We start from the raw sequence: 57671 nt of genomic DNA on the forward strand, positions 1-57671 counted from the left end.
CCTTACAGGGGGATGTTGCCGTGCTTCTTGGGCGGGAGGGACTCGCGCTTGGTGCGGAGCTGGCGCAGGCCCTTCACGATGTGGCGGCGGGTGTCGGAGGGCATGATGACGGCGTCGACGTAGCCGCGCTCGGCCGCCGTGTAGGGGTTGAGGAGGGTGTCCTCGTACTCCTGGATCAGGCGGGCGCGGACGGCCTCGGCGTCCTCGCCGTTCGCCTCCGCCTCGGCGATCGTGCGGCGGTGCAGGATGTTGACGGCGCCCTGGGCGCCCATGACGGCGATCTGGGCGGTGGGCCAGGCGAGGTTGAGGTCGGCGCCCAGGTGCTTGGAGCCCATGACGTCGTAGGCGCCGCCGAAGGCCTTGCGGGTGATGACGGTGATCAGGGGGACGGTGGCCTCGGCGTAGGCGTAGATGAGCTTGGCGCCGCGGCGGATGATGCCGTCGTGCTCCTGGTCGACGCCGGGGAGGAAGCCCGGGACGTCCACGAAGGTGAGGACGGGGACGTTGAAGGCGTCGCAGGTGCGGACGAAGCGGGCCGCCTTCTCGCTGGCCTTGATGTCCAGGCAGCCGGCGAACTGCATCGGCTGGTTGGCGACGATGCCCACCGGGTGGCCCTCGACGCGGCCGAAGCCGGTGACGATGTTCGGGGCGAACAGGGACTGCGTCTCGAAGAACTCGGCGTCGTCCAGGACGTGTTCGAGCACCGTGTGGATGTCGTACGGCTGGTTCGCGCTGTCCGGGACCAGGGTGTCCAGCTCCAGGTCCTCGTCGGTGAGGGCGAGGTCGGCCTCCTCGGGGAAGACCGGGGGCTCGGAGAGGTTGTTGGACGGCAGGTAGGACAGCAGCTGCTTGATGTACTCGACGGCGTCCTTCTCGTCGCCCGCCATGTGGTGGGCCACGCCGGAGACCGAGTTGTGGGTGCGGGCGCCGCCGAGTTCCTCGAAGCCGACGTCCTCGCCGGTGACGGTCTTGATGACGTCCGGTCCGGTGATGAACATGTGGGACGTCTGGTCGACCATGACCGTGAAGTCGGTGATGGCGGGGGAGTAGACCGCGCCGCCGGCGCACGGGCCGACGACGAGCGAGATCTGCGGGATCACGCCGCTCGCGTGGGTGTTGCGGCGGAAGATCTCGCCGTAGGCGCCGAGGGAGGCGACGCCCTCCTGGATCCGGGCGCCGCCGGAGTCGTTGACGCCGATGACCGGGCAGCCGGTCTTCAGCGCGAAGTCCATCACCTTGACGATCTTCTGGCCGTAGACCTCGCCGAGGGCGCCGCCGAAGACGGTGAAGTCCTGGGAGAAGACGGCGACGGGGCGGCCGTCGACGGTGCCGTACCCGGTGACGACGCCGTCGCCGTAGGGGCGGTTCTTCTCCAGGCCGAAGTTGCTGGAGCGGTGCTGGGCGAACTCGTCCAACTCCACGAAGGAGTCCTCGTCGAGGAGCAGCTCGATCCGCTCACGGGCCGTCAGTTTGCCCTTGGCGTGCTGCTTTTCGACGGCGCGCTCCGAACCGGCGTGTGTCGCCTCGTGGACACGACGCTGGAGATCCGCGAGTTTCCCCGCGGTCGTGTGAATGTCGGTGTCGGACGGAGTTGGGGACTGAGTCCTCACCGGGTGGGCCCCTTCTGGCCGGTGCGGCCGAGGACCAGGCATGCGGAGAGCAGTGGTACCGCAGCCGATCCGTGGACGGACGAGTGGTCGAGGCTTGTCGGTCTCACGCCAGGACGCGTCGTGACGTCGTCGCATCTCAGCGTTTTGGGGCGGAAAGCGTGGGCCGGCATCGCTGGCCGACGGGGCAGGTCGTGAGGAGGTGTCATGGCAACGCTCCGGAAGTGGTGTGCGACGGCTCAAAGAGAGAGCCGGTCTCATACGTCAGAAGATGGCGGTGGTGACCTGCGCACCGCAGACGTCGCGCTGGGTGCGGAAGGTGTCGCTCCGGGAGGCGGCCCTCAGGGGTTCGTAGGGTTCCGTGATCGCGCCGCCCCGTTCCTCGACGGCCTGCCACGACCACGGCTTCGAGGTGCGTCGGCCATTGACTCCGTGACGTAGGACCCGCCTGAGCGCGAAGAAGCAGGTGCCGCGAGCGACTGCCTCCTCGAGCGCGTCGTTTAAGATCATGTCGCTCAGCCGGCTGCCCGCGATGCCCTGTTCTGCCGCAATCGGCTGGTACAGCAGGATCGGCGTCGACGCGGGTGCCTTGACCATCATCGAGGTGGATACCTTGGTCGGCGGCGGGTTCTGGAACAGCGTTTGCGTGTCCGGGATCGGGTTGATCGCCGCACCAGCCTTGCTGACCTCGTTCCGGGCCATGACCTCGCCGGAGTCGTAACCCGTCCGCGTCGGCAGGTCGAGGGCAACACTCAAGCCGCCGACGCCAGCGGCGACCACCTCGCGATGGCGCAGACCGGACTCGCCCTGTGCGCCGGAATCCACTCCCTCGCCTCTCGTTCGGTACTCGATTTCTCCAAAATGGTACTCAGTGCCATCGCCTGTGGCAAGTGGCCACTGGGCGTGGGCTCAGGGAAGGATGTGCGGTCATGAACAAGCCACCTGCGCGAACGCGACTCGCGGACGCCGCGTTCGCCCTTTTCGACGAGCGCGGATACGAGCAGACCACCGTCGACGACATCGCCGAGCGGGCCGGAGTGGGACGTACGACGTTTTTCCGGCACTACCGGTCCAAGGAAGCCGTCATCTTCCCCGACCATGATCGGTTGCTGGAACTGATCGAGGACCGCCTCGCGACCTCCAGCCACAGCACCGCCCTGGTCGCCGTGTCCGACGCCGTCCGCCTGGTACTGCTGCACTACATCGACGAAGGCGATCTCGCACGCCGCCGGTACGTGCTGACCAGCAAGGTGGCTGCCCTGCGCGACCGAGAGATCGCCAGCGTTGGCCGGTACCAGCGGCTGTTTCGCGAGTTCATCGCGGACTGGATGGGAGACCCCACGGAATCGGCGTCGCTGAGAGCCGAACTCATGGCCGCGTCCGTCGTCGCGGCCCACAACCACGTTTTGCGCCGTTGGCTGCGAGGGGAGACCTCTGACCCTGTGACCGAGGTCGACGAGGCGATGCGCGAGGTGCTCGCGCTCTTTCCGGCGCCTGGTTCCGCGCCGGAGGCGGGGCTCGGGACCACCGTCGTCGCGTTCAGGACGGGACAGGAGATCGAGGCGCTGCTCCCGGAGCTGAGGCGTCTCGTCGAGGGCTGACGCCCCGGCCGGGTCGTTGACCCGATCGGCGGAGCGTGATGGAACAGTAACCGAGTGATGCCGCGCACACATGGCCTGGGAGGGTGTCGAGTGCGTGCTAGCTTCCGGCCGTGACTTCCCCGGTTTTCGATGCCCTCGTGCCCGGTACCGGAGCAGCCGGGTATGGCCCGGCGACCGGTCCCGGGTCTTGCCGCAGCCATGAGTTGTCGGGGCTGCTCGACCTGTTCGGTGACGCTTTCACGCGCGACCCTTACCCCTGGCTGGACCTCCTGCGCTCCGAATCTCCCGTGCATCACGACCCCGCCACTGGTCTGTGGCTGGTCAGCCGCTACCAGGACATACGCCGGGTCCTGCTCGAAATGGATCGGTTCCTCCCGGACAACGCCCAAAATGCTGTCACCCCCCTGCCGGTCCCCGTGCTACGTGTGCTCGCTCGCGCCGGATTCACTCTTCCGGTCGCACTCGCGAACAATGGCACCCCGAGCCATCCCGGATTGCGTCGGGTGGTCACGCGGTTCCTCAACGCGCAGCGTGTGCAAGTCGCCGTCCCAGTGATTGAGCGTATTGCCGAGGAACTGCTTGACGGAGTGCGGTCTCACCTCGGCCTTACCGGCGGCTGCGATCTGTTCACCGCGTTCGCGCAGATCCTGCCATGCCGGGTACTGATGGAAATCCTGGGCGTCCAGGGTGTCGAACCGGCCACTCTGATTCGCTGGAGCGATGCCTCACTGGAGCTGTTCTGGGGCAAGCCCCCGCTGCAACGGCAGCTGGAGCTGGCTGCATCGGTCGCCGAATTCCACCAATGGCTCACCGGGGCCGTGCGCGGCGGCACTGCCCCTTCCGACTCGCTCATAGGGGCGCTCGCACGCCACCGCCTGCCCGACGACAGGCCACTCGACGTCGAGACTGCGGTCGCCGCGTGCTTCTTCGTCCTCATCGCCGGCCAGTCCACCACCGGGCAACTCATCGCCACCGTGCTGCGCCGGGCGCTGGCCGAGCCGGGCATGTGGCCGCAGGCGGCCGAGGAGCCCGGTCTGGCCGAGGCCTGGGTGGAGGAGGTTCTGCGGCGGGAGCCACCCGTGACCACGTGGCGCCGGGTGACCGCTCAGGCCACTCGACTTGGCGGGGTGGGACTGCCGGCCGGCGCGCCCTTGCTGTTGATGCTCATGGGTGGTGGATCCGATCCGGCCGTCTTTCCGCAGCCAGAACGCATGTGCCCGAACCGGGCGAACGCCCGCCACCATCTGGCGTTCGGTGCCGGTCGGCACCGTTGCCCTGGCGCGTCCCTGTCGCGCACGGAGGCGGTGGTGGCCCTGCGGGCGGCAGCGCGCCGCCTCCCTGACATCAGGTCGGCTGTCGGGGAGGCGGACCCTCCCATGCTCGGCCTGCTCTCGTTCAGAGCGCCACTGAGGGTGGCGGTGGAACAGCCATAGGAGGTACCTCGGCGAACATGGCGACGACACCGCAGACGCCGCCGATGACGCCCTGATCGACGATGCCGAATGGCGGGGCCTCCGGTTGGAGCTGGTCGGCGTGGGCGCGACCCAGGCTGCGGTCGACACCGGCCGCCTGGTCACGGAAGGCGTGAGCCTGTTGGGCTCCCGCGGCGCGAGCAAGAGCGACCTGCAGAAGGCCTCTGCTCTTGTCCAGGGCCGACTTGACCGCTTGCACAAAGGCAGAGTCACCGGCTGACTGATGGCGAGTTCGCGCCGCGCGGACGAGAGTGATGTCCGGCGCGGTCCGCCATACCGACCACTCTGAGGGGAACCGCGATGTCTGCGCCCCTCGTTGCAATCCGTCCGCAGACCACACGCAAGACGGAGGACCGTGTGTCGTCGGCCGGGACATCAGGGGGACTCTGCGTGAACGTCAACGGCAGCGGCTGTGCGACGACCTCCACGGTGCGCCTTCACACCGAGAGTCCGTAGGGCTCTCGGCGGACGTCTGAACCGTGGCTCATCCAAGATTTCCGTGAAGCCGATCATCAGGCTGCCGCCGTCGTCACTCTGTGTTGTCGTCGGTCGGCGGCGACGAGGAGAGCTCGCTTGCGCAGCAAGGGATGTCCGGCACGACCTGCCATCTGCCTCTTCAGGAACTTGATGTCCGTGACTCTGCCCTCGACGCAGCCGGAGCTCCACGGGGTGTTCAAGCCGAGGGTGACTGCGTCGAGGTCCTTCATGAGGCCGTCGGCGAAGTTGCGCAGTCCGTGGCTCTCGTCCGCGCGCGCGTCGGCGATCCACTGGGGCAGCCGGTCCGCGCTGTGGGCGGCCATCATGGCGGCGAAGGATCGGACGTGTCCGGTGGCGGCCTCCAACTCGGGGCAGCGGGCCAGGATTTCCTTGAGTTTCTGACGGTCGTCCTGGCTGACGCGGTCGGGACGGCGGGTGATCCAGCCGGTCACTTTGCGCACGCCCGGCGGCCGGGGCGGGGGTGAGTCGTCGGGCGTGCGGCGGAACCGCTGGAGGTAGTCGCGTACGGCGGAGTAGGAGCCGGTGAAGCCGCGCTCGCGCAGTTCGGCGTGGAGCCTGACCGCAACGGTGTGGCCTTCGCGCCATAGCTGGTGGAGGTAGGGCTTGTAGGGGTCCAGGATGCTGGGGAGGTTCTGCCAGCGGCCGGTGGCGAGTTCCTCCCAGGTGGCGGCCCGGGCATAGCGCCGCACGGTGTTGCGGGCCAACTCCAGCTGGCGGGCGATGGCATGGATGCTCATGCCCTGGCCGAGGAGGTCGTGCACGGCGGTATGGTGCCGTTCGGCCCGGGCGGCCAGCCGGCCGCCGTGCGAGACGGGCGGGTGCAGGATGTCGGGTGCCGTCCCTGGGGCGGGATCGGGGTCGCGCAGGCAGGCGTGGTGTCGGCTGACCAGCCGTTTCACGGCCTCGGCGAGGTTGTGCCAGACATGCCATAAGTCAGCCACCTGGACAGCTTCCGGCGCTCCGGTGCGGGCGCCGTCGGCGTAACAGCCGCCACGGTCACGGCAAATGATCTCCACCCCGGGGTGGGCGGTGAGCCAGACGGCGAACGAGGCGGCCTCCCGCTCGGGCAGCAGATCGACCGGGGCGCGGGTCTCGCAGTCCACCAGCACGGTGCCGTAGCTGTGGTGCCCCTTGCGCAGGGCGAACTCGTCCACCCCGAGCACCCGGGGCGTTTCGGCAAGCGGGTCGGGCAGGCCCATGGCCAGGGACAACAAGGTCGTCCCGCTGACCGGCACCGGCAGCTTCGCGGCGAGCCGCTCGCCAGCCCGCCCGGCCAGCGCCACCGCGACCGCGCTCAACAAGGCTTTGAGCTGCGGTGTCCGCCGTCCGTACCGCACGGTCAACCCATCCACCTGCTCGGCGAACGTCACCCGCGGACATCCCAGCGCATCGCAGAACAGACGCCGGATCATCAGCTCAATACACACCTGCCGCCCGCCGACCGCACCGTCCGCGAGGCGCCGCTGATATCCGCTATGGCGCCGCACCGACGGTGTCCCGCAGTCCGGACACGACACCGCCACCGACTCCGAGGTTCTGGCTACGATGCGCAACACCCCGATCTCCGGGCTCACTTGCTCCACCAGCACCCCGTTCAGGTGCGGCAAAACCGCCTTCAGCAGCTCCTCACACTCGGCAAGTATCGTGCGCCGGTGACAGACCGTCACCGGCGCACGGAAGCGTGATCGGCTTCACGGAAATCTTGGATGAGCCTGAACCGTGCCCCTCTGACGGCGGATCAAAACAGACCCATCTCGTGGTCTTCTGACCAACCTGATCTTGATCCGAGATCAGGAGGAGAGGGCGATCCAAGTGGAGGACTGGGCAGAGATCCGCAGGCTGCACCGGGGCGAGTAGATGCCGAAGGTCTTGGTACCGTTGAGCAGCCAGTGATCACCGTCGCGTACGGCCGTGGTGCCTCATCGGGTTGCAGAAGACCGGTCCGATCATGAACCGATGCCGACCTTCCTGGTGGGCATCGCTTTCGGTCTCGCCACGGAATACGAGGTCTTCCTGGTCGCCCGGATGCGCGAGGCGTAAGTCCACGGGGAACAGGCCGACCAGGCGGTCGTCACCGGCTTCCGCCACAGCGCCCGGGTGGTGGTCGCCGCCGCGCTCATCATGATGGCGGTGTTCTCCGGTTTCATCGGCTCCGGCGACTCCATCGTCAAGACGATCGGGCTCGGACTCGCCGTCGCCGTCCTGTTGGACGCCTTCGTCGTCCGGATGGTGTTCGTCCCCCGTTGTCCTCGCTCCGCTCGGCCGCGCGGCATGGTGGATCCCGCGCTTGCTGCACAAAGCGCTGCCTGGCATGGACGTCGAGGGTGAGGCCCTGGCACACCGGTCCGCTGTCTCCGGCAGCACAGTGATCGAGGCCGGGACAGAGGGCGCCGAGCGCCGGCAGACCTCGAAGAGCGGGGCACCGGAATCCATCCGCTGAGCCACCTCGAGAAGGAGCGCCGGTGGAGCCTGCCGCTTGCCCATCCGGTTTTCGCACCGGCGCCGCTCGAACCCCCGTCATGAGCACCGCCGACGTGCCGTGAGGCGGTGAGGCACCGCCAGAAGACCGGGACCGATTCGCACGGAGGCGGTCTCGTCGCGTCGCCCCACGACACCAGGGCGGCGCACGCTCCCGGACCCGAACTTCCCCATCGGGTCCGGGAGTCCTCTCTCGGCACAGTCGCCGTGCTCGTCGAGCACAGCCGGGCCATCGTCGTGCGGACGAACCTCGGCCGCCTTCTGGCGGCGGACAGGACATTCGCCCCGCGCGCATACCGATGGCCGCTTCTCCCGAATCCGGAAAGGCATCCCATGTTCACGCAACACCGCGGGTTAACACGCGCACGCCTGCCATGGGTGGCGGCGGCGCTCGTCGTACTTCTGGCCGCGACGACCGCAACCCTCACCACCACGAGCAACTTCGACACCTCGCTTCGGTCGTCCAGCGTGTCCTCGGTGGCCGCCACGGTCGTCACCGGGCCCGTCACCGGCGGTTCCAGTGAACCCCAGCTCTACGGCACGTCGTTCGACCTGGGCAAGGTGGGTTACGAGGAGTCCGAGTACTTCCTGTCGGGTACCGCCACAGCTACCGACCCGTCAAGCCCCTCACCACCGACGGCAGGTGGAAGGTCGAACCGGCGAGTGCGGCGTCCTACACCACCCGCGTCGTCGTGGACCGGCCGAAGGATCCCGCGAAGTTCAACGGGACCGTGATGGTCGAGTGGCTCAACGTCACCGGAGGAGTGGACGTGGCCACGACCTGGATCCAGACCCACAACGAGCTGATCCGCGAGGGCTATGCCTGGGTCGGCGTCTCCACCCAGGCCGCGGGCGTCAACGCGGCCAAGACGAGCGACCCTTCCCACTACGCTGCCCTGAGTCACCCCGGCGACAGTTACTCGTACGACATCTTCTCGCAGGCCGGGCAGGCGGTGCGCGACTCGGCGGCGACCTTCCTGGACGGACTGCGACCGCGCACCCTGCTGGCCATCGGCGAGTCCCAGTGGGCGAATCGGCTCACCATGAACGCCGACGCCGTCCAGCCCCGCGCCAATGTCTACGCTGGCATCCTCGCAGAGAGCAGGGGCGGGGTCGCGCCCGTCCTGTCCGCGCCTTCCCAGGCTCCGCAGGCTGCCGTACCGGTTCCGGACGGCTTCCACATCAGCACCGACCTTAGGGTGCCCATCCTTGTCTTCGAGACCGAGACCGACCTGGTGAAGCTCGGCTATCTGGCCGCCCGACAGCCCGACTCCGCCCGCTTCCGTCTGTGGGAGGTGGCGGGAACCGCTCACGCGGACACCTACATCACTCCGGTCGGCCCCACGGACACCGGTGACGGTCAAGGGGATGTCGCGGCGTTCAACATCCTGCTGAACCCGCCGTCGACCCCGGACCCCGCTCACCCCAGAGGTGAGCTGCAACACGCCGATCAACGCGGGGCAGGCCCACTACGTCCGGGAAGCCGCGGTCCACGCCCTGAACAAGTGGGTGACGACGGGAGTCGCGTCGGCTCCGGCACCGCGGCTGCGGATCGACACCAGCGGCGCGACCCCGGCGTTCGTCCTCGACGCCAACGGCAACGTCGAGGGTGGCATCCGCACGCCGTCCGTGGACGCTCCGGTGGCGACCCTCTCCGGCCTCGGCCAGGAGGGCTCCTTCTACTGCACGCTCTTTTGTACGACGGTGCCCTTCAGCGCGGAGAAGCTCTCGGAGCTGTGTCCCACGCACGCGCGGTTCGTCGCCAGCTGGTCCGCGAGCACCGCCGCCGCGGTGACCGGAGGGTACATCCGCCCCGCAGACGCCTCCAAGCTGGTCAAGGCTGCAGCCCGCTCCTCGGTGGGCAGCTGACTTAAGCCGAGTCGATGCCGCCCGCGCTTCCGTGCGAGATGAGCGGGCGGCGCTCCGGCAGGGGTGGCAGAGTCTTCGGTTTCCCACGGGATTCGTACCGGGCCGCGATCGTGGTCTCCGGCAGCGGTGGTGTCAACGGTGCCGAAAACCTCGCGATCACCGAGGCCTTCGCGGACTCGCTCGGCGCGGTGGTCGGTGCCGACTGGTACCGCCACATCTCACTGCCCGGATGCCACATCTGTGCAGTAGTTGGTGGATTGCCAGGATGAGTAGGCCTGGGCAGCCGGGACCACGACGGGTCGGGTGTGTGGTCGGCCGACCATCCTCGGGATACGCAGGGCGGCCATGACGTGCTCGAAGGCGGGCGCGTCGCCGGCCTGGCCGGGGATGAGGCGGAAACAGAGGGGGGCGCCAGCGGCCGTCCGAGGCCGAACGGATCTTCGTGGTGAGCCCGCAGTGCGAGTGTCCGATCGAGTAGTGGGCGGGCTCGCCGTCCGCCCTCATTCTTTGCGGGCTCCGATGGTGTTCTGTCGCACGCGGACGGTGGTGGAGTCCACCGCCACAACCAAGTCCCAGTCTCCCTCGGGGTCGGCCTGGGCGAGCGAGACAGCGAAGGCCTGCTCCCAGATGCCGAGCCCAGTTCCGTAGGCGGGTGCGGACGCCCTTCCATGACCTGATCCAGCGGGGAGGTGCATCCGTGGCGAGCCGGTCTGGAACTTCCAGGCGATCGCGTCGATCACACGGCGGTGATCCCGCCACCGCCCGCCGCGCTTCGACGCCGTGTCCGGCAACAACGGCTCTGCCAGTGCGCACTGTGCGTCAGCCAACGGTACGACCAGAGGCCAATCGTCCGGCGATCGGAAATAGAAGGCCTGACGGAGTTCTGCTAGAGGAGAGCCAAGCCGGAGGGATCCCCATGAAGCAACCTCGTTGCGGCGCTACCGCGAACCCGAAAACCCTGGCGCGCGCGGTCGTCGCCGTCGGGGTTGGTGCCATGTATGTAGGGGCCATCCGCGTGGAGCACTCCCGGGACAATACGTATGCATGCCGGGTTCGGCGAGGGCCTTGACCGAGGCCGATTCCGCACGTGCGCGGACGCCTGCCCCCGAACCGACGCCCCGCACACCGCCACTGGCCCGCGGGGAACGCGAGATGGCCGACGGCGCCGGGCGAGCCCCATCGGGAGACCGCTCCGACGTTTACGCCCTCCCCGTGCACAACCGACGTCCGTGTCCGGAACATCATGGCCAAGCTCACCTTCACACCGACCACGCGGACGGTTAGCGGACCACCGGCGACGTAGCACGGGTGGGGCGGTACGTCGCGCAGCCGCCCCACCCCCCCCGCTTTCCGGCTGGTGGCTCAGCCAGCCGTCATCGCCGCGGTCTTGTTCGGCACGGTCTCCACGGTGGTGGGCCGGCGGCGGCGCAGCACAGCGATCGTGAGCAGCAGCAGCCCCATGCCGATCAGCGTCAGAGGTGCGACGGTCCTGATCACCAGGAGCTTGGTGTCGATGGAACTCGCCTTGTCGGCGATGTCCGCCTTGGTGGCCGCGGTGGGCTTCACGTCCAGGGCCAGCACGGGCAGGAGCGGGATCTTCTTCTGGCCGGCCGTCACATTGGCGGTCACCTGTTCCTGGTAGTGCGAGTCGAGGGCGAGGCCGCTGTCCTGGTCAAGGGAGATGTCGATGACCGTGGCGACCGTGTAGGACAGCGGGATCGGATCCGGCAGGGTCGCCGCTTTCGGGGCGATCGCCGCGGCGGAGGCGGCGGGAAGCCGGGACGCGAACGACTTGGCAAGCTTCTTGGGCAGTGCGGGGGGCAGGGTGGCGAGCACGGCGCTGCTCTTGAGCGCCCCGTTGACGCTGATCTTGTATCTGTTGACGTCGTGTCCGCTTACCCGCCCCGTGCCCTGGAAGACCACCCGTGCCGTGGACTGGGTCAGAGGGTTGTAGTAGGTGTAGCTGTCGTCGGCCTTGGGGTGGATGGGGAAGACCACGGTCAGGCCCTTGGCCCGCTCGACGTTCTTCCATCCGACCGGCGCCTCGACGGCGTCGAAGCTGCCACGGTCCACCGCGTATCTGGCGGTGCTCGGCTCCGAGTTCTTGCCGATGTGAATGGTGAGATCGTCGGCGACCAAGGCGGTGTCACCCTTGGTCTTCACGACGTGCACCCGGCGATCCATGCTGGCCGGCACACCGGAGAGGAGTACGTGCGCGGTGTCACCCGCGCTGAGAGCCTTGCTGTTGAGCACGGTTGCGGTGCCGGAAAACCTGGCGCTCGCGTCGGTGTTGCCGGGCAGCCGGGTCAGCAGGGGGACGATGATCGGTCGGGTCGATGCGGCCAGGGCGATCAACACGATCCCCAGCACGCCGTAGACGATGGATGAGCGGCGAAGTGCCATGAGTTCTCCTTGATGGGGCTGCACCACGGGAGGTGATGGCCGATGTGGCCTCCGACGGTGCCGAGCGGTGTGGTTGCGGGGTGGTTGGGAACTGCGTCAGGGGACTGGCACGGAGGTGGTGAGTGCCGATGTCACGCGTGGTGCGGCTCGCATGTGCCAGGTTTGGAAACTCCGGTGTCCGATGAAGAGGTGGGCGAAGAGCTGTCCAGGCGATCTCCATGGCGTGTTGAGGGTGTCCGTCGTCTGTCGCTCGGGCCCGCAGGGGACGGCTTTGCTGCCTCCGGTGCGTGAGCGGATGCCGAGGTGATCGATCGCTCCGCCTCTGGTGGGTGGGGGCATAGCGGGTGGCCCCCGGTCCCGCCTCCATCCGGTGTGTTCCGGTGGCGGTGGCTGCTGCCGGGGACGCCTTAGGGCCGCGACGACGTCCCGGCCGTGCTCGCCCGGAGGGACACCGAACCGCGCGGCCTGGCCTGCGACGACCGCCATGAGCCGGCGCCAGTCGGCGACGGGCGTGACTTTGACGGCGGTGGTGGTAGATGCCCTCGGCGGACGGGTGGGACACCCGGTGGCATTCCGGCCGAAGGGTGGGACGCACGAGCTGGTGCGCGGGGCCGTGACTCGTCTGCCGGAGCGGCGGAAGGAACCTTGGGCTTCGGCGCGGGCGGGTCGGACGAAGGCATGTGAGATGACCCCGCTCAGGGCACGTGAAGCGGCGGTCCCGCCTGGGGCCGCGGTCGATACCCCGGACGGCTCTGGGCCGGCAGTCTCTCGGGCCTTGGGACGGTCAACGGGGAGGGCGGCTGCTGCGTAATCGACAGAGGCGGGGAGCGTATTCGGCACTTGGCGCCTTTCGGTCAGGGGGCATGCGAGTGGCACCCGTCGAGGCTGATGACGTTTTCCGTTCGGATGTCTGCTCACCGAAGTCGTCCTGGGCGGGGACCGCGTCCCCGGCGGCAGAAGCGGGGCAGCGTAAGCGGTGTCGGTGCTGGTGTCGGACGTACTCGTGGTGGCCTGTGTCGGTCCTGGCCGACATGCGGTGAGCCGGCGGTCGGCTTGCTCCGCTTCGCTCACCCGGCTGGGACGCGGTAGCGCAAGTCATCCCTCGGTCACGCTGGGGAGCGCGCGGGACGTTCCGGGTCGCCGCATCCTGGTCCGGGCGGATGCGCATGTTCTCGGCGTTCCGTGCCCCCGTTTCAGCAGGGTGCGGAACGCCGCTGGATGCCGTGCCCGGATTGTCGATGCTGGTCGGCTGTCGCGGCGACGGCGAGCGGATGCACCGCGGAGGGGTGTAGCTGAAGTGACCGAGACGGACTGTCCCGGCGGTGGGTCATCGTGCCGTCCGGCCGATGTACTCCACGGAGCCATGCACGGTGCGACGTAAAGAACGCGGTCGAGGCGGGTTTGCACTGTGCCCCGGCGGCTGAGGAACAACCGAGCGGCACCCGGCCAGGGAGGCCCCGAATCCCGCTCGATCCCGCATGGCGCCAGGTCGCCGCCGTGGACCGTGCCCCCCAGCTTGGCCTTCACTCGGACGACGGCCGGTCAGGGCGGTGCCGTGACCGTCGCCGCACGTTGTCCGGCCCGGGACACCCCGGGCAACGACGCCGCCGAAGCGATCAGCGCTCGGGGGGCCAACAACTTCCGGCCGCGCTACGAGCTCGGTCGAAGTGACATTCCCATCGAGCAGGCGCGCGCGTCTGCCCGCGGCCGGCTGGCCGTTCATCGCGGGCGTCCGAGGGCGCCGACAGGGTGAACCGCTGGGTGCATGTGGCTGCTCGCTCTTCATTGAGAAGCTGATGTGACTACGAGTCGCTTACGCGCCAATGGCGAGCAGGTTAACGTCCACCTGAAGGACCGACAAGGCCTCAGGTGCGCCTTGTTTGCACCGATCGATGGCCATGTCGCGACCTCCGGTGAGGTGTCACCTCGGGAAGCGCCATCTTTGCGCTCTCACCTGTATGTGATCCCAAGTCGCAGAAACATTGCTGTGAAGCGGTTTCTGTCCCGGGTTGCAGTGCACAATCCGTGGCCCGATTCCCGCACGTCGATGCGGAGGCGCTGGTCGCGGCCGGAGGGTCGGGGTCGAACAGGGCCTCGATATGCGATTGGCGGTCACATGCTCCCTCGCCGACGTCAAGATGCGGACAAATGAGGTGCATCGAGGGCGAAAGGATAGATCGATCTTCGATTAGCACCGTCAACTTGTATGGTGGTCCATGCGCGAACCATGTGACCTGGGTATGACCCGCCACTGCAGCGGTGGATCGGAAGGACTGAAGTGACTTCCAATCATGAACTTGATGACGCCGCGGAGGCCCTTCCCCCCGCCGTGTCGGAGCTCTTCGGGACCGGCGCCAGTACGGCGCGGGGGGAACGGACTCGGCAGGAGCTGATAGTGGCGGCAAAGATCTGCTTTGAGGAGTTCGGCTACACCAAGACCCGCATCAGCGACATCGTGCAGCGGGCAGGTGTCTCCCACGGCAACTTCTACCGGCACTTCACGAACAAGGCGGACGTACTGACCGCCGCCATCCACCCCTGCGTCTGCGACCTGCTGCAGGGCACCCGGCGGAACGGTCGGTCCGACAGCGGTGACCTGTCCGCTCTGATCGCGAGCACCACCTCCTATTTCACCGTCTATGCCCGCCATCGCCAGCTGATGCGCGTCATGCATGAGGCCGCCGCGGCGCAGGACGGCAGCGGCTTCATCGAGAAGTGGCTGCTGATCCGCCGTGAGTTCACGGCCCGCACCTCCGGATGGCTCGGGCACCTGCAGGAGCGAGGTGTCATCGCTTACGACTGTGATGTGGACACGCTCACCGAAGCGCTCAGCGCCATGACCGAGCAGCTGGCCCATCTGGAGATCGGCTTGCCGGAGAAGGCCCCCCGCGCCGAGCAGCTCATCCGGATGGGGCGGACCGCGGGCGAGATCTGGTACAGGTCCATTCCCTGGACCCCGAGGGCGGTACCGCCCGCCTCTTGAGAGGGCGGTATGAGAGTGCATAGGAGATTTATCGTCACCGGAATGTGTGGCGGTGCGGCATCCCGGTCGGTCGGCGGCCATGGGCATGTTGGGCTGGTTGCCGTGAGTGAGCGCAAGCCCTAGAAGACCGGCGAGCAGTGGGCGCTGGTCGAGCCGGTGATCACCGCGTGGAAGGCCGCGCACCCGCGGGCAGCGGCCATCAGGGCCGGTATGCGATGCGGGAGATCGTCAAGGCATTGCTCCACCAGGGCCGGACCGGTTGCCAGTGGGAGCTGCTCCGCACGACTTTCCGCCGCCCGGCGCGGTGAAGTACTACTTCTCTACCTGGCGTGACGACGGCATCGATCAGCCCATTCACGACCTGTTGCGCTGGCGGGCGCGAGAAATGGCGCGTCGGAAGGTCGACCCGAGCCTGGTGGTACTTGCTACCCAGAGCGTGCACGCCGCAGCCGGAGTGCGTGCTGAGTCGACTTGGCGGGACGCAGCCCAAACTACCGGGTCCGTGCAGGCAGAGACGATGCGGGAACAGGTCACTCAGCTGACCGCACGGCTCGATGAAACCGGCCTGGCCCCCTCGGAGCCAGGCCGGTTCGGGCGACGATGCCAACTCGCCGGTTCGTCGGTTGTGATGCCGAGATCGGGCGACATCCGGACGCGTGGGAGCGGATTTCGATCTTCAACCGCCCAGGATCATAGGGCAGAGCCAGCGAGCGGCGAACTCACGGAGCTCACTCTCACTTGTGAGGTACGGCGGCGCGTCGGGGGTCAGGACCAGTGAGTGCATGAAGCGGGCGATCAAGCCGGCAGGTTGCTCGGCGTCGGGCAGGTTCGGCGCGGCTTTGAGGAGCCAATCCTTGGTGAACTCAACCCCGGCTGCGAGCACCAGGGCGGTCTCGCCGGTGACTGACTCCCGGGTGTTCGGTGTGTCGACGGCGAGGGTCTTGCTCAGAACCTGGTTGTTGCGCGCTGCCATCACGGTCAGGGCGAAGCCGTAGGCAATGCGATCGGCGGGGTCAGCGAGTCGTTCGACCTGTTCGAGTGCCCTGTCCCGCTCGCGGCGTATCTCGCGCATCACGACCGCCCGGACGATGTCCTGTTTGGATCCGAGCCGGCGATAGACGGTGGCCCGGTTGACCCCCGCTCGCCGGGCTATGTCGTCGGGGGAGAGCCACCTGAATCCGACCTCGATGAGCAGGTCAAGGGCGATGTCGAGCAACGCGGTCTCGGCGTCGGCGTCGGCAGAAGAGGGCGGCGATGGTTTCGATGGCAGAGCAGGCACAGCCCTCATGTTAGGGGGTTGCCATACAGGCAACCCTGGTGCAACGATGCAACATGAATGATGCATTGATGTAAGGCTGTGATGTAATGACTGAAGGCCCGGCAGTCCTGAAGCCCTGGCCTCACTTCGGTTGGACTCGGCAGCGACGCCCTTGAACCTGCTGAGCGCCTGCCGCTCGTCGACACGGTTTCTCGTGCTGGGCGAGCCGCCGATCTCAGGAGCTCGGTTCCTACGGACGGCCACCGATAAGGCCTCTGGCTGAGCTAGGCGAGAACACCCTGCCGAGTCCGCTTCTGCAAATTGATTGAAAGGAGCACGACGCTGTGAATTCCTCGGACACCGCGCCCCCCCCTCCCGCTCCCATCCACGAATTTGACTACGTGTACCGCGATGGCGCGGCTCTCAGGCCGGCGCCCAATCGGACCCGGAAGCCCGTGTGGACCGCGTTGCGGAAGCGCCTCTACGGCGAATGGATGCATGTCAGCGAGGACTGGAACGACACGCCGCAGACACTGCTTCTCGACGATCACCTGTGGGAAGGCGATCCGCTGATGGACGCGGTCGTCGGACTGTTCGACACGCACGGCGCGCCGACTGTTCGCAAGCAGTTCGAAACCGCTCTGGATCACGGCATCGACGCAGTCGACAACCCGTTTCCCGAGGTCCGCGAGCTTTTCGCGCAACTGGACCGCATCCCGGACTGGTACGACGCGGAAGCGAGTGAGCGTGGCCGGTTGCGACTGGCCGCCGTGACGGCGGCCGGGAAGTTCGGGGCGAAGGCATTCGGCTACTTCGCCACGGCGATGGAGCAGCACACCTCGGCGTCGGTGGGATCGACCGGGCGCATCGCCCGACAGCCGGCTCGCCGGTTGGTTGAAACGTCGCAGTTCTTCGAGGAGGTCACCTACCACGCGGCGCTCGAGCGCAGGTCACCGATGTTCGGCACGATTGTTCGTGTCCGGCTGATGCACGCTCTCGTGCGCCGTGGTCTCCGTAAGCGCTGGGGGGCGGAGAACTTCGCCGAGCACGGGATGCCGATCCCGAACACCAACATGGCCGGTGGATCGGCCTGGTTCGCCACCATGCCGGTCCTGATCGATGCCGCGATGGGCAGGCCCTTCAAAATGCGGGACCTGGACGACATCGCGATCCACTGGGGCTACATCCTGTATCTGTTCGGGGTGCATGAGCGGATCATCCCCCTCACCGGAATGGACTCCATCCGGCTCGCGGACCACCACGCCGCGTGTGCGGGCGAGCCCTCGCCGTGGCGCACGGAGATCGTCGAAGGTCTGATCGACCCGACCGTGGAATTCTCCGGCAAGGGCGGGCCTGTGGTTGTCGGCCTGTTCGCCGGATCGATGACCAGCTTGTTCGGACCCGCCGATGCCGCGACGTTCTTCGACGGAACCAAGTACTCCGGGGTGAACCGGGCCGCGTGGGCGTCGGCCTACGAAGCATGGGCCCGCGCATCCGCCATGGCCGCCCGTGCCGGCGACCACGTGCCCGCAGTGCGAGAGCGCCGCGCCTCCTCCGCCGCCGTCGGTGACCCGTTCCTGATGAAGACGGGCACCCTGCTGCGGAAATTCGGGGCCGACCACGGAATCGAAACCGTGCCCTTCACCCACCACGATCAGTCGACGTCGGGTTCGAGCTTCGCCCCGATCAAGTCCGGGCATGCCCGGTCCTCGCACGAATGACCCGTCAGTGCCCGGGCTCGGCCACGTTCCGGTTCCGGGCACTGCTGGCGTCCTCAGACCAGCTCCTCATCGGGTGCGCCGGACCCTGTTGGCGCATCCCCGCCCCGCGGCCGCGTGCATCGGCACGCTGCGGACGCCCGGCCGATTCAGTTCGTCAACCGTCCCCGGACTGCCTCGAGCACCACCAGGCCCGGGTGCGGGTGACGTCGGCCCGGAAGCAGGCCACCGCTCCAGCGACGAGCAGGTGCGCGAAGTACGGCGGCGTCTAGCCGTACTCGCTGGGCGCCACTTCCTGGGGCACCTCCTCGCGGATCGCGGCGAGGATGGACGGATGATCGGTGGAGACCGGCTCCTCGATAACAGGTCGCCCCATCGTTGGCGAGCGCCCTGCCCACCCGCACGGCCTGCTTGGTAGCGTAGCCGCTGGTGGCGTCGACGTAGAGTTCCATCGAGTCGTGCCCGCCGGTGGGCTTCGGCCGCTTCGTCGCCCAATCCCGAGCATCACTCCGAGTTCGGCGAATCTCCGTCCGCCTGTAGCGTCGGGCGTGTCACCGTCTGTCTCGGTCATCAGGACTTTTTCGTATAGAGATCGCGCGCATGTACACCCTGGCCAGGGACTCCGCTGTCAAAGCCTGAAACCGGGCCAGTACGCGGCTCGGCGCTGTCCTGTGGTGTGGCGTCGGTCTGTCCGGCTGCGTCGCTGCTGTGGGCGGGGCGTCCGTGCCCCGCGGTGTCGAGGGCGCGTTGGCGGGTGAGCGGGACCTGCGCCTCCGGACGGACCGACTGTTGGTCTCGGGTTTGTGCGCCCCTCACACCGGGGACGCGACGCTCTTGACGTAGGAGACGGCGTCGTCGAGGCCGATGACATCGCCGTACTTGGCGTCGATGTCGAACAGGTTAGCCTCGTGCGGGCCCGGTGCCCGGTCGCCCACGCACTCGCGCGGGACGAGCACCGGGAACCCCGAGGACACCGAGTCGATCGCGGTGGCCCTGATGCAGCCGCTCGTGGTGGAACCGCAGACCAGCACGGTATCGACGCGCAGGCCGGCCAGCAGCCCCGCCAGTCCGGTACCGAAGAACGCCGAGGCGTTCTTCTTGAGGAGCACGTGGTCGGTGTCGGCGAGGGGCAGCCGCCCGTCGATGTCCAGGGCCGTGGTGCCGGCCCGGAGGGCCTTGAGCCCCGGTGCCTTCTGCAGCCAGGCCACCGACCGGTGTTCGGCCGCGGTGTAACCGATGGTGGTGTAGATGACCGGTACCCCCGCCGGACGTGCCGCTTCGATCAGAGTCGCGGTCGCCTCGACGACTTCGGTGAGGTCGGATCCGGTCGGGTAGGCGGGGTCGGTGAAGCCGTTGTTGAGGTCGACCACGACGATCGCCGGCCGCTCACCCCGGGTGATCCTTCCTCCGAGTCCGGAGTCCTCGTAGACGGTGTCCGTTTCCTCGCCGTACTGACTGCTCACAGTTCACTCCTGCTCGGGCAGTTTGACGCTGTACCGCGTCGGATGGGGTGGCCGGGGAGACACACGGTGGCCCGTCGGCCGGTATTCGGCGGCCGACGGGTGGTGCCGTGGTCTCAGCGGCCGAAGGGGTAGTCGAAGGACTCGGCGTCGTGGTCGTCGACGTTCGGCCCTCGCCACAGCCAGTCGAACGACACATGGGACTCGCCGGTGAACTCGTGCATGTTCCGGTCACGTTCGGCCTGCTCCGGGCCGTCGGCGAGGTGGTAGAGCGTCTTGTTCTCCAGCGAGGCGTCCTGCACCATGCCGGCGCGGGTCGCCCGACGGGCCGCGTACCGCAGCAGGGCCTCGTGAATGTTGCTCCGGCTGGTGCCGCCGAGTTCTTCGGCGAGCACCACGGCGTCCTCCATCGCCTGGGAGGCGCCCTGACCCTGGTACGGGAGCATCGCGTGAGCGGCGTCGCCGAGCAGGGCGACATGTCCGTCGACCCAGTTCGGGTCCCGGCGACGGCGGAACAGGGCCCACTTGGTGACCGCGTCCCCGCCCTCGCCCTCGGCCTTCGAGATGATCGACCCGATCCGGTCGTCCCAGCCCGGCAGGTGCTCGATCATCTCCTCGGGCGTCGAGGGCACGGTCCACGCGAGGTCCGTGTCCATGGTGCTGGGTACACAGGACGCGATGTTGAAGATGTCGCCGTTGCGGATGAAGAAGTGGACCAGGTGCCGGTCCGGCCCCCACCAGATCGTGGCGTGGTACCTGTCGAGGAGGAACCGGGTCGCGGGGTCCGCCGCGAGTTTGTCCGTCGGGATGAGGGCGCGGAAGCACATCTCACCAGTGAACTCGAGCGTGTCCGCGAAGCCCATGGCGTCGCGGACGGCCGAACGGATGCCGTCCGCCGCCACGATGACATCGCCCGCGAAGCGGCGTCCGTCGGAGGTAACCGCCGCGGGCCGGCTCCCATCGGAGTCGTCGATGCGCTGGACGCCCGACGAGGTGTGGATCTCGGTCGCCGGACCGGTGCCGGACAGGTCCAGACAGGCCCGCAGGAGCACGTTGTGCAGGTCCGCCCGGTGGAAGTGCCAGTACGGGGCGCCGTACTGGCGCCGCACCGCGGCCCCGAGAGGCTTGGCGGCGATGATGCTGCCGTCGTCCCAGCGGCGGCGCACGTGATCCTGGGGTTCGGTCTTGATCGCCTCCAGTTCCCTGCGCAGCCCGAGGTTGAACAGGAGGCGGCTGGCGTTGGGAGCGGTCTGGATACCGGCGCCGATCTCTCCCAGTTGTGCGGCCTGTTCGAGGACCACGGTACGCAGGCCTCGTTGCCGCAGCGCGAGCGCGGTGGTGAGCCCGCCGAGGCCGGCACCCACGATGATCACGGTCATCGACTTGTCGGACGGCATGAACGGTCCTTTCACATGGACGTCACCAGACGTCGTTGGAGAAGTTGGAGGCGCAGGGGCGAGCCCCCGGAACGGGAGGAGCCAGGTGTGAGGGACAGGGACCCGGCGCGTGATCCATGTGGCAGGGAGCGGTGAGCGGACCCGCTCGGTGAGCGGCGGACGCGCCCAGGCGCGTCAATCAGCGCCTGCGACGTCCCCTCAGCGCGGCGATCGCGGCCACCGCCGCCAGGACGAGGGCGGCCACGGGAACGAGCATCTTCGCGACAGGCCCGCCGGCCACACCGAGCAGGTTGATCGCTTCGTCCTGCGATGCCGCGGCTCCCACGGGCCGGGAGGCACCGCCGGTGGGCACGCTGTTGAGGGACGGGCCCGTGGCCGTCGCGGGGTCCGCGAGGCTGGTGGCCAGCCGGTCCGCGAACTGCCCGATCATGCGGTCCGCCACCTCGGCGATGACACCGCGTCCGAACTGGGCGGCCCGCCCGGTGATGTTCAGGTCGGTCGCCAGGGAGACCTCGGTCTTGTCCGGGCCCGTGTCCTTGAGAGTGGCGGTGACGATGACACTGGCCGTACCGCTGCCACGGGCGTCGCGCCCGCTCGCGTCGATGATCACGATGTGGTTGACGTCGTCACGCTCGATGTAGGACCCCTTGCCCTGGTAGGACATCGTGATCGGGCCGACCTTGATCTTTACCGTGCCAGCGAAGCTGTCGTCGGTGTGCTCGGTCAGAGTGGCCCCGGGGAAGGAGGGCGCTACCCGCTCCGGTGCCTTGAACGCCTCCCACACCGCGTCGAGTGGTGCCGCGACGGTGAATGTGTTAGCCAGCTGCATGTTTTTCCCATTTCCCTCGGACCGACAGCCGTGTGGGGCCGGGGGGCCGCCGAACCGTCGAGCGGGTCGGCGGCCCCCCGGCGAATGACACGGCGGTGAGGACCTCCCCAACACCGCCGCATCAGCGCGTCCGACTCACCGGGCCGGTGGATCGGCCCGGGTGCGCCGGTTCGCCGCGCCGCCTCGGCGGCCGACGACGGGTGGCCCGGCGGGCATCCGCGGCAGGGAGCGCGCGGGCGGCGGAAGGGTGCGCGGTGCTCCCCTCGCAGGCCGGACCGGCCAACCGGAAGGTCATGACCGGATCGTTCGGGTCCTGATCCGCCGGAAGACTCCGCATTAGTAGTGCGGACACAAACTATCCCTCTGTGGTGGGCGGAGGTCAAGAGGTCTCGCCTGCCCGGCCGGGCACCTGTCGGTGCGCCAGTGGTATCGGATCCACGTTATGCCAGTTCAGAGCCGATTTTGGGAGCTCGATCGGCAGACGTCCGGGTGTCCCGGGATGGATGGTTCCATCGGGCCGGCGGTGGGTTTGCCGAGGAGGTGCGGAGTGGGGGGACGGTTTGGTTGGCTGAGTCTGTGTGGCGCCCGTTCATGCAGTTCAGGGGGATGATTGCAACGATCGTAAGCTAGTCAGTACTAAAACAACTTTTGCGGACGGTCCCCGGCGTCGGCTGAGCAGGGTCGGGCCACACGAACCCCGGCTTGGCGGCGCGCAGCCCGAAGAAAGTCTGGGCGGCCAGGAGCCCGAGCAGGACGATCAGGATCGCGTCCCAGCCGCCGGTGGCGTCGTGCAGGGCGCCGAGCAGCACTGGTCCCGCGGCAGCGAAGGCGTACCCCACGGTCTGGCCCATCGCGGAGAGGGCCCCGGTCTCGGATGCCTCGCGGGTGCGGAGGCCGAAGAGGGACAGCGCGGTCACGAGGGTGAGTCCGCCGCCGGTGCCGACCAGGATCGCCCACAGCGTGGTGAGGGCCGGGGCGGCGAGGATCCCCGCGATGCCGGCCGCCATGATTGTGGTGGACACGGCCACCATCATGCGCAGATCCGACCCGCGGCGCAGCAAGGGGATGCTGAGACCGGTGGCGACGAGGGATGCCGCCTGCAGGTACGACTGGTGAAGTCCTGCCTGTACGGCGGTCACGCCGTGCTGCTGCTCGATGGAGGGCAGCCAGGTGATCAGGACGTAGAAGACGGTCGCCTGCATGCTCATGAAGAGCGCGATGTGCCAGGCGAGACCCCGGTGCCACGGACTCGGCTTCGGGCGCCCGGCCCCCGTCGGGTGCCGGGGCGCGGCCGGGACCTGCGGGGTGCCTGTCGTACGGAACGCCCAGAAGGCCAGGGCGGTGACGGCGAAGACGCAGGAGGAGGCGAGCGCCTGCCGCCACAGTCCGTCGCCGCTTCCGATGATCAGCGCGACGGCGATGCTCGCCATGGCCGCGGCACCGCCCTGGATGGCCGAGTAGGCCGCGGTGACACCTCCGGTGCGGGTGGGGAAGTCACGTTTGACCAGCGCCGGAGTGATGACGTTGAGTACGGCGATGCCTGCTCCCAGCAGGGCTGTGCCGGCCCAGATCCATACGCCGCCCGGCAGGGACCGGAGCCCGATGCCGGCCGTGAGGACGGCGAGGCCGAGGAGGACCGCCCGGTCCGGACCGACGGCGTCGGCGAGCGCGGGAGCGAGCGGGCTGAGCACTGCGTAGCAGAGCAGGGGCAGGACGACGAGGCCGGACGCGAGGGTGGCGGACCAGTGGAGGTCGGCCACCACGTTCGGGAGAACCGTGCCGATGCCGGCGGTCGAGCTTCTCAGATTGAACGCGATGAGGATGATGCCCGCGAGGGCCAGGCCGGTGCGCGGCCGCCCCCGAGTCGGTGTCACCGCCTGGTGGTCGTTCTGCGCCGCCCGCACGCCTCACCCCTCTCGCTGAAATCAATGACAGTGTAAATTTTACACCTTCGGCGATGTGGGGCTGGAGTCACCCCCAGGGGAGCCGGTCAGCCGTGAATGGGCCCTGACGAATCCGTCAGTCGCAGGCCGCCACCTCCCCAGCGCAGAGCGATGATCTCCGCCGCGATGGACACGGCCGTCTCCTCGGGGGTACGGGCACCGAGATCGAGCCCGATCGGGGACGCGAGCCGCGACAGTTCCGTTTCGGTGAGCCCCGCCTCCTGCAGACGGGTCCGACGGTCGTGGTGGGTACGGCGCGAGCCCATGGCTCCCACATAGCCGACGTCGAGCCGCAGCGCCACCTCCAGCAGCGGGACGTCGAACTTGGGGTCATGGGTGAGCACCGCGATCACGGTGCGACGATCGACGCGACCCGCCTCGGACTCCGCCGTGAGGTAGCGGTGCGGCCAGTCCACGACCACCTTGTCCGCGTCCGGGAACCGGGACGCGGTCGCGAACACCGGCCGGGCGTCGCACACGGTCACCTCGTAGCCCAGGTAGGAACCCATGCGTGCCATGGCCGCCGCGAAGTCGATCGCGCCGAACACCAGCATGCGGGGTGCGGGCTCGAAGGAGCTGACGAACACGGTCGTCCCTTCGCCGCGTCGCTCGCCCTCCGGGCCGTAGTGGAGTGTTCCCGTCCGCCCGCCGGCCAGCAGACCGCGGGCGTCGTCGATGACGGCGCTGTCGAGGCGGTCGGTGCCCAGCGTCCCGGAGGTCCGGTCCCTCCATACGATCAGGTGGCGGCCGCGCACCGCCGGTTCGCCGTGAGCGATCGCCGTCGCGATCGCGACCGGCTCGCCCCGCTGGACCGACCCGACAACCCGATCGAGCTGCGGCAAGGTCTCCCGGTCCACGCGCTCCACATGGACGTCGAGAATGCCGCCACAGGTGAGTCCCACCGCGAAGGCGTCGCCGTCGCTCACCCCGAACCGGTGAACCGCCGGTACCCGGTCGGCCACGGCCTGGAGGGCGAGGTCGTAGACGGCACCCTCCACACACCCTCCGGAGACGCTGCCGAAGACGGTCCCGTCCGCGGCCACCATCATGGCGGCCCCGGGCGCGCGTGGTGCCGACGAGAACGTCGCCACCACGGTGGCCAGTCCCACGGGCTCGTCCTCGCACCAGCGTCTGTACAGCTCGTCCAGCACATCACGCATCGTGGATCTCCAGGAGTGTCCGTTCCGCGGCGAGGTTGTGAGGTGCTGCCCGCACGGGGTGCTCAGCGGCCGCGTGCGAGCCATTCGCCGAGGTGGGGTGCCTCGCCGCCGATGGTCGTGGCGGGGCCGTGTCCGGTGTGGACCAGGGTCTCCCCGGGCAGCGGCAGGAGCGTGTCGCGGATCGAGGAGATGATCTCGTCGAAACTTGAGTAGGAACGACCGGTGGCGCCCGGCCCGCCGTGGAAGAGCGTGTCACCGGTGAACACGATCTCCAGCTCGGGTGCGTACAGGCACATGGAGCCGGGCGAGTGGCCGGGGGTGGCGAGGGCGCGGAGGTCGATGCCGCCCACGGTGAGGGTCTCCCCGCCGATGAGCTCGCGGTCGGGTCCGCGCCGGGGGTGGGTCATCCTCCACAGCGGGGCCTCGGCCGGGTTGAGCAGGATCGGGGCACCGCCGAAGCGGTCGGAGAGCGCGGGGGCCTGGTTCACATGGTCGTCGTGGGCATGTGTGCAGATGATCGCCGCGACACGGCGGTCGCCGATCACCCGGGCGATCGCGTCGGTGTCATGGGCGGCGTCGATCACCACGACCTCGTTCTCGTCGCCGACGATCCACACGTTGTTGTCGACGTCCCAGGTGCCCCCGTCGAGCGAGAACGTCCCCGACGTGACCACCCGTTCGACGGGCCTTCGGGTCTGGTTCACAGGACCACCACGGACCGGAGCACGTCACCGCCGTGCATCTTCTCGAAGGCCTCCTCCACGTCCCCGAGGCCGATCTCCTCGGTGACGAACTGTTCGAGCGGGAGCCGGCCCTGGAGATGGAGGTCGACCAGCATCGGGAAGTCCCGGGAGGGCAGGCAGTCCCCGTACCAGGACGACTTCAGGGAGCCGCCACGGCCGAAGTACTCGATCAGCGGGATCTCGGGGGCCATCAGGTCCGGGGTCGGCACGCCGACCAGAACGACCGTGCCGGCCAGGTCGCGGGCGAAGAAGGCCTGTTCCCAGGTCTCCGGGCGCCCGACCGCGTCGATCACGACGTCGGCTCCGAATCCGCCGGTGAACTGGCGGATCTTCTCGACCGCGTTGGACACCCGGCTGTTCAGGGTGTGCGTGGCGCCGAAGAGCTCCGCCGTGTGCAGCTTCCGTTCGTCACGGTCCACGGCGATGATCGTGCCAGCTCCGGCGAGCCGGGCTCCGGCGATCGCGGCGTTGCCCACTCCGCCGCAGCCGATGACGGCGACGGTGTCACCGCGGCCGACGCCCCCGGTGTTGATGGCGGCACCGATGCCGGCCATGACACCGCACCCCAGCAGACCGGCCACCTGGGGTCGGATCGCCGGATTGACCTTCGTGCACTGTCCCGCGGCGACGAGCGTCTTCTCCGCGAACGCGCCGATACCGAGGGCGGGGGAGAGTTCGCGGCCGCCGGCCAGCGTCATCTTCCGGGCGGCGTTGTGGGTGCTGAAGCAGTACTGCGGCCGTCCCCTGCGGCAGGCTCGGCACTGCCCGCACACGGCACGCCAGTTGAGGATCACGAAGTCGCCGGGCTCCATCCCGGTGACACCCGCGCCCACGGACTCCACGACGCCGGCGGCCTCATGGCCGAGGAGGAACGGGAAGTCGTCGTTGATTCCCCCCTCGCGGTAGTGCAGGTCCGTGTGGCAGACCCCGCACGCCTGGACCTGGACCACGGCCTCACCGGGCCCGGGGTCCGGGACGACGACGGTCTCGACCGACACGGCCTTTCCTTTGCTGTGGGCGATGACGCCGTTGACCTTCTGCGACATGAACGAGATCCCTTCTCGTCGAAAGAAAGACACGAGGGCCCGCCGTGGCGGCCCTGTACGCCGGGAGGCGATGGTGGTCGAGCGGGCTTGTCACGCCTGGGTTGCCTCTGCCCCTGGACCAACTGGTTTGAGTACTGACAAGCTAGCGGATGTCTTGTCGCATTGCATCTGTCCTGGTGGGAAGCGTTGAGTGCCGAAATGCAGGTTTCATGCCCTGTCAACGCTAAGGTGAGTGTCGGAGGGGGCATGGCGGGTGACACCCCATGCCGGGACGTCGGCGAGTCCGCTCGGGCTGCCCGCCCTGATGCTCCAATATACCCACTGAGCTGCACTTTAGAAGGATCTCGCGTATGTCGCCTTGCGTCGCCCGGCGTCGTTCGTCCTGCTCGGCGACCCACTTCACGTCGGCGTCCTGACGCGTCCGCCCATGCCCCAGAAAGTTCGAAGGCTGTCTATTCGAGGGGCTGTGAGAAGAGGGCACGCCATGGGTCGGAGTACGGACCGGGCGCCGGCCCTCGTCGACGCGTTCGGCCGCACGGCGACCGACCTGCGTGTGCCGTCGACCGATCGCTGCCATCAGCGCTGCGTCTGTTGCACGTCGGCCGAGGGCCCGACCTGGCTCCCTGATCCCGGGTCCCTCGCACCACGGACGAGATCGTCCGGCTGATCGGGATCGAGGCTCCGGTGCTCGGTGTCCGGGAAGTCCGCTTCACCGGCGGGGAGTCGCTGCTGCGCCGTGAACTTCACGCGGCCCTCGATCCGGACCGGCGGACAGGTCCCGCCGAGCCTGCTGGTCAGCGTCACAGGGGCCCCGTCGCGGATGCCGCGCGCCTTGCCGCGTCAGCGGACACCCGTGGCCGCGTCGCGACTCGGATCGGGCAGGGGCTGCTCCGTCCAGATGGATTTGCCCTGAGCCGTGTACCGGGTGCCCCAGCGCTGGGAGAGCGCGGCGACCAGCTGCAGGCCACGTCCACCCTCGTCGGTCTCGATCGCGCGACGTACGTGGGGGGTGGTCAGACTGCCGTCGGTGACTTCGCAGATCAGCGAGCGGCTGCGAATGAGGCGCAGCCTGATGGGACCGCGCGCGTGCCGGATGACGTTGCCCACGAGTTCGCTGACGATCAGCTCGGTCACCATCACGAGGTCGTCGAGCCGCCAGTCGGCCAACCGGTCCCGTACATGACTTCGTGCCTGGCCTGCGGCGACCGGGTCCTCCGGGAGATCCCAGACGGCCACGTTCTCGGCGGCGAGCGCATGGGTACGGGCCACCAGGACGGCGGCGTCGTCGTTGGTCTGGCCCTCGGCGGGGACGAGGGTGGAGGTCAGCTCCGTGCACAGGCGGCCCAGATGTACCTTGTCGGGTTCCCGGCCGCTGGCGGCGGAGCCGGGGTGCTGTGCCCGCCGCTGGACTTCGCCGAGCGCGTCGGCCATGAGGGCCATGCCGCTGTCGATGTCACGCAGCGCCGACTCCACTAGGCCGTCGGTGTACAGCACGAGCAGGCTCTCTTCGGGAACGGTCAGTTCCACGGTCTCGAAGGGCGGCGTCGCCGCGCCGAGCGGAGGATTGCGGGGCAGGTCCACGAAACGCACGGTCCCGTCGGGCTGGACCAGGGCCGGTGGGGGCTGGCCGGCGCTGGCGAGGGTGCACACGTGGGTGGTGGGGTCGTACACGGCGTAGAGACAGGTCGCGAAGAAGTCGTCGCCCAGATCGCTGACCAGGTCGTTCAGGTGGGAGAGCAGTTCGTCGGGCGGGAGTTCGAGGCCGGCGAGGGTGTGGAGCGCGGTGCGAAGGCGTCCCATCGTGGCCGCTTCGGCGAGCCCGTGCCCCATGACGTCTCCGATGACCAGCGCGACGCGGTCCGCGGACAGGGGAATGACGTCGTACCAGTCGCCGCCCACGTCCGCTCCGTCGGCGGCCGGGACGTACAGCGCGGCGGCGGTGACGGCGGGTGGTGAGGGAAGCGTCTGCGGGAGCAGTCCGCGCTGCAGTTCCTGGGCGCGGGTGTAGGCGGCATCGTAGAGCCGGGCTCGTTCCAGGGCCTGGGCGATCAGTCCGCTCAGGGCGGTAAGCAGGGCTCGGTCCTCGTCGCTGAACTCACGGGGTTTCGGGAACGAGACCGCGAGGCAGCCGACCGGGCGGCCCGAGACGATCAGGGGGAGGAAGGCCCAGGCGTGTTTCCCGCCGGAGAACGCCACGTCGGAAAGGCCGGGATAGCGGTCGTGGAACTCGCCGCGGGACTCGATGTACTGGGGCGCGCGGGTGCGGACGGCCTCGGTGTGCGGGGCCGAGACCGTCAGCGGAGTCCTGGTGGGGAAGCACGCCAGGAAATCCTCGGTGTATCCGGAGCTCCCCGCCACCACCAGGCTGTCGCCCGCCACCAGCTGGACGAAGAGACCGGTGGCGTCGAAGAGGGGGAGTACCCGCTCCGCGACGATCGTCACCACATCGGGCATGGTGACGGCCTCGGCCAGGGCCTCGTTGAGCTGTCCCACGTGCGCCGTGCGCCGGGCCGCGGCGCGCCGGGCCGCAGCGCGCTCCTTGTCCGCCCGTCGTTTGTCCGTGACGTCGGTGAAGTAGACCGTGGAGCCCTCGGGACCGGGCACCAGCCGCAGGTGGTACCACCGGTGGGTCGCCGGCCAACGGATGTCGAACCCGGTGGGGGTGCCGGTGGCGGCGGCCTTTCGGCAGCGTTGCTCCAGGCCGGCCGCCCGGACGCTGGGGATGTCCCACAGCACGCGGCTGAACAGCTCCTGCGCGGGGCCCAGTATGGTCTCGGCCTGGAGGTTGACGAACTCGATCCGCCAGTCGGCGTCCGTGGTGAGGAACCCGTCGCTCAGGTGGCGCAGGGAACGGCCCACGGCGTCCAGTGCCATGCGTTTGTGGGTCGTGTCCCAGACCGTGCCCACCATGCGCGCCGGTTCGCCGGCATCGTCGAGCATGACCTGGCCGCGCGCCTCGACCCAGCCCACGGTGCCGTCCGGTCGGCACACCCGGTACTCCACGGAATGCGGGGTGTGTTCGCGGACGGCTCGTTCCAGGGCGCTGACGACGTGGGGCAGATCCTCCGGGTGGACGTACTCGACGAACTCGTCTATCCGGCCGACACGGGTTCCCGGTTCGATCCCGAAGATGATCAAGGTGGCGTCGTCCCAGACCCCGTCACCGGTGCGCAGATCCCAGTCCCAGCTGCCGACGCGAACGGCTTTGAGCGCCTCCTGCAGACGGGTTCCGGTGACCTGGTCCTCGTTCCACCAGGTCGGGGAAGGGCCCGCCGGGGTGGGCGCGGCATGGGCCAGCCGCTGGGCCGCCCAGTGCGCGAGCGTGGTCAGGAAAGCGCGCCGGGTGCCCGAGGGAGGGCCGGCCACGGTCACGACCGAGAGCGTTCCGAGTGATCCGTCGTCGGTGAGCAGCGGAACCGCCGCGATGCCGCTCCTGGGCGGCAGCCATCGCTGGGGCTCGGGGACGGCCGCCAGCCAGACGAACTTCTTCTCGCGCAGCGCACGCACCGGAGCGACGTCGTCATGCCAGCCGAGCGTCTCCCACTGCTGGGCGAATTCGCGAGGCAGACCCGTGGTCGCCATCAACCGCAGGGGGCGGTCGTCGCTGGGCACACGCAGGTGGGCCATCCCGCCTAGGCCACCGAGACCTGCTACTGCCTGGTGGAGGGCGAGCCGCAGCGAGTCCGTGTGGGACTGGTCCGACCGTGTGCTCATCAGGAGGCGTATGCGAGACAACTCGGCCTGATCGGGTCCCAGTGCCGTCCCGTGGCCGGGCATTTCCTGCGTGCTCATGTCGACCACGCTCGCTGCTGTCGTGTATTTCGCGAAGGTGACTTAATCACTATGCACCGGTGGAGCCGCTGGCGGCACCGGAACAGGTGACAGGGAGGACGCAGGGAAAGTGCCGACGGCACGGAGACGCGCCGAGACATGCGTGGTCCTCCGGCCGGACCAGGCGTTTCCTGCAGGTTGTTGCCGGATTTCACCGATCCCCTGCGGCGGGAGCACATGAGTTCTCACTCCGAGGACGTGAAATCGTCAAGAGTGGCGGCGTACACGTCGGCGACGGCCGAAGCGGTGCCACCCCAGCCGAAGGACAGGGCGTGGCGTGCCGCGGCGGTACCCATCCGGACGGAGCGCGAGGGGTCGTCGGCGAAGGCCCGCAGCGCGTCCGCGTAGTCGCCAGGGTCGTGGGTGGACATCAGCAGACCGCTCACCCCTTCCCGTACGGCCACCGGAAGGCCCCCCACCCTGGCGGCGATTACGGGCGTACCACAGGCCTGGGCCTCGATGGCCACCAGGCCGAAGGACTCGCTGCGCGAGGGCATGACCAGGACCGAGGCGGCCCGGTACCAGACGGCGAGCGCGTCCTGGTCGACCGGCGGGCAGAACCGCACCACGTCGGATATGCCCAGCTGGGCGGCGAGCTTCCGCAGCCCCTCGGGACGGGCCAGGCCCGAACCGGAGGGACCGCCGACGACGGGCACGACCAGGTTCTCGCGCAGAGCGGGGTTCCGTGTCAGCAGGTGAGCGACGGCGTGCAGCAGTACGTCAGGGGCCTTGAGAGGCTGGAGCCGGCCGGCGAACAGCGGGATCAGGCCATCGCGGGGCAGGCTCAGGTGAGCCCTGGCCGCCACCCGGCCCGGCCCGATGCCCGCCGGGTCGGGGCGGAAGCGGTCCAGGTTGACTCCGGGGTGGACCACCGCGACCCGCGCCGGCTCTGCGGCGTAGTGGTGGACGAGCTCGCCGGCCTCCCGGTCGGTGTTGGCGATCAGGCGCTGGGCGGCGCGCACGACCTGGGACTCCCCGACGACGCGGGCCGCGGGCTCGGGGCTGTCGCCGTCGGCCAGGGCGGCGTTCTTGACCTTGGCCATGGTGTGCATGGCGTGCACCATGGGGACGCCCCAGCGCCGGGCGACAGCCCTGCCGACGCGGCCGGAGAGCCAGTAGTGGGAGTGGACCAGGTCGTAGGAGCCCTGTCGGTGCTCGGCCCCGGCCCCTACCACGCCGCGCGTGAAGGCCCACAGCCAGGCGGGCAGCTCCTCTTTGGTGAGGCTCTCGTGCGGGCCGGCGTCGATGTGCCGGACCAGTACGCCCGGGGAGAGCTCGACGACGGGCGGCAGGGCGGGGGCGGTGGCCCGGGTGAAGATCTCCACCTCGATGCCCAGGGCGGCCAGCCGGGTGGCGAGCTCGACGACGTACACATTCATGCCGCCGGCGTCTCCGGTGCCGGGCTGGTGCAAGGGGGAGGTGTGCACGCAGAGCATGGCCACGCGGCGAGGCCCGTGCCCGCTGCCGGGGCCGCGCCCACGGAGCCCGCCGGGTGCGGGGATCCTGTCGCGGCTCACGATACGGACGCCGATGCCGAGGGCGAGGTGGAGAGCGCTGCCGGCACCGGAATATCGGCCATGACCGCTTTCCGGACCAGCTCGAAGGAGGCGCGGCCGGACAGCGGCAGGGCATCGGACCGCAGGGCGGCGCCGGTCAGCTCGTCGACGGCGTTGCGCCGGCTCATGCCCGCGCACAGGTCCGGAGGTCCGCCGTCCAGGGCGAACAGGGCGGCGGCATGGTGGCCCCCAGCCCGGTCGAACAGCCGCTGAGCGGCCGGCAGCCGATCGGGGAAAGCGGCCGGAGGTCCGGGTTGTTGGCGTATCGCGGGCGCGTCGGCGATCGGTCGGCGGGCAGTGGCACGCATCGCCTCCGCGTCGGCTTTGCCGCACGGACCACAGGAGGAAGTCGTGTACACGTCCCGCTCGGGCGTGATGCCGGGCGCGGGCACGCCGCGGGAGAGCTGCACGTCGAGGACCTGGTAGCTGTTGAGGCCGTCTTGGGAGGCGCCCGTGCAGGACACGACGCCGGCGAGTGCCTCGGCCGTGCCGAGGAAGCCCTCACTGACCAGGAAGCCCGCCGTCGGAACGCGGTCGTCACCGGGCGTGCGCATGGTGATCGCCAATGGTCTGCCGCCGAGCCGGATCTCCAGCAGTTCCTCGGCGACCAGGGTGTCGGGTCGAGCGCCGACCGCACCGTCCCGCAGCCGCAGCACCCGACGACGCTCGGTAACTCGTCTCATCCCGGCTACTCCTGGTTGTACGCGACTGGTGGCCGCAGCTGCCCTGAGGCAGGGGCGTTTCTGGCCGCTGCGGCGAAGCCTCGGACGGGGAGCGGAGACGAGAGCGAGCCGCGGTCGAGGACGATCAGATGATCACGGGATGTGGCCCCCTGACCGAAGCCGATGAACGTGCCGTGGGTGCGGATCTGATCGCAACGCAGGGAAATCATTGGGCCGCCCGGGTGTCGTGCTCGGCCTCGGGCCGGTTGTGGCGGGGATCGGCGGTCAGCCATGAACCGCCCCCAGCCCTGCGAGCGCGCCGAGGGCGAGAACGACGCTGCACACGAGAACCGCCCGTCCATGGTTCTGCCACCACAGCACTCGGTGGCCGAACCGCCTCGGAACTGTGGCTGGTTCGACGTGGCGGGCGGCCAGGAGAAGCAGGGCGACTCCCACGGCCGCGATGGCACCCACCAGCGCGAGCCGGGTGAACAGTTGCTCCAGAACCGCCGCGTTGTCGACGTATCGTTCCATTTCCGTTCCCTGCCTCCGACAGTTGTGGGCGGGTGGTCGAATCGGGCCTCTACACGTGCCAGGGGCGGCACACTCCCGATCGGCGAACCGTTCGGACACGTCCGCTGTCAGGCGACCAGCTTCGCCGTCACCTCGGCGAGGCGCCGTCCTTGGTGGCCGGCGGCCGTGAGCTCGGCCGCGGTCACGGCTTTCGCCTCACCGGCCGCCGAGGCGCTGGAAACGCCATAGGGGTTGCCGCCGGCCTCGAAGACCGCCGGGTCGGTGTACCCCGGCGGCACGATCACCGCCCCGAAGTGGGAGAAGACGTTGAAGAGTGTGAGGATGGTCGTCTCGTTGCCGCCGTGGAGGTGCTGGGCAGTGGTGAACGTGGTGGCGCCCTTGTTCGCGAGCTTTCCCTCGAACCACAGCCCGCCGAGCGTGTCGATGAACTGCTTGAGCTGTGCCGCGGGCGTACCGAAGCGGGTGGGCGTGCCCACCGCGTAGCTGTCGGCCCATTCCAGGTCCGCCGGCGTGGCCTCCGGTACGGCCGCGGCAACTGTGTCCACGTGCGCCCGCCACAGCGGGTTCGAGTCGATCGCTTCCTGCGACGCCAGTTCCGCCACCCGGCGCAGGCGTACCTCGGCGCCGGCTGCACGTGCTCCTTCGGCCAGCGCGTCGGCCAGTTGATGGGTCTTCCCGGTGGAGGAGTAGTAGACGACAACGATCTTGGCCATCGGATTCTCCTGGTGGCGGATGGTGGGAGGGGCTGTGCTACAGGTGTGTGCCGCGGGGGCGTTGCGCGCTGCGGTCCGGCAGACAGCGGTCAGGAGCGGCGCCCGGGCCGGACGAAGATGCACTCGACGTTCTCGACGGCTGCCACGGCGAGTGCGCCGCGTGCGTCGTCGGGGCCGCTGTAGGGGCGGTCGGGGATTACCCGTGAAGGGACCGTCACCGGCAGCTCGTCGACGTCGAAGGGGTAGGGGTCCAGCTCGACCACACCTGGCCGCACCGCCGTGAGGGTCAGCTCGACGCGCTCCTGGCCGACGGCCACGGGCACCGACGGGATGGTGCGGGGGCCGGGCGCGTGGTCGATGCTCGCGAGGGAGTCGAACACATGGGCCGTGGGCCCATCGCCGGGGGTGGTGTCACAGACCGACGCGTACAGCGACAGCAGGTCCCACGCCTGCAGGAGGTCGTAGTTGTGCCACAGGTGCTGTTCGAGGTCGCTGCGGATCATGCCCTGCATCAGGGTGCGCTTCACCTCGATCCACCGCTGCTCCTCGGCGAGGACCGCCTCGTCCTGGCGACCGTCGGTGCCCCACTTGATGCCCCCGGGCTGCAGCCCCCAGCGCGCCCGGTACAGACCGGTCCAGTGCATCGAGATCAGCAGTCCGGCATACGGGTCCGCGGCGAAGACCTCGTCGACGCCGCGACTGTAGAGCTTGACGTGCTCCTCCATGCTGATCTCGAGGAAGTGCATGGGCCTGTGCTCGACGTCGTTGAACAGCGGTAGGAGATCCGGTTCGCGCCAGCCGTCGTCGTGCATCGCGGTCGCGAGCGTTGCCTTGTCGTGCGGTGTCGGGAGAGCGAAATCGTCGTTGCCCCAGCGTGCCGCGATGTCTCCCGCCATCTTTGCGTGATCCACCTGCTGGATGAGGGCGAGATCCTGACCCCTGCGCCTGATCAACATGACTGTTCAGCCCCTTTCCGCACCCTTGCCGTGGTGTGCGTTCACGTCATCAAACTAGTTTGTGTACCAATTAGTCAAGGTCTGTGGGTGGGCCGACAGGTGTCACGCCCGGGGAATCGGAAGTGTGGGATCGGGCCGTCGAGGTCGCCGTGTCCTTCCCGCCACCCGCGCGCCGTCTCCGCCCGCGCCGGAACCCGCGCCGTGCCGCGGTGTCCGCAAGTGGGCTGCTAAAAGCCACTCTGAACTGGGTTCACGCCTCCCGGTGGGATTGCGCTTGACCTCTGCCGGGGTGTCTGACCGTACCGGTGACCTCGCTCTCCTGTCGGGCCGGATCGGCCGCTCGCCGACGCACCCGGAACGGTCGACCGCACCGTTTGCACGCGCTGTGACGTTTGTCGATCCGTGCCTGGATCAGGGGAGTCGAGGTCTGCCGGGAAACTAGTCAGCACTTCAATGAATTCCGGGAAGGGTGATGCCGGTGGCCGCACGGGGCCGAGTGACCAGCCGGTGCTCGGTCGCGCGACCATCGTGGCGCCGCCGCCAGCGGCCACAGGGCGCCGGCCACACGAAGGCCGAGGCCGTCGGTACCCTTCGCGGGCCTCGGCCGTGCCGTCCCGCTCCGCCCGTCATGCCGCTCCCGACACCGTCAGGTAGATCAGTGCCACGTTGAGCGCAATGATGACCACGGTTACGAGCGATGCCGCGGCCGTCACCACGCGCCGGTTCGCGTAGGAGCCCATCACGCTTCGCCTGGACGTCAGCGCCACGAGTGGTACGAGCGCGAACGGGATACCGAAGGAGAGCACGACCTGGGAGATGATCAGGGCCTGTGTCGGGTCGGCGCCCACGGCCAGCAGCGCGATGGCCGGTACCAGGGTGATGAGCCGACGGACGATGAGGGAGATCCGCCGACGCAGGAGACCGCCCATGATGACGGCGCCCGCGTAGCACCCGACCGCGGTCGAGGCGAATCCGGAGGCGAGGAGACCGACCGCGAAGAGCACGGCGACGGCCGTGCCAAGGTGGGAGCCGACCGCCTCGTACGTCTCCTGGAGGGAGCCGCCCGAGTCGGTGCCCTGCAGCGACGCCGCCGCGACCAGCAGCATGGCCAGGTTGACGGCGCCGGCCACCAGCATGGCCATGCCGACGTCGTACTTGGTCGCGGACAGCAGCCCGCGCCGGCTACCGGTCGGTCTGCCGTGCCGGTCCCTGGCCAGCGCCGAATGCAGGTACACCGCGTGCGGCATCACCGTCGCGCCCAGCATGCCGGCCGCCAGAAGCACACTGCCCGTGCCGTCGAACCGGGGGATCAGGCCGTTCGTGGTCGCCGACACCGAAGGCGGCGCGATGAAGAGCCCGGCGAAGAAGCCCACCGCGATGACCACGAGCAGACCGATGACCACGCGCTCGAACGGCTGCTGCCCTCGCCGGCTCTGCAGGGCGAGGAGCCCGGTCGACACCAGTCCGGTGATCAGCCCTCCCACCAGCAGCGGGAGGTCGAACAGCAGGTACAGGGCGATCGCGCCGCCCAGCACCTCGGCCAGATCGGTGGCCATCGCCACCAGTTCGGCCTGTGCCCAGTACGCTAGCCTGCCGCGTCTGGGCAGGCGGTCCCTGAGCGCCTCCGGCAGCGACTGACCGGTTACCAGGCCGAGCTTGGCCGACAGGTACTGCACCAGGCACGCCATCAGGTTGGCCGCAACGACGACCCATACAAGCAGGTAGCCGTACTTTGATCCGGCGGCCATGTTGGTCGCCACGTTGCCCGGGTCGACGTAGGCGATCGCCGCGACGAACGCGGGGCCGAACAGGCGGAGCCGCTGGAGGCGGGAGGGGGCCGAGCCCTGCAGGTCTGCCCGGACGGCCAGGTTGGGTCGGGTCGTGTACATGAACGTGACGGTCCTTTCTGCGGGCCTGTGGTGCTCGGCCGCCCGCGTGCCGTTGGACGGGGTTCGCGGTGCCGACGGGCCGGGGTGCGGTTCTCAGGAGGTGGTGTCGTGGAGTGCGGTGAACGGCACGTCAACGTGGCGGAACGCGGAGCGGGGGAGAGCCGCCGCGAGGCGGTGGGCGTCCCGCTGGGGGCGGGCCAGCGGTGCCGGTCGCACGGTTCTGTCGCGGGATCCGCGCCGACGGCCCCGAGCCAGAGGAGGCGACGGGCAGCGGGGCGATCGCGGCGTCCACGCCACCTCCGCGCCGTGATCCCGGACTCGGACGTGCGTCACCCGGAGGCGCAGTCCGCCCGGCGCTTCCTGGCGCAGTGCTCGATGGCGTCGACGATGGTGTGATATCCGGTGCACCGGCAGATGTTGGAGGCGACGACCTCGCGGATCTCCTCCCGGGTGGGTTCCGGTTCCTCGGCGAGATAGCCCTCGGCGAGCATGAGGAAACCCGGCGTGCAGAAGCCGCACTGCAGGCCGTGATGGTCCGTGAACGCCTGTTGCAGGTCGTTCATGGCGCCGTCCGGCCCGGCGAGCGACTCCACGGTGCGGATCTCGGCGCCTTCCACCTGCACGGCGAAGGTGAGACAGGCGCGTGCCGGGGCCCCGTCGATGAGGACCGTACAGGCACCGCAGATGCCGTGCTCGCAGCCGACGTGGGTCCCGGTCAGACCGAGGTCGTGCCGCAGGACGTCGGCGAGGGTGCGGCGCGGCGGAATGGCGAGGTCATGGCTTTCGCCGTTGACGTTCAGTTCGATGAGCTGGATGTCGGGCATGGGTGCGTCCTTCGGAGCGGGTCAGTGGGCGGGAGTGGCCGCGCCCGGGCCGACCGGCCCGTTCTCGAGTGCGCGGTAGACGAGTTCGCGGGAGATGGGGGTGTCGTCGAACTCGACGCCCGTGTCGCGCAGGGCGTCGTTGACGGCGTTGAGCACGGCGGCGGGCGCGCCGATGGTGCCTCCCTCACCGGCGCCCTTCGCCCCGCTCTCGGTGAGGGCGCTCGGGGTTTCGAGGTGCTCGATGCGGATGTCGGGGATCTCCATCGCGGTGGGCACCTTGTACTCCATGAAGCTGGGTGCCAGCGGCTGCCCGGAGGGGTCGTAGCGGACCTCCTCGAACAGGGCGCCGGCGATGCCCTGGGCGATCCCGCCCCGGCACTGTCCCTCCACGACCTGGGGATTGATGGCCACGCCGACGTCCTCGACACAGACGTACCGCAGGATGCGCACGCCGCCGGTTCCCGGGTCGAGTTCCACGACCACACCGTGGGTGGCGTTGGAGAACACACCGTCGGCCAGCATGTCGTAGCTCCCGGACGCCCGCAGGCCGGGGCCGAAGCCCTTGGGGAGGCGGGGCGACTGCAGGTAGGCGACGAAGGCCAGATCGCCGTACGACAGCCGACGTTCGGGCTCGTCGCGGACCCGTACCCCGCCCTCGCCGTCGAGTTCCACCGCGTCGGTGTCGACCTCCAGCAGGTGCGCGGCCAGGATCCGAAGCTGATCCGTGAGCGCGACCGCCGCCGCGGCCACTGCGCCACCGCCGATGACGATCGACCGGCTGGCGAACGAACCGAATCCGTAGGTGATCTTGTCGGTATCCCCCTGGACGATCTTGACCTTGTCGATCGGGAGCGACAGCCGGTCGGCGACGATCTGGGCCATCGTCGTCTCGTGGCTCTGCCCGTGCGAGAGGGTGCCGGTGGTGACCCTGACCGAGCCGGTCATGTCCATGGTGATGTCGGACATGTCGAAGGAGACGAGGGCCCGGGGCTTGCGCTCCGAGAAGGCCGTGGAGGCCAGCGCGGTGCGCTCGGAGTAGCAGGCGTAGCCGATGCCCATCACTCGCCCGCTCGCGGCGGCCTCGGCCTTACGCTCGTACCAGCCCTCCTCGCGCAGCGTCTGCTCGCACAGGTTGAGGGACTCCAGGTACGAACCGGGGTCGTAAGTGATGTTGTTGCTGTTCTTGTAGGGGAACGTGGTGATGAGGTTGCGTCGGCGCACGTCGAGTGCGTCAAGTCCGAGCTCACGCGCGGCCCGCTCCATCAGCCGTTCCATGACCATCACGCACTGCGGCCTGCTCACTCCACGGTAGGCGGCGGTGGGTGCCTTGTTGGTGGCGATGGCACGGGCCCGGACCCGGTACGCGGGCAGCTTGTAGACGCCCGGCATCTCGACCGCGGCCATCATCGGCTCGATCGCGGCGGTGCTCGGGTAGGCCGAGTAGGCTCCCATGTCGCAGATCACGTCCGTGTCCAGGGCGAGCAGGTGGCCCTCGGCGTCGAAGGCGGCGCGGGCCCGGTAGTGCTGTTCGCGGCCGAGGAAGGACGCGGTCAGGTTGTCGCGGCGGTCCTCGATCCACTTCACCGGCCGCCGCAGCCGCAGCGCGGCGGCCGCCGCGGCGACCTCCTCCCGGCCCACGCAGGACTTCTGCCCGAAGCCGCCGCCCATGTCGGGCACGATCACCCGGACCTGACGCTCGTCGAGGCCGGCGCAGGCGGCGACCGTGTCACGGATCGTGTGCGGGATCTGCGTGCAGGTACGCACCAGCAGTTGCTCGTCCCGGTCGATCCACTCCGCCACGACCCCGCGGGTCTCCATCGGCAGCGCGTTCTGGCGACCGCTTCTCAGATCGACGCCGATCACGCGATGCGCGTCGTCGAAGACCGCGTCGATGCCCTCGGTGGCGAACATCGTCACGTCGACGTAGGTGTTGTCCGGCGCCTCGTCGTGCAGGAGCACCGCGTCGGGCGCCAGCGCGGCCTCCTCGGAGACCACGGGCGGCAGCGGTTCGTAGGTGACGACGGCCGCTTCCAGACCGTCCTCGGCCGTGTACGGGTCCGTGGCGATCACGATGGCGATCGGCTCCCCGGCGAACCTGACCCGGTCACGTGCGAGCACCGGCATCGCCGTGACGCGGAACTCGTGCTCCGGGCGTTCCATGACGCCGACCATGTCCCGCAGGTTCAGGTCGTCCGCTGTGAAGGCCGCCACGACGCCCGGTACGTTCAGGACCTCGGACAGATCGACCGAGACGATCCGCGCGTGGGCCTCGTTGCTGCGTACGAACTGTGCGTGCAGCATTCCCTGGGCGGTGAGGTCGTCCACATAGCGGCCCCGCCCGGTGAGCAGCCGGGGATCCTCGCGCCGGGGCACCGAGGCTCCCACCCAGGTGCCGTTGGCCCCGATCCGGCCTTCCTTCATGTTGCCCTTCCTCACGCCTGCGCCGCCTCCTCACACGCCCGTTCCACCAGCGTCCGCACCAGGCCCCGCCTGTAGTGCGCGCTGACACCCGTGTCGTCCCGGATCTGCACCTGGTCGGCCACCGCGGTGGCGAACTCGCCGAACCGTCCGGGCCCGGTGGTGCCGGTGAAGTCCGGTCCCAGACGAACCGGCAGGGGGGTGGGTGCCACCCCGCCCAGCACCACCAAGGGGATGTCCGGTGCCTCGGGGCATCCGTCGAGATCCACGGCGGCGGCGACGATCGCGAAATCCCCGCGCCGTTCGGCGTACTCGGTCAGCGCCGCCCGGGGCGCCCGCCGCGGGAACACGACCTCCACGATGAGTTCGTCCGGCTCCAGCGCGGAGGTGAACGGCCCCAGGAACAGGTCCGACGCCGCGATACGGCGCGTCCCGCCCGGCCCCTCCACCACGATCCGCGCGTCCAGGAGCACCGCGAGGATGCACCACTCCGCGGTTCCGTCCGCGTGGGCCAGACTGCCCCCGATGGTCCCCCGGGTCCGGATGGGCAGATGCCCCACCCACCGCATGGTTCGGGACAGCACGGCGAAATCCGGGGTGAGATCGGCGACTTCCACCGCGTGGTGGGTCGTCAGAGCGCCGATGTGCAGCGCGCCACCGACCCGCCGGATACCGGCCAGTCCCTTCACATGCGCGATGTCCACCAGATGTTCCGGGCGGGCGAGACGGTAGTTCATCATCGCCACCAGGCTCTGCCCTCCGGCGATGACCTTCGCGTCCTCGCCCAGTTCACTCAGCAGTTCCACTGCACGTCGCACCGAGCCCGCCCGGTGATACGTGAAGGCAGCCGGTTTCATACTGCTCCCTAGTTCGAACCGGATCCGAGCCGTGCGGGTCGTCCCCGTCGCCGGACCGCGTACCAACAGGGGCCGACGAGATCTCGTACGGACCACCTGGCGTTAATTCGAGCACTGACTACACATGAACGCAAGAGCCCGGCCACTCCGACCGGGGCCGCCGCACCTGGTGAAGCTACCCGGCGCGATCGGAAAAACGCCGTGCCGAGACCACGTAATGGCTGCTCACCGGGTGGTCTTCCGGACGTCCGGCGAAGTATTCGGCCCGTTCGGGGGCCCGAGGCGCCGGCCCGCGACGGATCCGTATCCAGCCGCGGTCCCATCGGGCGGGCTAAGGAGGTGTGCCGTTCGGTGGCATCCTCCCGAGCACCGTGCGCTTTCTCGGCCACCGGCACGCAAGCTCACGGAGGTCATCGTCCGGTGCGACCCGACGGCAGGCCGTGACGAACGGGCCGGCGGAAGCGAGCGGCTCAGTATGACCTGGTGAGAGACCTGTCGTGGCGGAGGAAGGGCCGCTCGCTGCCGCTGCGGAGAGGTCCGCCCGGCCGGCTGCCGAAGTGATCCGTGCCGTGCCGGTCAGGCTGCTCGGGCGCCGGGAGGGACGGTTCGGGCCTCGACTGCCCCGCCGGGTATGAAGTTCGTACTCGAACCGTCATCGGCTTCCGGAGACCGCCGATGCATCCGTGGGGCAGAGGGCGCTGGGCCCTGGCCCGCGCTCTCTCCTCGAACCGCCGCGGTCGGCGTGTCTACCGCCCCTCGGAAGTCAGCCGCTCCCAGACGTCGGCCCGCTCGTTCAACCGGTTCCACATCGCCTTGCGGGACACGGTGTCCATGCCCTCGATGAGCAGCGCGTCCAGCTCCCTCGCCTTGCGATCCACCTCGTCCAAGGTCCTGGCGCCCTCGTCGGTGAGGTGGAGCAGCCGCTTGCGGCCGTCCTCCGGCGGCTGGACGCGAGTGATCAGGTTCCGTGCCTCCAGTCGCTTGACCACGCCTACCATGGTGGACCGGTCCAGTGCCACGGCCGCCGCCAGCGAACCCTGCTCGACGCCGGGATGCAGCTTGATCGCCAGCATGACGGCGAACTGCGGGCCGGTGAGGGCCTGCCCGACGTGACGCAGCCAGGCGGCGGCGTAGGCCTGGTTGAGCCGCCGGACGACATACCCGGGCATCACAAGAAACTCCTCGGGAGTTGGAAGCTGCACGCTGTCCCGGCCCCGCTGGATCACCACGCCGCGCGTACCGCTCATGCCGACCACCACACCTTTTCCGCCACCGCTCCCCGCTGCCAGATCATCGAACCCCCTCACCAGGGCGGCGGAGCTCCGCACCCCTGGGTAGTCAGCATCCGAACATTCTTCGGGCACATCATCAACACAGCGGGCCCGCGCAGGTCAAGGCCGAACCTGCGGGAGGGACGGGTGCCACACGCGGACGGTCCACCATGAGGAGACGGTCACGTCACGTTCGCGCCTGTGCGCGAGCGCCCCCGGCCGAGGCGGCGGGCGCGGTATGCCCGCGCAGCGCCGCGACGAGCCCGGCAGGCGCCAGCGCCAGACCGACGGCCGTGATCACCAGAAGCGGGGTGTGCCACCCGCCCGTCGCGTCGTGGACACCGCCGATCAGAGCCGCCGCGGGCGCGGCGACGAGGTAGCCGGCCCCCTGGACCAGCGCCGACCACCGGCGGTTCTCCCGGAGATCGCGGGCACGTTCCACGACCAGGGACAGAACCAGCGTCAGGCCGCTTCCCTGCGCCGCGCCGCCGACCGCGCACCACACGGTCCAGAGCGCGGGGGCCGACAGCAGTCCCAGGGGCAGCACCGTCATCGCGGCGCTGACGGAGAGGACCAGCGGGACCCGTCGGCGTGGCCCGCGCATCAGCAGGGGAAAGCCCAGCCCTCCCAGGACGGAGGCCAGTTGGAAGACGGTGGAGCCGAGCGGGGCCCCTGCGGTGCTCAGCCCGGCCCGGTCGTGCAGCACGAGCGGCAGCCACGCCGTGATGCCCAGGTAGCAGAAGGCGAGGCAGGCGAACGACAGCGTCAGCCCCCAGACCACCGGGTTCCTCCACCAGCCGCCGCTCACGTCGCCCGGACCCGCGGTTACGTCGGCTGCCGCAGAGGTGTCCGCGAGCGACCCGCGTAGGGCCAGCCACCATGCCGCGGAGGCGAGGGCGACCAGTCCGACCCCGCCGGCCAGCGCCGCACGCCACCCCAACGACCTCTCCAAGGGGGCCGTGATGCCCAATGCCAGCATCGAGCCGAGGTTGATGAACGCACCGTAGGCTCCCAGCACCGTGGCCGCTCGCCGGGGGAGATGGTGGCCGATCACCATCGGGACCGCGACATTCGACACGCTGACGGCCAGCCCCATGATCACGGTTCCGGCCAGTGCCGTACCCAGTCCGCCGGACGAACGCACCAGGATCCCGGTGCCCAGTGCGCACAGCGCGAGCAGAACTCCGCGGCCGACTCCGAGGCGCGCCAGCACGACCGAGGCCAAGGGGGCGCCGAGGCCGAAGCACAGCACGGGAAGACTGGTGAACAGGCCCAGCGTGGTGGCGTCGACACGCAGATCGTCGGCGATGCCGCCGGTCACGGCCGCGACGGCGACGACAGGGCCGCGCAGGTTCAGGGCCAGCAGCAGGACGGCCGTGACCAGCAGAGCCTCGCCCTCGTCCCCTGCGGCGTGCCGCTTCCGGGAGTTCTTCACCGGCCTAGGCCGCGCCGTCGGCGGAGTCGGTGCGCAGGGTGACGACCATCGTCAACCGTTCCTGGTCGCCTATTCGGCGGGTGACATGGCCGAAGCCGGCCACATCCTCGGCCAGGAGGATGTGGCCGGGGCCCATCCTGCGTGTGTCGCCGAGCGAGGACTCGACCTCGCACTCACCCTTCAGGACGATGATGAACTGGGGGCGGGGAGCGTTGTGCCGCCTGCTGTCGTCGGCTTCCCGGACTACGTGGCGGAAGACCGCGGTGTCCACCTGGAGGAGCTCACCGAAGATCGCGTGGAGATCCGACTCGGGCGTCCCACGCATCTCCCCGTCGGGTCTGACGTCCTCGAAGTACGAATGGCCGTCGTGCCCCGTGTAGATCCGGATGTAGGCGACCGGCATCCGGGCAGACACGTGTCCGGTGATGTTCGTCGTGGTCATGGTCGATCGCATTCCTCGTGGTGACGGGGGCGGGGCGCGGGTCAGGACGGATTGGCATCGGCTCGATGCCACGGGCGGGCCGGTACGCGACCGGCGACCGGCGCATGACGACACCAGGACCGGCTCACCGCTCCTGGCCTCGCCGGCACGACAGGCAACGCCCTTTCGGCCGGTGAACGGCCGCCGCCCGCCATGGAACTAGTTTGCATACGAATCAGTCAAGGGCCGGGGCGGCGCCCGCACGATGTGCGGAACAGGTCGGGACGGTCGCGGCCGGCGGAGCGAGGTCGCCGCGTCATCGCGGGTATGTCCGCACGCCACGGTTTTCCGGCAGGGGAAACCCCTGTGCGCAAGCGCGTTCACGGCGGTTGGCGGCAATCAGTTCGCCTCGTCGGCGGTTGTGGGTGATAGACCCGGTGCGGCGACTCCGGTGGGGCAAGTTCCGCGAACCATCTGTCGGACGCTGACAGATGGCGGTGTCAATGCGTGCCGCACCCTTTCCCGCCTGCGCCTTTTACGGTCCGGAAACTAGTCTGTATTCAAACTGAACCCGACCTGTGTATCCGATTCGCGTGCATTATGCATGCTAGCCAGGGGGTCGTCACTTCCCCCGTCAAGTGCTCGGGCGGATCCTGCGCGTCACCTCTCCGAGGAGGTGCGCGATCGGTTGACGGATCCACGGTGATGCTTCCGCTTACCGCTATGAACTGCGGAAACTGTGCGATCCAGGGCCTGCGCGCCGACTGTGCGGCGCGCTTGTCCGTAGAGTGATTGTCAGGCCCACACCTCTAGCGGCGCGCAGTATTGACGAACACAATGGGAGCACATACTGTCCGTGCTCAAACTTCTTGAGCAGGCCGCTCATGGTCGCGCTCAGCCACAAGGGGCGCCGCTGTCACTCGTCGAACGAGTCACCGCCCCGAGATCCATCACGGAGGAGCCTGCCGTGTATCCCGACGAATTCCCCCGCAACGCCTGGTACGTCGCCGCGCACAGCTCGGAGATCACCCGTGAGTTCCTCTCGCGGTGGATCCTCGGGGATCCGATCCTCTTCTACCGCACCGAGGCGGGTGAACCGGTCGCCCTGGTCGACCGCTGCATCCATCGTCAGATGCCCCTGTCGATGGGCAACCTGCGCGGTGACCGGGTCGAGTGCGGCTACCACGGTCTGACCTGGGCGCCGGACGGCAAGTGCACCCGCATTCCGGGGCGCGCGACCATCCCCGACAGCGTGCGCGTGCAGAGCTTTCCGCTGCACGAGGGAAGCGGCTTCGTGTGGATCTGGATGGGTGATCCGGAGAAGGCGGACACCTCTCTGATCCCCGACCACCACTGGTACACCGCGGACGGCTGGACCACGGCCACGGGTACCCAGCACATGAACGCGCGAGCCCAGCTGCTCAACGAGAACCTGCTGGACCTCTCCCACCTGTCCTTCCTGCACCTGACCTCGATCGGCTCGCCGGAGATCGCCGAGACAGCGGTCACCGTGGAGTCGGACGACACGTGGGTCCGCGTCAGCCGGCACATGCCGCGCACGGTCTGCCCGCCCTACTACGTCAAGGTCACGGGGATCGACTCGGACATCGAGCGCGAACAGCATGCGGACTTCTTCGCGCCGGCCTTCCACACCACGACCACGACGCTCAAGCCGTACGGTGACGCCGGCGACGAGCGCAAGTGCCACCAGAAGACGTTGCACGGCATCACGCCGGAGACCCGCACGACGACGCACTACTTCTGGTCGGTGTCCCGCGACTTCGCACTCGACGACGAGGAGCTCACGGGGTACGTCTCCAACTCGGTGTCGACCGTGATCGGTCAGGACATCGAGGCCTGCGAGGCCATCGAGCACATCATCGCGGCCTGGGAGCCCTCGTACCCCGAGGAGCTGAACATCAAGGTCGACGGCGGCCCGCTGCGGTCCCGGAAGATCGTCCAGGCGATGTTGGACAAGGAGCGGGCCGAGGGCGTGGTCGGCAGGCCCCACAATCCCTCGGACTCTGTGGCCCGCGCGGCGGCGGAGGCATCCACCCGACGACGGCAGTGACCGGGCGGCACCGCCCGAGCAGGCCCCACCCGTCCGCGGACGCGGACCAGGAGCGGCGGGGGCCGTGGATCAGCCGCGCCAGTGACACATCCGAAGGAGCATCGTGATGGCTCGCATCACCTACATCAGCCCCGCCGGGGTGAAGACGACCGTCGAGGCCGAGGACGGCAGCACGGTCATGCAGACCGCGCTGAGGAACAACGTCGACGGCATCGTCGGCGAGTGCGGCGGAAACGCGCTGTGCGCGACCTGCCACGTCTACGTCGACGAGGCGCAGTTCGCGGGGCTCGGGCCCATCGTGGACTTCGAGGAGGAACTGCTCGACTGCACCAGCAGCCCTCGCAAGGACACGAGCCGCCTCAGCTGCCAGATCCCGGTCACGGGTGCCGTCGACGGCCTGATCGTCCGGCTGCCCGAGACGCAGGAGTAGGCGTGGCACCGTCGAGCCTCCAGGACGCAGCGCCCGTCGTCGTGGTCGGCGCCGGCCAGGGAGGCCTTCAGGTCGCCGCCTCCCTGCGGGAAGGGGGGTTCGCGGGCCCCGTCACCGTCGTCGACACCGAACCCGGCCTGCCCTATCAGCGGCCCCCGCTCTCCAAGGCGTTCCTCACCGATGACGGCGGCCGCAGCCGGATAGAGCTGCGCTCGGCGGCCTTCTTCGACGAGCACGGCATCGGTCTGCGCACCGGCACCGGCGTGGTCGCCATCGACCGGACGGCCGGAAAAGTGGCGCTTGAGCAGGGCGAGTTCCTCGACTACGGTCACCTGGTCCTGGCCACCGGCGCCACCCCCCGCGCGCTGCCCGTCCCGGGCGCCGACCAGGCCGGTGTCGTCGTCCTGCGGACGCTGGCCGACGCCACGACGCTGCGTGGCCTCCTGCGCGGCCCGGCCCGGCGGGTCGTCATCGTCGGCGGTGGTTTCATCGGCCTGGAGGTCGCGGCGGTCGCGGCCAAGCTGGGCCACCAGGTCACGATCGTGGAGGTGCTGCCCAGGCTCATGGCCCGGGTGGCGTCCCCCGAACTCGCCGCACACGTCGCCGAGGTGCACCGTGACCACGGCACCGAGATCGTGTTCGGCCGCTGTGTCGTCGCCCTGCGGGGAGCGGGCGGGGCCGTCCGGGCGGTCGAACTCGACGACGGCACCCTGCTCGATGCCGACGTCGTCCTCGTCGGTATCGGCGCGGTCCCCAAAACGGACCTCGCCGTGCGGGCCGGCCTCGACGTGGACAACGGCGTCGTGGTCGACGGGCGGCTGCGCACGTCCGACCCCGCCATCAGCGCGATCGGTGACTGCGCGAACTATCCCAGCCACCACGCCGGACGCCGTACCCGGCTGGAGTCCGTCCAGAACGCCGTGGACCAGGCACGTCACGTCGCGGCCCGGATCATTACCGGCTCCGACGAGCCGTACCGGGCGGTGCCGTGGTTCTGGACCAACCAGTTCGACCTGCGGGTGCAGATGGTGGGCATCCCGCAGGACCAGGACGAACGTGTCGTCCACGGAGACCAGGTCACCGGCCGGTTCTCCGTCTTCCGGTTCCACGACGGCCGGCTCAACACGGTCGAGTCGGTCAACCGGGCCCCCGACCACGTCGGTGCCCGAAAGCTGCTCGCCACGGACCTGCGTCCCACCGCGGAGCAGGTGCGCCGAGCCGCATTCAAACTCGATCCTCGCAATTTCTCATAACGGCCGGGACGGCACACCCGTCGCGCGTCACAAGAAGACCCCAGGAGGACCTGTGGAGTACAACGAGCGCCAGACGTTCAAGTCCATCCGGGTGGCGGCCGTCCAGGCCGAACCCGTCCTGCTCGACATCGACGGTACGACCGACAAGGCCGTCAGCCTCATCGAGCAGGCGGCCGCGGAGAACGCCGACCTGATCGGCTTCCCGGAGGCGTTCATCCCGACCTTCCCCAACTGGTACGAGACGCTCGGGGAGGGAGCCGTCTCCCGTGACCTGGACAAAGAGCTGTTCAAGCACTCCGTCGAGGTGCCGGGCGCACACATCGAGGCCGTCGCCGACGCCTGTCGCCGCGGCAACATCAACGCCGTCATCGGCATCAACGAGCGTCTCAACGGCAGCACCGGAACGATGTTCAACACCCAGGTGCACATCTCGCGCACCGGCGAGATCCTCGGCAAGCACCAGAAGTACGTGCCGACCACGGGCGAGCGCTATGTGCACGGCCCCGGCCAGACCGGTCATGTCAACGCGTTCCGCACCGACTTCGGCGCCGTGTCCGGTCTGATCTGCGGCGAGAACTCCAACCCCCTCGGGCAGTACGCGGCCGCCACCGCCTACCCGGTGGTGCACGTCGCCTCCTGGCCCTCGTACTTCCGCCCGTACTTTCCGATGCACCACGCGATCCAGACCGCGACCGCGGGGGTCGCCTACAGCCTCAAGACGTACGCACTGGCCTCGGTTTCCCGGATCTCGGAGGCGTACATCGACGCGGTGGCCGCCACCGACGAGGACCGCGCCTACCTGACCGAGCAGCGCGCGCTCAAGAAGGGCGCGCTCATCCTCGACTACCACGGCCGGCTCCTGGTCGACGGCTCCGGCCAGGACGCCGAAGTGGTCTTCGCCGACCTGGACCTGGAGGAAGTCCTGGTGCCGAAGCTCGTGCTCGACTTCGCCGGTCACTACAACCGGCCCGAGATCTTCGCGCCCCTCTTCGAGAGGTAACCGAAGGAAATCCCCGCCCAAGCTCTCGATCCACCGTCCTCTCCCGCCCACGGCCCTCGGTGGGCGTCCCCCCACGGAGCCGAGCGAGGCGAGTCAAGTGCACTGCCACGGCGGGGTCGTGATCTCCCCGGTCACACCTCGTCGCACACCTCACCAACCCTCTTGACCCCGCCCCGGCCCGTTTCCGTGTGTCTTACGGGCCGACGCGCACACCCTAAGGAGTGGTCATGCGCAAAGGTCTTGCCTTGGCAGCGCTGATAGGCGCGAACCTGTTCTGGGCTGGCAACTACGTCCTCGGCGCCGTCGCTGTGGCGGACATGGACCCGGTCAGTCTCGTCTACCTGAAGTGGCTGTTCGCCGCCGTCCCCATCGTAATCCTGGCCCACTTCACCGAGCGCCCGCGGTGGCGGGACGCACTGCGGCACTGGCCTTTCATCCTGCTGCTCAGCGCCCTGGGCATCGGCGGCTACAGCGGCATGCTCTACGCGGCCCTGGTCACCACGCCCCCCATCACGGCGGCGCTGATCAACTCGTTCAACCCCATCCTGATCCTCCTTGGCGCGGCGGTCTTCCTGCGGGACCGGATCTCCCTGCGCGGCGGCATCGGTATTGCGATCGCGTTCGTCGGTGTGGTCCTGTCGATCTCACGCGGCGACCTCGGTTCACTGCTCTCCCAGGGATTCCGGCCCGGTGACCTGTGGATGGTCGGAGTCGTCCTGGTCTGGAGCGCGTACACGATCCTGATCCGAGTCGGTCCGCAGATCCCGCCGATCACCTGTTCGGCGCTGCAGGTCGTGTTCTTCTGCGTGGCGATGACGCCGATCGCGCTCGTTCACGGCGTCAACTGGCCGAGTACCGGCAACGCGAGCTGGTCGCTGCTGTACATCGCCTTCTTCCCGTCGGTGGCGTCCTACGCGCTGTGGAACGTGGGCGCCGAGCGCATCGACCCCGCGAAGGCGGGCATCACCCTGAACCTGGTCACGGTGTTCACCGCGATCATCGCGGTCATCCGCGGTGAGCACCTGACGCACGCCGAGATGATCGGCGGTGTCCTGATCATCGGCGGTGTCATCCTGTCCACGGAGCTGAGCCGTCGGAAGGCCGAGCAGCCGGTGGTGGGGGAGCCGGCGGTCGCCGTCTCCCGACAGGCCGAGTGACCGCCCGTCGCCGTCGCTCACGGCGGCGCAGAGCGCGGTTACGGAGCCGGCGAACCCGGCATGACAGCGGAGTCCCTCGAAGGCCACAGTCCGTGCTCCTCTCGTGCCTCGACGGACTCCGCTTCGCCGTCCTCCCTTGATCTTCCTCCACGCCGGTGGATCTCCGGCCCGGACGACGGCTTCGCAGCGCCTCTCCTCGAAGCCCGGTGCCCTGACCGGTGCGATGCGGAGAACGAACGGGGTGGGACGCGTGGAGGAGGGGTTGTGCCGCCATCGGCTTCGGGCACTCGCCCAGGTGGTCTCGGAGGTGAGCGAGAGCGTGACCGGTGTGATCGTGGAGGAGGGGAGTCGGCCAGCGGTGTTCGCCGGCTTCGTGGGCGGAGGGCAGATGGCCGTCGACGGGGTGGGCAGGACCCGGCTGGCGCTGGGAGTCGCCGACGCGTGGAGGAGAGCGTTCGGACACGGGTGTGGCCTGTCGATCTGAGCCCGGCGTCCGGCGGCGTGTGTCCCCGGTGGCGGGCATGATGGGGGGCCGATCCGGCAGGCAGGTCGGCCGCGGACCGGCGCGCGGGCTGTCCAGCGGGCCGGCACTCGCCGCTGGTGCCGGACCACCGGGAGTGCGAGGCCGGTGCCTGCGCCGCACAGGTCAGGACCCTGCTGTCGGGCGCTCCCCAGCCGTGCATCCCGGCACGAGGCGCCCGCGCACCGGACATCACGGATGAGTTCGCCTATGCCATGCATCGCTGTCTCTGCCGACGGAGGAGTCCGTAGAATTGCTGCGAGCCCGGATCGTCGCCGTGCGGCCGGAATTCCATGTGACGATGCGAACCGGGCCTGGTCGTCCCGGCCGTGCGCCGGGCCCGGCCGGCTGCGCTGACCATCGAACCGGCCGTGGTCCGGGTGCGCGTGACCAGCCTCCCTGAACTGCTGGAGCGTCGGGAGGGTTCCGCCGGACTGTCCGTCGACCACGGTCCGACCAGGCCGACTCATCGGCGCATGCTCCGCGCGATCATCGGCTGGAGCTAGGAGGTGTGCACGTCCGCCGAACGGTCGTTGTGGACCCGGCTGCCGGTCATCGCCGGTGGATCCGGCCCCGAGGCGGCTGAGGCCGTCTGCGCCGGGGACGGCCTTGCGGACGGGGAGTGCTGCATCTCCCGGACCGGCGCGCCGCCCGGTCCGTCGTCCTGACCGCGGGCACGAGCAGCTGACACGATCGGGCGAGCAGGTACACCTGACTCGTGGTTCGAGTGGTCACCCGGTCGCGCGCGGAGCGGAACCGGCGGGCGCCCTACTCCGACACGAGCCTCTCCCAGACGTCGGCGCGCTCGTTGAGGCGGCTCCACAGCGCACTCTGTGCGATCTCGTCCATGCCTTCGAGGAGCATCGCGTCGAGCTCGCGTGCCTTGCGATTCACCTCTTCCACGACTCTGGCGCCCTCCTCGGTGAGGTGCAGAAGCCTCTTGCGCCCATCCTCCGGTGGCTGCACGCGAGTGACGAGGTTCCGTGCTTCGAGCCGCTTGACCACGCCCACCATGGTCGAGCGGTCCAACGCCACCGCCGCCGCCAGTGAACCCTGCTCGACCCCCGGATGCTTCCTGACCGCCAGCATGACCGCGAACTGCGGTCCGGTCAGGGCCGAGCCGACGTGACGCAGCCAGGCCGCGGAGTATGCCTGGTTCAGACGCCGTATGACGAAGCCGGGCATGGAGAGGAACTCGTCGGGTGTCGGGACGTGCGCGCTGTCCCTGCCTCGCTGGACCACCGTGCCGGCCGAGAGGCTCGCACCGGCCACCACTTCGTGCCCGCTCTTGACGTCTTCGATCACCAGGTCCATCAATTTCTCTCGTGACGCGGCGCCTCACGCCGCGACTGCTGCCCGTCGGACCTCGAACATTCTCGTCGAAGCACCGCCCCGGTGGCCAGCCCGGCCGCATACCGTCGTGTGCCGGGCGTGGAGGATGAGAGCGTGCTGCGTATGTGCACCCGCTGTTCGTGACGCCATCCATGCCTGACACCGCGCGTGTACTCGCCTTTGTCATGAGGGTGAGGCCGTTCGGCGACCCGGCCGGCGCGATTGGGCCGGGTGTGGCAGCCGGGTACCGGATCACGGCGTCACCCCGGTTCGGTTTCAGAAGCCCAGGGCGTGACTCCGCCAGTCCCGTCGGCGGTGCGGCCTGCCGCGGGGGAACAGATGCTGTCTCCCGGCCAGGGCAGGTGGAAGAGAGGTCCTTCGGGGCCCTGCAGTTCGCGCTCGACCTCACCGGCCACGCCGTGGACGAACTCGTTACCGGGGTGGCCGTGGTACTCCGCAATGTGTTCTCCGGCCCGGGTGTGCTCCACGGGGTGGATGGAGTAGGCCTGGCGTGGAGCGGGTGCTACTGCCGGAACAGGGGAGCGAAGATCTCGGGTCGGTTGTAATGCCCGGCGAAGTCGAGGATGAGCTTGGGTACCAGGATGTCCTCCAGGTTGATCTCGGCGATCAGCAGCTCGTCGTCGGAGCCGGACCCGTCGGCGATCACGTTGCCGTTGGGATCCAGGACGAGGGCGCCCTTCTTCAGCGCGCGCTGCCCGGTGAGGAAGGCATGCTGTTCCGCGGTCTCGGCGACGGCATCGGCGTAACCCTCGGGGATGCGGGCTACGGCCGCCACGACGAACGTCTTGAGCGAGTAGGCCAGTCCGGCGCACGCGGTCCGGATCGCGTGGTGCATCGGGAAGTAGGGGGCGAAGTAGTAGGGCCAGGACGCCACGTGTACGACGGGGTAGTTCAGCGCGGCGGCGTACTGCCCCAGCGGGTTGGAGTTCTCGCCGCAGATGAGTCCCGACACGGTGCCGAAGTCTGTCGTGAAGCTGTTGCCGAAGCCCGTGGTGCCCGGCGTGTGCACCAGCCGTTCGCCGGAGGTCGGCACGTACTTCTGGTGCTTGCCGGCGATCACGCCGTCACGGGTGATGTGCACCTGCGTGTTCCACATCGTCCCGGTGGTGCCGTTGCGGCGCTCGTTGATCCCGACCACGGCGTTGATGTCCGTCCGTCCGCACGCCTCGGCGATGGCGGCGAGGTGCGCGCTGGGCACCTCGACGGAGTGCTTGAAGAGTTCCTTGTCGAAGCCGCGGGCCTTGGGTCCCTCGCCGATCGTCTCGTACCAGTTCGGGAAGGTAGGGATGAACGCCTCCGGGAAACCGATCAGGTCGGCCCCCTGGGCAGCAGCCCGCTCGATCAGCTCGATGGCCTTGTCCGTGGTGGCGTCCAGATCGAGGAACACGGACTCGGCCTGGACTCCGGCGACCCGGATCGTGCCGAAGGTCTGGCGGTCGTCGTAGCCGTTGCGGGACATGATGGGGTTCTCCTTGCAAGTCTTTCCCCGCCCGGGGCGTCGCGACGCCCGTCGTCGCCGGGCGCAGCGGTCACCTCGCTGGTCTCCTGGACGGCCCCCACGCAGTTTTTACGCTGGTGTTGATATTTTTGTGACGGTATCGATTCATTGCAGTGGTGCGGAGGGTTGCGTTTGGGGTCACACGCCTCCACGCCGCGGCTGGAATTCGGCCCGCCCGTCCATGGGCTCGGGGACCGTGCGGCCCGAGCGTTCTGATGTCACCGTCAGTGCAATACTTTCCGGAACTCAGACGCAGGTCCGTCCGCCACGGGCACTACGAGAAGGTGAGAGCCGGACGTGAACACCGACTCCCAGCCGACGGCCGAGGGACCCGTCGCCCGGCCCGGTGCCCCGGACCACTCGCTCGACGAAGTGCTCCTCAGCGTCGGCCGAAGGGTTCGCCACTACCGTAAACTCCGCGGCCTCACTCTGCAGGACCTCGCGGTGGACACGGGGCTGAGCGCCTCCATGCTCTCCACCCTCGAACGCGGCCAGACCGGGGTGAGCGTGGCGACCATCCATGCCGTCGCGCAGGCCCTCGACATCAGCATCACCGCCCTCTTCCAGGCGTCGGGCCCCGGCGATCCCGTCGTCAGGCAAGCCGACCAGCGCCGCGACTGCACCGCGGGGGGTGCCGGCCGCACCCTGGTCCTCGCCGACCCCGACATGCGGATCGAACTCTACGTCTACGACTTCGAACCCGGCACGGCCAGCGCCAACGCTCCCACCACACACAACGGCATGGAATACGGCATCAATCTCGAAGGCGTTCTCACCGTGGAAATCGACGGCCGCCAGTTCACTCTCAACCCTGGTGACGCTGTGCAGTACTCGACCCGGTCCCAGCACCGGATGAGGAACACCACCGACGCCCCGTCCCGCGCGGTCTGGGTGAACATCTCCCGCATGTGACCCACCGTCAACATCAGCAGGGACGATGACACTATGCGGGCATTGATCTCACCCCAACGGCGTCCGTGTGTACAGCGCGTGCCTTCGTCCGTTGAGAGCATGGTTGCCGCCGAGGCGACAACCATCGGCGGCTAAAGGCTAGGCGGGGCGGTGGCCGGTGAGGTGGTTGATCCAGGCGATCATGGCGTCGGCGTCCTCGTTGACGGCATGGCCGCCGTCCCAGTAGAGGGAGGAGTTGACGTCGTCGCCGAGGTTGTCGAGTTTGGCGGCGAGGTTGAGGACGATGTTGTGCGAGGTGTTGGTGTCGAGGGCGCCGGTGCGCAGCCACCAGTGCCTGGAGCGGCCGGGGTTGCGCTGCCCGATGAAGTGCATCGGGTTCATGAGCCTGATCTTCTCGGGCAGGTCGGCGTCGAGTTGAGCCGTGTCGTCGCCGGTGGCGGTGCGCAGGCTGTAGAGCGTGAAGTGGCGGGCGTTGGTGGTCGCGTCGCCGAACTCCTGGTTCTCGAAGGCACTCACGTCGAGGGCGTCGAAGGAGGGGGCGTTCTTGGACCGGTGGCCGATGTGGGAGAGGAAACCGTCCCAGGTGAAGGTGGCCTTGCCGCCCGACCAGGTGATGAAGGGGTTGGCGGTGAGGTATGTCGTGCGGTCGGCGTCGGAGAGGGCGGTGAGGTACGCGGTCGCCGAGGGCTGGAGGTAGGCCTTGACCATGTAGTCGGCGTAGTTGTCGGCGGTGAGGGTGCCGAAGCCCTTGACGCCCCGCAGGTGCAGGGAGCGGAGATAGCCGGTGTAGGCGTCCTTCAGCTGGGTGGAGTAGGGCTCGGCGGCCGTGGCGCCGCTGGCCAGGGGGAGGGTGCCGAACATCCACTCGTAGGCCATGTCGGCGTGGTCGAGGTCGGTGATGGGCGAGTACGCCGTCGTGGCGAAGACGGCGTCGCTCTCGTCGGCCGCGCCGATCTCCTTGAGGTAGGAGTGGTACAGCGGGCTGTCGCCGGAGGCGCCGAGCAGCGAGGAGAGCGCGGCACCGGCGCTGCCGCCGCCGGAGACGATCCAGTCGGTGTTGCCGGGGATGCGGTGCTTGTTGTGGCGCAGGTAGCGCACGGCGGCCTTGAGGTCGACTATGCAGGCCGGGGCTTTGCCGTAGTAGGTGCCGTCGGCGGCCACGTTGTCCCGTCCGCGCACGCCGGGCTCCACCACGACCCAGCCGTTCGCCAGCGCGTACAGGGCGTTGTTCTGGCGTGCGGTGGCGCCTTCCCCCGCACCGTTGCCGCCGCCCGCGCCACCACCGGCACCGCCGCCCGGGCCACCGATGATCGGGCCGGTGTAGCCGACGCCGGTCGCGGCGTTGGTGCTGGAGGAGGAGTACCCGCCCATGATGTTGGCCAGCATGATCGGTGCGTGGGAGACGTCGACCGCCGTGCCGTCGATCTCGACGGGGACGCTCAGGTTCAGGCTCTGGTAGGCCGCGTCGACCGGCTTCGCCACGTAGGTGACGGCCTTGTAGAAGTGGTACGTCACCGAGTGGTCGCCGCTGCCGGTGGTGATGGTGGTCGTCAGGACCGTGTAGTCGTCCTTGTCGAACACCAGCGACACCGCGTCTCCCGAGCTGGACGTCTTGGCCTTGGCCGTGGTGCTGCCGGCCGATGGGGCGGCGTTCGCCGGAGCGGCCGAGAGGGCGGTGACGGCGGGGACTGCCGCTGCCGCGGCGAGCCCGGATATGACAGTCCTGCGCTTCATGGTCAGGAAGGCCCTTCTCGGTCGGCGGCGCCCCACGGTGCTACGGGCCTGCTCGGCGCGGCCGACCGCTGCTTGAGTGCGGGTGGGTGACTGCGACACTCACGCTAAATTTTTGTCGGCAATATTGTCAACAATATGAGCCGAGTTCTTGACCAGTTCACAGCTTCGTGGCTGTTGGGCCGCTTGTCGCTAGCAATAGCCCACGTGGCGGCAAAATTCCAACACCCCTGCACAATCGGCGGAATTGTCCCTCGGCGTGACCGCGGATCCCTTTCCAGACCGTATTCCGCGGCACCGACTGGTCACTGATGGCCGCCGCATGCGCAGAGGTGATGGCCGGTTTCAGCGGACGAAGGACTGCCGTATCTCCTTCTTCAGGCGCTTCAGGCTGGCCTGCTCCGCGGCGGAGTTCGCGGCATTCGTGTCGGATGGATCCTCGCCCAGGCGCATGAAGGCGTGGTCCGCGCCGGTGTAGACGACGGGGTCGTAGTACTTCTCGGCGGCCGACATCGCCTCGGTGGTGGCCGGGAGGCTGGCCATCACGCGGGTGTCGGCCTCGCCGTAGAACCCGTGGACCGAAACTGCGATCTTGTCGACGGGATAGTCGGTGAGTCCCTCGGTGCGGTGGCAGCCTTGGGTCACGGCGGGCGGCCCGACGTCGTAGAACACGAACACCGAGTCGACCGACTTCGTGCCCGTCGCGGCGTACCGGAACGCCGCCCCGCCGCCCCAGGAGAGTCCGACGATGTCGGCCTGACCGGTGGAACGCGACAGGTGCTTGGCGTAGTTCACCCAGGCGCCGATGCGGGCGCTGACCTCCTCGTCGGGGACGGCCGTGACCAGGTCGGAGGTGCCGCCGCCGGTGCCGGTGAGGGTGCGCGAGTCACCGCCGCCGTCGGGTCCGAGACCCGAGATCATGTCGGGCGTGACGGCGATGTAGCCCATCGCCGCGACCACGTCGGCGGTGTTGCGCGTGGAGTCGGTGAGCCCGAACACCTCGTGCAGCACGAGGACCACGGGCGCCTTCTTCCTGCCCGCGGGGTAGTCGACCCACGCTCTCATCGTCTGCCCGTGGAAGCGCAGGCTCACCCAGCGGGACGCACGCGGTGACGCCGTCAGTTTCGCGGTGGCGAAGGACTGTGACGCCTGCTGGGAGGTCCAGCCGGCGGTCGGCGTGGCGGACTGGGTGCCGGTGACGGACGGGCAGGACGTGCTGGAATCCGCAGTGGTGCCCGAGGCCGGTTCGGCCGCCGTGGCCGCGAAGCTCCGCTCGCCCGCCACGGCGGTCCCGCCCGCGAGCAGGGTGGCCGACAGCAGCAGCGTCGCCGACAGACCGGCGAGCGGCCCGCGCCCGAGGCGCCGCCGTCTCGTGCTCGATCCGGAATCGGTCATGGTGATCACCTAGCCCTGGTAGAAGGTAGACGGGGCCGAGCCGAAGGAACTCCGCAGGTCGACCTCGGTCAGTTCCCCGGCCGAGGGATCGGCCCGGTGGGTGAAGACACGTTCGCCACCGCCCATGCGAAAGGGGCCGACGCCGTGGTCCGCCGGGTCCGTGCAGTGGAAGAGCCGCTTCTTCTCGTCGAGGTGAACCCGCAGTCGAACTCGTCACTGATCGCCTTACCGGCGTGATTTTCCAGGTCCGCTGGTCGAAGCCGTGCAGCCACAGCCCGCTCTCAGCGCCCGTCTCGGACCAGCCGCCGACGTAGAGGTACATGGCGCCGCGGCCCGTGGCCGCGGTTCCCTGACGGCTCATGGCCGAGGCTGCCCCCGCGGCCCCGGTCCCCATTCCTTTTATGAACGTGCGGTGCTGCGGATCTAACGGAACCATGTGGCGTTCCTTCCTCTCAGCAGTCCCGTATGGCATGACGGTTGCGTGCCGGGGCGCACCGCGCGGTGACGGTCGGAGACGTG

The 57671-nt window shown here is 69.0% G+C and carries 43 protein-coding genes and 3 pseudogenes; 16 read left to right on the plus strand and 30 right to left on the minus strand.

Features of this window, described 5'->3' with window-relative positions; all coding sequences use genetic code 11:
* Window positions 1-2: 2 nt before the first annotated feature.
* Together IEZ11_RS24980 and IEZ11_RS24985 are read right to left on the minus strand one after the other, a co-directional pair.
* Complete coding sequence (locus IEZ11_RS24980; RefSeq protein WP_373294964.1) at window positions 3-1652, minus strand: acyl-CoA carboxylase subunit beta; 1650 nt, start codon at window positions 1650-1652, stop codon at window positions 3-5.
* A 219-nt stretch (window positions 1653-1871) separates the two neighbouring features.
* On the minus strand, window positions 1872-2432 hold the full coding sequence (locus IEZ11_RS24985; protein ID WP_189265091.1) for a methylmalonyl-CoA mutase family protein: 561 nt from the start codon (window positions 2430-2432) through the stop codon (window positions 1872-1874).
* Window positions 2433-2536: 104 nt separating this feature from the next.
* On the opposite strand from IEZ11_RS24985, the gene IEZ11_RS24990 reads away from it, so the two are divergent.
* Together IEZ11_RS24990 and IEZ11_RS24995 are read left to right on the plus strand one after the other, a co-directional pair.
* On the plus strand, window positions 2537-3208 hold the full coding sequence (locus IEZ11_RS24990) for a TetR/AcrR family transcriptional regulator (RefSeq protein WP_189265092.1): 672 nt from the start codon (window positions 2537-2539) through the stop codon (window positions 3206-3208).
* A 110-nt stretch (window positions 3209-3318) separates the two neighbouring features.
* Complete coding sequence (locus IEZ11_RS24995) at window positions 3319-4641, plus strand: cytochrome P450 (protein ID WP_229713337.1); 1323 nt, start codon at window positions 3319-3321, stop codon at window positions 4639-4641.
* A 551-nt stretch (window positions 4642-5192) separates the two neighbouring features.
* Here the strand turns inward: IEZ11_RS24995 and IEZ11_RS25000 are convergent.
* Complete coding sequence (locus tag IEZ11_RS25000) at window positions 5193-6800, minus strand: ISL3 family transposase (RefSeq protein WP_189265159.1); 1608 nt, start codon at window positions 6798-6800, stop codon at window positions 5193-5195.
* Window positions 6801-7278: 478 nt separating this feature from the next.
* Here IEZ11_RS25000 and IEZ11_RS52505 point away from each other — a divergent pair, with 478 nt between their 5' ends.
* The 4 genes and pseudogenes from IEZ11_RS52505 to IEZ11_RS25015 all read left to right on the plus strand — a co-directional run.
* Window positions 7279-7506: a hypothetical protein gene (locus IEZ11_RS52505; RefSeq protein WP_373294969.1), complete on the plus strand. Its 228-nt coding sequence runs from the start codon at window positions 7279-7281 to the stop codon at window positions 7504-7506.
* Window positions 7507-7989: 483 nt separating this feature from the next.
* A pseudogene (locus IEZ11_RS52510) lies at window positions 7990-8963 on the plus strand (alpha/beta hydrolase domain-containing protein); the annotation flags it as partial.
* Window positions 8964-9084: 121 nt separating this feature from the next.
* Window positions 9085-9525 (plus strand): annotated as a pseudogene (locus IEZ11_RS52030) (alpha/beta hydrolase domain-containing protein); the annotation flags it as partial.
* A 101-nt stretch (window positions 9526-9626) separates the two neighbouring features.
* Window positions 9627-9755 (plus strand): annotated as a pseudogene (locus IEZ11_RS25015) (electron transfer flavoprotein subunit alpha/FixB family protein); the annotation flags it as partial.
* Between the two features lie 270 nt (window positions 9756-10025).
* Here the strand turns inward: IEZ11_RS25015 and IEZ11_RS25020 are convergent.
* Both IEZ11_RS25020 and IEZ11_RS25025 read right to left on the minus strand, forming a co-directional pair.
* A complete protein-coding gene (locus tag IEZ11_RS25020) occupies window positions 10026-10352 on the minus strand; it encodes a transposase (protein WP_189265094.1) in 327 nt (108 codons plus the stop codon).
* A gap of 535 nt (window positions 10353-10887) precedes the next feature.
* Complete coding sequence (locus IEZ11_RS25025) at window positions 10888-11928, minus strand: porin PorA family protein (protein ID WP_189265095.1); 1041 nt, start codon at window positions 11926-11928, stop codon at window positions 10888-10890.
* Window positions 11929-14323: 2395 nt separating this feature from the next.
* On the opposite strand from IEZ11_RS25025, the gene IEZ11_RS25030 reads away from it, so the two are divergent.
* Complete coding sequence (locus IEZ11_RS25030) at window positions 14324-14911, plus strand: TetR/AcrR family transcriptional regulator (RefSeq protein ID WP_189265096.1); 588 nt, start codon at window positions 14324-14326, stop codon at window positions 14909-14911.
* Between the two features lie 676 nt (window positions 14912-15587).
* Here the strand turns inward: IEZ11_RS25030 and IEZ11_RS25035 are convergent.
* Window positions 15588-16190 (minus strand): TetR/AcrR family transcriptional regulator, encoded by a 603-nt coding sequence (locus IEZ11_RS25035; protein ID WP_189265097.1) that lies wholly within the window; start codon window positions 16188-16190, stop codon window positions 15588-15590.
* Between the two features lie 473 nt (window positions 16191-16663).
* On the opposite strand from IEZ11_RS25035, the gene IEZ11_RS25040 reads away from it, so the two are divergent.
* The gene (locus IEZ11_RS25040; RefSeq protein WP_189265098.1) at window positions 16664-17890 is read left to right on the plus strand and encodes an oxygenase MpaB family protein; all 1227 of its coding nucleotides are present in this window, start codon (window positions 16664-16666) and stop codon (window positions 17888-17890) included.
* An 809-nt stretch (window positions 17891-18699) separates the two neighbouring features.
* On the opposite strand, the gene IEZ11_RS25045 is transcribed toward IEZ11_RS25040, so the two are convergent.
* The 20 genes from IEZ11_RS25045 to IEZ11_RS25140 form a co-directional block, all read right to left on the minus strand.
* Window positions 18700-19350, minus strand: a complete 651-nt coding sequence (locus IEZ11_RS25045; RefSeq protein WP_189265099.1) for an isochorismatase family protein — start codon at window positions 19348-19350, stop codon at window positions 18700-18702.
* 113 nt (window positions 19351-19463) lie between these two features.
* The gene (locus tag IEZ11_RS25050) at window positions 19464-20744 is read right to left on the minus strand and encodes an FAD-dependent monooxygenase (RefSeq protein WP_189265100.1); all 1281 of its coding nucleotides are present in this window, start codon (window positions 20742-20744) and stop codon (window positions 19464-19466) included.
* Between the two features lie 178 nt (window positions 20745-20922).
* Complete coding sequence (locus IEZ11_RS25055) at window positions 20923-21573, minus strand: SRPBCC family protein (RefSeq protein WP_189265101.1); 651 nt, start codon at window positions 21571-21573, stop codon at window positions 20923-20925.
* A gap of 626 nt (window positions 21574-22199) precedes the next feature.
* The gene (locus tag IEZ11_RS25060) at window positions 22200-23477 is read right to left on the minus strand and encodes an MFS transporter (protein ID WP_189265102.1); all 1278 of its coding nucleotides are present in this window, start codon (window positions 23475-23477) and stop codon (window positions 22200-22202) included.
* Between the two features lie 86 nt (window positions 23478-23563).
* Window positions 23564-24676, minus strand: coding sequence for an XdhC family protein (locus tag IEZ11_RS25065; protein WP_189265103.1), 1113 nt, complete (start codon window positions 24674-24676; stop codon window positions 23564-23566).
* 62 nt (window positions 24677-24738) lie between these two features.
* Entirely contained in the window at window positions 24739-25380 is a 642-nt protein-coding gene (locus IEZ11_RS25070; protein WP_189265104.1) for an MBL fold metallo-hydrolase, read from the minus strand.
* Window positions 25377-26465, minus strand: coding sequence for an S-(hydroxymethyl)mycothiol dehydrogenase (locus tag IEZ11_RS25075; RefSeq protein WP_189265105.1), 1089 nt, complete (start codon window positions 26463-26465; stop codon window positions 25377-25379). Before IEZ11_RS25075 ends, IEZ11_RS25070 begins: the two co-directional genes overlap by 4 nt.
* Window positions 26466-27305: 840 nt before the next feature.
* The gene (locus tag IEZ11_RS25080; RefSeq protein ID WP_229713340.1) at window positions 27306-30257 is read right to left on the minus strand and encodes a SpoIIE family protein phosphatase; all 2952 of its coding nucleotides are present in this window, start codon (window positions 30255-30257) and stop codon (window positions 27306-27308) included.
* Between the two features lie 224 nt (window positions 30258-30481).
* Window positions 30482-31798: a D-inositol-3-phosphate glycosyltransferase gene (gene mshA, locus IEZ11_RS25085; RefSeq protein WP_373294970.1), complete on the minus strand. Its 1317-nt coding sequence runs from the start codon at window positions 31796-31798 to the stop codon at window positions 30482-30484.
* Between the two features lie 11 nt (window positions 31799-31809).
* Entirely contained in the window at window positions 31810-32535 is a 726-nt protein-coding gene (locus IEZ11_RS25090) for a formate dehydrogenase accessory sulfurtransferase FdhD (protein WP_189265106.1), read from the minus strand.
* A gap of 264 nt (window positions 32536-32799) precedes the next feature.
* Window positions 32800-33048, minus strand: coding sequence for a hypothetical protein (locus tag IEZ11_RS25095; RefSeq protein ID WP_189265107.1), 249 nt, complete (start codon window positions 33046-33048; stop codon window positions 32800-32802).
* A gap of 107 nt (window positions 33049-33155) precedes the next feature.
* A complete protein-coding gene (gene wrbA, locus IEZ11_RS25100) occupies window positions 33156-33761 on the minus strand; it encodes an NAD(P)H:quinone oxidoreductase (RefSeq protein ID WP_189265108.1) in 606 nt (201 codons plus the stop codon).
* Between the two features lie 89 nt (window positions 33762-33850).
* Window positions 33851-34717: a DUF3891 family protein gene (locus IEZ11_RS25105; RefSeq protein ID WP_189265109.1), complete on the minus strand. Its 867-nt coding sequence runs from the start codon at window positions 34715-34717 to the stop codon at window positions 33851-33853.
* Window positions 34718-35343: 626 nt separating this feature from the next.
* Entirely contained in the window at window positions 35344-36606 is a 1263-nt protein-coding gene (locus tag IEZ11_RS25110) for an Nramp family divalent metal transporter (RefSeq protein WP_189265110.1), read from the minus strand.
* A gap of 329 nt (window positions 36607-36935) precedes the next feature.
* Window positions 36936-37430, minus strand: a complete 495-nt coding sequence (locus tag IEZ11_RS25115; protein ID WP_189265111.1) for a (2Fe-2S)-binding protein — start codon at window positions 37428-37430, stop codon at window positions 36936-36938.
* A gap of 21 nt (window positions 37431-37451) precedes the next feature.
* Window positions 37452-39866, minus strand: coding sequence for a xanthine dehydrogenase family protein molybdopterin-binding subunit (locus tag IEZ11_RS25120; RefSeq protein ID WP_308426494.1), 2415 nt, complete (start codon window positions 39864-39866; stop codon window positions 37452-37454).
* Entirely contained in the window at window positions 39863-40705 is an 843-nt protein-coding gene (locus tag IEZ11_RS25125; RefSeq protein WP_189265112.1) for an FAD binding domain-containing protein, read from the minus strand. The genes IEZ11_RS25120 and IEZ11_RS25125 overlap by 4 nt, the downstream gene beginning before the upstream one ends.
* Before the next feature lie 746 nt (window positions 40706-41451).
* Window positions 41452-41952: a MarR family winged helix-turn-helix transcriptional regulator gene (locus IEZ11_RS25130; protein WP_189265113.1), complete on the minus strand. Its 501-nt coding sequence runs from the start codon at window positions 41950-41952 to the stop codon at window positions 41452-41454.
* 211 nt (window positions 41953-42163) lie between these two features.
* Window positions 42164-43411, minus strand: coding sequence for an MFS transporter (locus IEZ11_RS25135; protein ID WP_189265114.1), 1248 nt, complete (start codon window positions 43409-43411; stop codon window positions 42164-42166).
* Window positions 43412-43415: 4 nt separating this feature from the next.
* On the minus strand, window positions 43416-43853 hold the full coding sequence (locus IEZ11_RS25140) for a cupin domain-containing protein (protein ID WP_189265115.1): 438 nt from the start codon (window positions 43851-43853) through the stop codon (window positions 43416-43418).
* A 946-nt stretch (window positions 43854-44799) separates the two neighbouring features.
* Between IEZ11_RS25140 and IEZ11_RS25145 the strand changes: the two genes are divergently transcribed.
* The 6 genes from IEZ11_RS25145 (at window position 44800) to IEZ11_RS25170 (ending at window position 50227) form a co-directional block, all read left to right on the plus strand.
* A complete protein-coding gene (locus IEZ11_RS25145) occupies window positions 44800-45903 on the plus strand; it encodes a Rieske 2Fe-2S domain-containing protein (protein WP_189265116.1) in 1104 nt (367 codons plus the stop codon).
* Window positions 45904-46009: 106 nt separating this feature from the next.
* Entirely contained in the window at window positions 46010-46333 is a 324-nt protein-coding gene (locus IEZ11_RS25150) for a 2Fe-2S iron-sulfur cluster-binding protein (protein ID WP_189265117.1), read from the plus strand.
* 2 nt (window positions 46334-46335) lie between these two features.
* Window positions 46336-47586 (plus strand): NAD(P)/FAD-dependent oxidoreductase, encoded by a 1251-nt coding sequence (locus tag IEZ11_RS25155; protein ID WP_189265118.1) that lies wholly within the window; start codon window positions 46336-46338, stop codon window positions 47584-47586.
* A 52-nt stretch (window positions 47587-47638) separates the two neighbouring features.
* A complete protein-coding gene (locus tag IEZ11_RS25160; RefSeq protein WP_189265119.1) occupies window positions 47639-48586 on the plus strand; it encodes a nitrilase-related carbon-nitrogen hydrolase in 948 nt (315 codons plus the stop codon).
* Between the two features lie 227 nt (window positions 48587-48813).
* Complete coding sequence (locus IEZ11_RS25165) at window positions 48814-49743, plus strand: DMT family transporter (protein ID WP_189265120.1); 930 nt, start codon at window positions 48814-48816, stop codon at window positions 49741-49743.
* Between the two features lie 307 nt (window positions 49744-50050).
* Window positions 50051-50227, plus strand: coding sequence for a hypothetical protein (locus IEZ11_RS25170; RefSeq protein WP_189265121.1), 177 nt, complete (start codon window positions 50051-50053; stop codon window positions 50225-50227).
* An 804-nt stretch (window positions 50228-51031) separates the two neighbouring features.
* Here IEZ11_RS25170 and IEZ11_RS25175 read toward each other — a convergent pair.
* Complete coding sequence (locus IEZ11_RS25175) at window positions 51032-51577, minus strand: MarR family winged helix-turn-helix transcriptional regulator (RefSeq protein ID WP_189265122.1); 546 nt, start codon at window positions 51575-51577, stop codon at window positions 51032-51034.
* 541 nt (window positions 51578-52118) lie between these two features.
* On the minus strand, window positions 52119-53075 hold the full coding sequence (locus tag IEZ11_RS25180; protein ID WP_189265123.1) for a nitrilase-related carbon-nitrogen hydrolase: 957 nt from the start codon (window positions 53073-53075) through the stop codon (window positions 52119-52121).
* Window positions 53076-53411: 336 nt separating this feature from the next.
* On the opposite strand from IEZ11_RS25180, the gene IEZ11_RS25185 reads away from it, so the two are divergent.
* A complete protein-coding gene (locus IEZ11_RS25185) occupies window positions 53412-54026 on the plus strand; it encodes a helix-turn-helix domain-containing protein (RefSeq protein ID WP_189265124.1) in 615 nt (204 codons plus the stop codon).
* Window positions 54027-54164: 138 nt separating this feature from the next.
* Here the strand turns inward: IEZ11_RS25185 and IEZ11_RS25190 are convergent, their stop codons facing one another.
* Together IEZ11_RS25190 and IEZ11_RS25195 are read right to left on the minus strand one after the other, a co-directional pair.
* Window positions 54165-55760, minus strand: a complete 1596-nt coding sequence (locus tag IEZ11_RS25190; RefSeq protein WP_189265125.1) for a subtype B tannase — start codon at window positions 55758-55760, stop codon at window positions 54165-54167.
* A 342-nt stretch (window positions 55761-56102) separates the two neighbouring features.
* Window positions 56103-57152 carry a dienelactone hydrolase family protein gene (locus IEZ11_RS25195; RefSeq protein ID WP_189265126.1) on the minus strand — a complete coding sequence of 350 codons (1050 nt, stop codon included), beginning with the start codon at window positions 57150-57152 and terminating at the stop codon, window positions 56103-56105.
* A 96-nt stretch (window positions 57153-57248) separates the two neighbouring features.
* Here IEZ11_RS25195 and IEZ11_RS25200 point away from each other — a divergent pair, with 96 nt between their 5' ends.
* Entirely contained in the window at window positions 57249-57389 is a 141-nt protein-coding gene (locus IEZ11_RS25200; RefSeq protein ID WP_189265127.1) for a hypothetical protein, read from the plus strand.
* Window positions 57390-57671: the final 282 nt, after the last annotated feature.

Source organism: Streptomyces fuscichromogenes (assembly GCF_014645815.1).
GTDB classification, from domain to species: domain Bacteria; phylum Actinomycetota; class Actinomycetes; order Streptomycetales; family Streptomycetaceae; genus Streptomyces; species Streptomyces fuscichromogenes.

Excerpts from the sequence above, each read along its gene's own strand:
- IEZ11_RS25140 (WP_189265115.1), bottom strand. The coding sequence starts at position 43,853 with ATGACCACGACGAACATCACCGGACACGTGTCTGCCCGGATGCCGGTC.
- IEZ11_RS25040 (WP_189265098.1), top strand. The coding sequence starts at position 16,664 with ATGCATGTCAGCGAGGACTGGAACGACACGCCGCAGACACTGCTTCTC.
- IEZ11_RS25050 (WP_189265100.1), bottom strand. The coding sequence starts at position 20,744 with ATGCCGTCCGACAAGTCGATGACCGTGATCATCGTGGGTGCCGGCCTC.
- IEZ11_RS25180 (WP_189265123.1), bottom strand. The coding sequence starts at position 53,075 with ATGTCCCGCAACGGCTACGACGACCGCCAGACCTTCGGCACGATCCGG.
- IEZ11_RS24990 (WP_189265092.1), top strand. The coding sequence starts at position 2,537 with ATGAACAAGCCACCTGCGCGAACGCGACTCGCGGACGCCGCGTTCGCC.
- IEZ11_RS25125 (WP_189265112.1), bottom strand. The coding sequence starts at position 40,705 with ATGAAACCGGCTGCCTTCACGTATCACCGGGCGGGCTCGGTGCGACGT.
- wrbA (WP_189265108.1), bottom strand. The coding sequence starts at position 33,761 with ATGGCCAAGATCGTTGTCGTCTACTACTCCTCCACCGGGAAGACCCAT.
- IEZ11_RS25095 (WP_189265107.1), bottom strand. The coding sequence starts at position 33,048 with ATGGAACGATACGTCGACAACGCGGCGGTTCTGGAGCAACTGTTCACC.
- IEZ11_RS25075 (WP_189265105.1), bottom strand. The coding sequence starts at position 26,465 with ATGTCGCAGAAGGTCAACGGCGTCATCGCCCACAGCAAAGGAAAGGCC.
- IEZ11_RS25110 (WP_189265110.1), bottom strand. The coding sequence starts at position 36,606 with ATGTACACGACCCGACCCAACCTGGCCGTCCGGGCAGACCTGCAGGGC.
- IEZ11_RS25195 (WP_189265126.1), bottom strand. The coding sequence starts at position 57,152 with ATGACCGATTCCGGATCGAGCACGAGACGGCGGCGCCTCGGGCGCGGG.
- IEZ11_RS25055 (WP_189265101.1), bottom strand. The coding sequence starts at position 21,573 with ATGCAGCTGGCTAACACATTCACCGTCGCGGCACCACTCGACGCGGTG.
- IEZ11_RS25090 (WP_189265106.1), bottom strand. The coding sequence starts at position 32,535 with ATGAGACGAGTTACCGAGCGTCGTCGGGTGCTGCGGCTGCGGGACGGT.
- IEZ11_RS25025 (WP_189265095.1), bottom strand. The coding sequence starts at position 11,928 with ATGGCACTTCGCCGCTCATCCATCGTCTACGGCGTGCTGGGGATCGTG.
- IEZ11_RS25130 (WP_189265113.1), bottom strand. The coding sequence starts at position 41,952 with ATGAGCGGTACGCGCGGCGTGGTGATCCAGCGGGGCCGGGACAGCGTG.
- IEZ11_RS25175 (WP_189265122.1), bottom strand. The coding sequence starts at position 51,577 with ATGGACCTGGTGATCGAAGACGTCAAGAGCGGGCACGAAGTGGTGGCC.
- IEZ11_RS25165 (WP_189265120.1), top strand. The coding sequence starts at position 48,814 with ATGCGCAAAGGTCTTGCCTTGGCAGCGCTGATAGGCGCGAACCTGTTC.
- IEZ11_RS24980 (WP_373294964.1), bottom strand. The coding sequence starts at position 1,652 with ATGCCTGGTCCTCGGCCGCACCGGCCAGAAGGGGCCCACCCGGTGAGG.
- IEZ11_RS25105 (WP_189265109.1), bottom strand. The coding sequence starts at position 34,717 with ATGTTGATCAGGCGCAGGGGTCAGGATCTCGCCCTCATCCAGCAGGTG.
- IEZ11_RS25190 (WP_189265125.1), bottom strand. The coding sequence starts at position 55,760 with ATGAAGCGCAGGACTGTCATATCCGGGCTCGCCGCGGCAGCGGCAGTC.
- IEZ11_RS25150 (WP_189265117.1), top strand. The coding sequence starts at position 46,010 with ATGGCTCGCATCACCTACATCAGCCCCGCCGGGGTGAAGACGACCGTC.
- IEZ11_RS25080 (WP_229713340.1), bottom strand. The coding sequence starts at position 30,257 with ATGAGCACGCAGGAAATGCCCGGCCACGGGACGGCACTGGGACCCGAT.
- IEZ11_RS25115 (WP_189265111.1), bottom strand. The coding sequence starts at position 37,430 with ATGCCCGACATCCAGCTCATCGAACTGAACGTCAACGGCGAAAGCCAT.
- IEZ11_RS25065 (WP_189265103.1), bottom strand. The coding sequence starts at position 24,676 with ATGCGTGATGTGCTGGACGAGCTGTACAGACGCTGGTGCGAGGACGAG.